We start from the raw sequence: 56,664 nt of genomic DNA on the forward strand, positions 1-56,664 counted from the left end.
CGGACCCGGCTCTCGGACCTGCATGGTACGTCCGAGATCACTCCGGAGCTTCGCTCGGTCACTGATGCTGCTGCCCGGATCATGATGGATATGCAGGTGACCGCCGAGCTGATGGCGGTCCCGCAACGGCTGCTGTTCGGCGTCAAAGCCGAGGATCTCGGTATCGATTCCGAGACCGGCCAAGCACTCTTCAACGCGTATATCGCCCGGATTCTGGCGTTCGAGGACCCGGAAGCCAAGGCAACCCAGTTCCTCGCCGCGGAGCTTCGGAACTTCACCGAAGCCCTTGATCACCTGGACAAGAAGGCCGCGGCCTATACGGGCCTGCCGCCCCAGTACCTGGCAACCCAGTCGGATAATCCGGCGTCTGCGGAGGCAATCAACGCCTCGGAACGCAGACTCGTGATGACCGCTGAGCACAAGGCACTGATCTTCGGCGGGGCGTGGGAACAGGTGATGCGGGTCGCTCACAAGGTGATGAACCCGGGTGGTCCGATCCCGCCGGATATGTTCCGGATGGAAGCCAAATGGCGTGATCCGTCGACTCCGACGTACGCCGCCAAAGCGGACGCAGCCTCGAAGCTGTACGCGAACGGTATGGGACTGATCCCGCGTGAGCGGGGTCGGATCGACATGGGCTACACGATCACCGAGCGTCTTGAGATGGAGAAGTGGGACGCGAAAGAAGACCCGCTCCGTCAGCTCGCCGGCCAGTACGGCGCAGGTGAAGGAACCCCGGCTCCCGCCAAGGAGGCCGCTGAGTGACCCCCGGAGAGTATGCAGCTCTCCAGGCCGCGATCGTCGCGGCGATTATCCGGACCGTAGTCGAGCTGGCTCGACTGATGCTCACCCCGGCTCTGACACCTACGGACTGGATCAGGTTCCTACGCCTGGTCTACCCACAGGTCGAGATAGCTCGGGCAGAGTCAGCCGAGCTGGCCCGCAGGTTCTACGACTCCCAGCGTGAACAAAACCATCCTGAACTACCCCGAAACGATCAGCTCCTGGAGGGCTCGGACTTCGGAGTGTTCGTACAGACGATGGAACCGGCGCGTAGGCGTATGTCCCAGGCGGACGCAATCCCTACCGTGGTCGGAGAGCTGGCTCGGATCGTAGCCAAAGACGTAGAGAACGCAGGCCGGCGCCAGATCATCCGCGGCGTGGAGAACGACTCGGCTACCGGAATCGTCCGGGGCTGGGCTCGGGTCGCTACCGGCCGGGAAACCTGCGGCTGGTGCCTGATGCTTATCTCGCGTGGTCCGGTGTACATGGCCGCGGAGACCGCGGGCCTGGATCTCACAGACCGTACGGCCGCTCAGATGATCGCGGCCGGCGAAGACGTCAGCGAATACATGGACGAGTGGCACGACGGGTGCGACTGCAAGGTTGTCCCGGTCTACAAAGCCACCGGTTACCCGTCCGAGGCCGCTGAGAAGCGCGCTATGGAGCTGTGGAAAGACGCAGCTCGTGAAGCAGCGAGGTTGATCCGGTCGGGTAAAGCCCGCTCTGACAACCACAACACCGAGGCGATAAACGTCTTGAGACGCCGTATCTACCACGGCGAAATCAATCCCATGGAATACGCCTTCGCGGCGTGAATCCATTCTCAAAGTGCCCCAGGTGGGCCTTTTCCGTCCAGGAGACGAAACCCAATGTCCGATGCCCCGAACACCCCTGATCCTGTTGTGCCCGAATCCCCCGCAGGCCAGGAGCCTACGAAATCGGCTGAGTCTGTCAAGGATCTCCCCGACTGGGCACAGAAGCTGATCAAGGACACCAACGCGGAGGCCGCGAGTCACCGTGTAGCGAAGACCGAGGCGATGGCTAACGCACGGACCCAGGTAGAAGCCGAGTTCGCCCAGCGGCTCACCGAGTCTGCAAGCACCATCCAGGGCCTCGAAGACAAACTCACGGTCACCAGCTTGGAACTCGAAAAGCTCCGAGCCACGGTCACCGCCAAGGTTCCTTCAGAGGCCGCTTTGGAATTCGCTTCGATCCTCCAGGGCACAACCCCTGAAGAGATCAAGTCGCATGCCGAGGCCGCGAAGAAACTCTTCGGGGCTGTCGAAGGCCGGGACCGCCCGGTCGATCCGACCCAGGGCACGGGCAATCCGATTCCTCTCAATGGCGACCCGGTTCTCGACGCGCTTACCCGCGCGCTCAAGCGCTGATCAGGTCCCACCTAACTAGGAGACACCCTAAATGGCGTACAACCCCGCCGTTAACGATTCCAAGCTGGCACAGACCGGCGATACGATGTTCCAGGGTTACCTGGAACCCGAAATGGCCAAGGATTACTTCGCTGAGGTCGAGAAGGTTTCGACTGTTCAGCAAATCGCTCGTAAGATCCCGATGGGTATTACCGGGCAGCATATCCCCCACTGGACTGGCGAGGTTTCTGCCTCGTGGCTGGGTGAGGCTGACGAAAAGCCCATCACCAAGGGTGATATGACCAAGCAGACCATCAAGCCGAACAAGATCGCTACGATCTTCGTTGCCTCGGCTGAGGTCGTGCGGGCTAACCCCGGCAACTACCTGACCACGATGCGTACCAAGGTCGGTACCGCTATCGCTATGGCGTTCGACGACGCGGTCATCAAGGGCCTGTCCACTCCGTTCGGTGCTTACGTGGGGCAGACCAACAAGGCGATCTCGCTGAGTGACCCGCTGGGCACCGGTGGTGACGGCTCGAACGCGTACACCGCGCTCAACGATGGTCTTCAGCTCCTGCTGGACGACGGCAAGAAATGGAACGGCACCCTCTTCGATGATGTTGCCGAACCGATCCTGAACGGTGCCGTGGACGCCTCGAAGCGTCCGCTGTTCATCGAAGCCACCTACCAGGACATCAATGCCCCGTTCCGGTCCGGCCGCGTGATCGGGCGTCCGACGTATCTGTCGGATCACATCGTCGATGGCTCGACCGTGGGCTTCATGGGTGACTTCTCCCAGATCGTCTGGGGTCAGATCGGTGGCCTGAGCTACGACGTCACCGATACCGCGACCCTGAACATGGGTACTGCGGAATCCCCGAACCTGGTGTCGCTGTGGCAGCACAACTTGGTTGCTGTCCGTGTTGAGGCCGAGTACGCGGTCCTGGTCAACGATCCTCAGGCGTTCGTGCGTCTGGTGCGTGGCCCGCTGGAACTGACCTACACCCTGAACTTCGGTGGGGCTACCGGTGGTACCGCTACTGTGTCTGTCGCCGGCCGTGGCCCGTCCGCGACCATCGCCTACAACGCTGCGGCGTCCGCGGTGAAGACCGCGATCGTGGGTATCGACGACGGCATCACCGCTGATGACGTGACCGTGACCGGTTCGGCGGGTGTCTACACCGTGACCGTCCCCGGCACCCTGAGCGTCAACGGCGCTTCGCTGACCGGTGGTTCGGGCGCGACCGCGGTTCTGGTCTGACTCTAACTTGACATATAACGGTCGGGGGCCGAAAACCCCCGGCCGTGTCAGAGGGGCTGAGGCATGACATACGCAACCGCAACCGACGTCACCAACCGGTATCCACGGGCACTGAGCCCGGAGGAAACCACGCTGGTCAACACCCGCCTTGCGGACGCTGAGCGGGAGATCCGCCGGAAGATCCCGGACCTCGACGACAAGATTGACGACGGAACCATCGACGTCGAAGACGTCAAAGAGGTTGAGGCCGAGGCGGTACTCCGGATTCTGAAGAACCCCGAAGGCTACGTCTCGGAGACGGACGGCTCGTACACGTACATGCTCGCCCAGGAGCTGGCCTCCGGCGTTCTGGAGATCACGCCGGCCGAGTGGAAGAAGCTCGGGGTCATCATCCGCCGCGGAATGTTCTTCATCGATCCCGATCCGGTGATCGCAGTATGAGCCTGCTGGATCGAGCCAACGAGCCGTGCACGGTGTTCCTTGAGGAATCCGTCACCGACGCGGACGGCAACACCCGAACCCGGGCTAGCGCTGACGGTATTCCGGCTTTCGGCCGGTTCCAGGTTCAGGGCCAGTCGGGCACCTCCGCTCGCAGGGCTGAGCAGGACAACGAAGGGTTCGAGACCGAAAAGGTTTACCGAGTCCGATTCGCCCGGCCGTTCCCGCACGCGCTCGGGGCTCAGTCCCAGATCGAATGGCGCGGAGAGCGCTGGGTCATCTTCGGGGATATCAGCCGGTACACCAACTCACGGCGCACAGCGCACGTCGACTACACGATTCGTAGGTACTGATGGCGGTCAAACTCATCGGTGATAAAGCCATGAACCGGGTTGTCTCGCACCATTCCAAGGTACAAGCCGCGATCACCGAAGAAACCGAAGAAGCAACCCGCCGCGGTGAAGCCCGGCTGGCCGCTCACCGGGAGACCGGTAACGCAGAGGTCAATTCCTCGTACGGCGAAACCGACGGATACGTGAATCTCGATGACCAGGCAGCAATGTCGATCGAGTTCGGTCATTTCGTCGGTGGCAAATACGAAACCGATGAGCCGAAATTCGTTCCGGGTCTGTACATCATCTCAGAGGCCACTGGCCTCCTCAGTTAGGAGGGTCTGTGCCGGCGCTCCCACGCGTCCAGGCGATCGTATTACCGATTCTCCGTGAGGCTATCCCAGGGGTCAAAATCGGTTCGTGGGTTGAGGATATCGACTTTCGAACGTTCCCGATGATCAACGTCCGCCGGCTCGGCGGTGCTCGAAACAAACAGCACCCGAAGAAGCTCGGATACCCGGTTATCGAAATGACCGCCTACGGGAACGAAGACCTGCCGACCACTGAGAGTTTGTACGACGAAGCCCTAGAGGCTCTCTACGACGCAGTCCGAACCCAGAAGCTCACGCCTGACGGGTACCTGCATTCGATCAACGAAAACATGGGCGCGACTCAGTTCAGCTCACTATTCCAGGACTCCTGGCGGGTCCAAGGGCTGATTCGACTGGGAATCAGGTCGCTTAATCCCTAAAGGAGATTCTGCCGAATGGCACTCAACGACAACGCGGTTATTACCGCGGCGGGTGGCTACGTCTTCGTCGCTGCCCCTGGCACTGCCGCGCCTACGCCGGCCGAGCTGGAACTCATCAACCCGGACACCTTCGGTGCACAGGTTCATACCCTGACCCTGACCGGTACCGCTTCGTCCGGCACCTTCTCGCTGACCTCGACCACCGAGACCGCGGATCTGCCGCACAACGCCACCGCAGAACAGGTCATGTCCGCGCTGGAGGCGCTGGCCTCGATCGGCGAAGGCAACATCTACGCCGAAGGCACCTTGGCAACCGGTATCAAGATCTCGCCTATCGCGGAGCTTCAGGGTCAGACGATCCCACTGTCCGTGGACGACTCGGCCCTTGTCGGGTCTTCGCCGGAGCTGGCTGTTTCGGTCACTGCCGCCCCGAACGGCTGGGTTTCGGTCGGACACACCTCCGCCGAGGATATGCCGGAATTTGGTTTTGAGGGCGGCGAGACCGAGGTTAAGCGGACCTGGCAGAAGAAAGCGCTCCGCGAGGTCGAGACCGAGCCACTGGCCGACTTCCTCACGATGTTCCTGCACCAGTTCGATACAAACTCGTTTTCGCTCTACTACGGCGAGAACGCCTCGGAAACCCCGGGCGTGTTCGGTGTCGAGGGTGAGACCGTGCAGTTCACCGAAAAGGCTTTGTTCATCCTGATCGTCGATGGTCCTCGCCGGGTCGGTTTCTACGCCCCGAAGTCCTCGATCCGCCGGGATGACTCGATCGGTCTGCCGATCGACGAGTTCGCGACTCTGCCGATTCGGGCGACGTTCGTCAAGCTCGGCGCTCGCCGGCTCTATGACTGGATCAGCGAGAAACTCTTCAGCTGATCCCCTGAACGGAGGGGCGGTTATTCCTGGCGGGCCTGCCGCCCCTCCTTTTTATTGGCCCGCTGACATACTTTGAAAGGCTCGCCGTGTCCAACTCGTATTCTCTCGATGATCTCCGCGCAGGTCTCGATAAGAAGTTCGCTCCGCTGCCATTGACCCTGAAAGACGGGTCCACTGCGGTCCTTCAGAACCTTCTTCGGCTCCCCTCGGGTGTTCGTAAAGAGGTTACTGACACTCTCAAGACGATCCGCAAAGACGAAGACGGAGAGTCGAAAGACTCTGACGAGATCCTCGCGGCTACTCAGAAGGTTATCGAGCTGGTCACCAAAGACCGCAAGGGCAAGAAGCTGGTCTCCGAGATCGGTGATGACCTGGCTCTGACCTCCGAGATTATCCGGATGTGGACGGAGGCTACCCAGCCGGGGGAAGCGCAGCCCTCGCACGGCTGATCGATCAGTACGGCGAGAAGATAGTCCCGGATCTGATGCGTGAGTATTCCGTTGATATCCGGGACGTGTTCGTCGAAGGATCTGGAGTTACCCCGAAGTGGCTCCTGACGCTGATTATCGGGCTGCCGTTGGGATCTGACACCAAGGCAGCTATGCGCGGGGGCTCACAGTTCGAGGGCTGGGACAAAGACCGGTATCTGATGGTCGGGGTGATCAACGCGGTTCGTGAGCTTACGAACAAGTTCATTCAGGCGAATACGCCGAAAGGCAAGACACCCAAACTCCTGGACCCGTTCCCGATTCCGCATGAGACGAGCACGAAAAAACAGCATAAGCCTGGGTCGTTCGCAGCGATTGCGCTCGGACACCTGAACCGGGCTAATCGGAAGGAATAACGTGGCCGGACCCGGAGGCAAGGAAGTCGGGCGGATTTCCGTCAAGGTGGTCCCCGACACCGACGGGTTCCGCCGCAAGCTCAAGCAAGACCTCGAAGCAGAGACCAACGGCCTCGAAGTAGAGGTCGGTATCGATCTGGAGCCCGGTGCAGTCCGGGAGCTGTCCCGGGACGCCCGGGATGCGGCTCGGGCGGCTGAGGCCGCCACAGACGATATAGAAACCGGGATGGACCTGGATGTCTCCGGGTTCCTCGCAGACGTCGAGATGGCGCTCCAGGCCGCAGAGCGCGCCCTCGCGAATATCGATTCCCAGATCGACGTGGACCAGGCCGAGTTCTTGGCCGGTATCGAAGTCATGGCGGACACCGCCGCGGCGATGCTCGACCGGATCGACGCAGGGTTCAACGTCAACGAAGGCGAGTTCCTAGCCAAGATCCAGGCAATGGCCCAGGCCGCGGAGTACGCGGTCCAGAACCTGGATGTAGAGCTGACCCCGCAGGCAGCGGGGTTCGTGGAAGCGGTACGGGGGCTTGTCGAATACGCCGAGCAGGCAGCCGGCGACATAGAGATAGACGTAGAAGCGAACACCGCGGGGCTGGTCGCTGAAGTCTCAGCCGCTGCCGCTGCCGCGGATGCTGCGGCCGGGGAAATAGAGATCGATGTCGACGTAAACGACAACGCATCGCGTACAGCCAACCGCATCTCAGACCGGTTCCGGAGTATGGCGTCCTCGGTCACCAGCTCGATCGGCAACATGACCTCCGGCCTCGGCCGGTTCGCGATGCGGTTCACGCGAGAGATCGCGCTTGTACTCGCGGTAGCTGCACTGATCCCGCCGGTTCTCGCCCTGGCCACCGGGGCAATCCTCGGGCTCCCGGCGCTGCTTGCCGGTGCCGGTATCGCAGCCGGCGCCGTGGCTCTCGGGTTCGACGGCATGAAAGAAGCCGCCTCGGTCCTGAAAGACGAGCTGGACTCGCTCAAGCAGGTGATGAACGACGTCACCAAGATCGAGTTCACTCCGCAGTTCGAACGTCTCGAATCAGTCTTCCCGATGCTCGAACGAGCGATGCCCAAGGTCACCTCGGGCCTCGCGGATTTCTTCGGTGGGTTCGTTGATGCGGTGACCTCCGACGCCGGTATGGCGAACATCGAGAACACGATCGAGAACGTGGGCTCCGCGTTGTCCACCGCTGCGGCGGGGGCTCGGGACCTCACCGAGGGCGTGCTCAACATGGTCTCCAAGGTCTCGGACAAGTTCCCGGGACTCGCGAACTTCTTCAACTCGTACGCCGAGCGGTTCGAGAACTGGATCAACTCGATCACGACCCCCGGTGTCGATGGTGAATCCGCGCTGGAGCGGATGCTCTCGAACTCGAAGAACATCCTGGAGTCGTTGTTCGACCTCTTCGGTCGCCTCGTCGACAAAGGCGGCGAGCTCCTCGCCGATGAAGAGTTCACCGAGAAAATGGCTGACTTCGTCGATGGATTCGGCGATTTCATCGAGAACACGCTCCCGGCGATGAAGTCGATGTTCGAAGACGTCGCAGACCTGGTGTCCGGGATCTCGGACACCTGGAGCCAGATCGAATGGGTAATCAACCCCACCGGTAAGGCTACCGACGAAATCGGTATGGAGAACGACGACAACACGTTCCTGCCGAATATCATGAAGTTCGGAGCGCTCGGGACATTCGAGACGCTGATCCGAGGATTCGACGACTTCAAGGAAAAAGGCGCGCTCGCGTTCCAGATCACGGGTCAGCGGTTCGCGGACTATGTGATCGCGCCGATCTACTCGTTCTTGATGATCGGGCTCCCTCAGTACATCGATAACATCAAAACCTGGTTCAGCGAAGCGTTTACCTCGATCGGCAACTGGGCCAAAGAGAACCTCAACCCGATGAACTGGTTCTCCGGTGTCGAAATCGATTGGTCCTGGTTGACCAACGGGGCAACCGGGGCGATGTTCGACATGAGGTCGATATTCTCGCTCGGATTCTCTGATCTCGGCACGATCTTTTCGGGGCTCCGAACCACGTTCGGTGCTGCGCTGGGGTCGCTGGGCTCGATCGCATCAACCGCGATGGGTCAGGTCGTCTCGGCTATCGGCAACGCCGGTACTCAGATGGTTGCCGAACTCGTCTCTGCCGGAGCATCGCTGATCGCTGAGGCTGCCTCGTGGGGCGGAAAGATCGCCTCCGCGGCCGGCTCGATGGGCACTGTCCTGGTAGCCGCTGGTAAGGCGCTGATGACCGGTCTCCTCGACGGTATCAAGCAGGGCCTCGCGGACGTTTTGTCGTTCGCCGCGGGTATCGCTTCGAAGATCGCCGCAGTGAAGGGCCCTCTGCCCAAGGACCGGAAAGAGCTGATCCCGCAGGGTGAAGCCCTGATGGAGGGTCTCGGTACCGGTATCGAGTCGGGGTTCGCCCCGATCCTGGATCGGGTCAAGGACATGGCGAGCCAGCTCGCCGGATCGTTCGATTCCGCGGTCAAGCCGATCGGGTCTCCGATCGACACCAAGCAGCTCGAAGAGGACATGCAGCGGCAGTCCGACATGATCGATCTCCAGACCGATCTGCTGGACCTCCAGGCACAGCGCCTGGAGCAGAAAGCCAAGTTCACCCCGGACAAGGATGAGAAGAAGCGGCTCCAAGAGCAGGCTTCCGCACTCCGTGATCAGGCCGACGTTCTGAACCTGGAACAGAAAGCCCGCGAGTTCGAACTCGAATGGGATGTGCAGCTCGACTCCGAGTTCAACATCGTCCCGAAAGTCGATACCGAGGCCCAGGGTCTCACGGTTATGGAGAAGCTCCAACGCGGCCTTGAGAAAGGCTGGGTCGGGGTATCCAACGCGGTCCGGGACATGGTCGATGAACTCGGTGAAGCGTTCGGCGCTGAAGACCTGAGCGGTCAGCTCGAAGAAATCGGAAAGTCCTCGGGCTTCAACGATATTCCGAAGGACTTCATCACCTCTACCGGGATGCAGTTCATGTCCGATCTCGGCGCCGGCGGTGGCGCTCTTACCGCGGCTGCCACCGAAGGGTCTACGTACATCTTCAATGTCGCGACCGCGGATGAAGCCGAAGCGGTGAGTAACCGCAAAAAGAACCGAGAACGGCTCGGTCGCACCAGGAGGTAAATTGGAAACCGCCGTTTGGCTCGAAGGAGTCAACGGCGAGGTGTTCACCCTCGCGGGACCCGACGAAGGCGACCGCGGGGTTTACCTGGCTCCGGACATGGAGGGTTTGTACGACCCTCCGATCAAAGTGGTTTACGAGGAGCCCGGCAACTGGCCGGGCGCTCGCTACCTCTCACACCGGATTCTTCGCAGGGACATCACGTTCCACGTCGAGATCCTGAACGACAAATCCGATTCGTGGTTGTCGCGGGATTCGCAGTGGAAGAAGGCGTGGGCCCCGGATCGCGACTGCAAGCTGTATGTCGAGACCGAAGAGTCCGGGGTCCGGTACCTGAAGCTCCGCCTGGCGGAACAGATGGACATCTCGCTCGAATACGACCCCAACGGAAACTCGGTCAACCTCTGCGGCGTCACCGCGATTGCGGGTGACCCGTTCTGGTACGGGGAAAACGAGATCCACACCGCGGTCACTCAGACCGATACGACCGGGGTCACGAACATCTTCCACCCGACTACGGGTGCCCCGACTATCAACCCCGCCGCGGAGACCCTCGAAATCGAGGTCGACTACCGCAACGGGTACGTCAACCCCACAGACCAGTACGTCTTCCCGAAGTGGGTCCTGCCGGCCCCGGCTCGGTGGGTGATCCCGGATTACGACTTCGAGGACGCCGAGCTGGCGAACCGCCGGGTGGTTATGCCCACGCTGGTTACGGGTGAGGACTCGTACGTAGATACAGACCCTCGGGTCGAACAAGTCATTGCGGAGAACGACGCGCCTGTCTGGGCGCGGATGAACGCGGTCCGGTTCCGGCATCCGTTCCCTCCGTACACCGAATCGAAAACGTTCGAGATCTCGGTAGTCGGATGCGCCGCGGGTCAAATGATCGCGCTGGAAATCCCGAGGCCGTGGTCGCGGCCTTGGGGGCTTGAATGATCTCAACAATCGTCGATGTCAACCGGGTAAGGGATAAAGCCCTTGCCCGGCGGGCAGCGTGGGAGAAAGCGCGGCTCAAGCCCGCGCTGATTCAGTTTTTCGACGGGAACTATACGTTCCGTGGAGAAGTAGCCGGTGAACGAGCCGGCGGGTTCACGTTCGAAGAGAACGAGACCGGAACCGCGCATGTAAAGATGCCGCTGGACCATTACCTCGCTAAGTGGGTAATGGACTTCAAGGGACGTGCCAAGCGCAACGTCCACGTCGTCTTCGAAAAGCAAGGCGCCCGCTGGTCCGGGTTCATGGACAACTACAAGATTGTCCGAACCAAGGCCGGGGACCGGTTTCTCGAAATCAACTTCAAGCACGATTACGAACACCTCAAGCATATCTATTGCTGGGCCAACCCGTTCTTGCCTGCGGAATTCCAGTTCCCCAAGGTGTGGATGCTTTTCGGTCCCGCTAAATGGTGCTTGTCCCTGACCCTGCTGGTGAACCTGGCACGAATCGAGAATTCGTGGTGGGGATTCGCAGATGACCCGATGGACCAGGATATCCCAGGGATATCCACATGGCGCCACGCGGTTAAACCGTTCTCGTTCTTTGACGACAACTCGAACGTCACCACGGTCTTCTCGCGGTTCAAGTCGTTCCACGATGTAGCTAAACGCGCTCTGGCCGATGCCCAGCTGATGGTCGAGTGCCGGCGGTACCTGCCGCACCTCGGAGACGAGCAGCCTTGGCCCGGTGCGAACCTGCGTCCGGGCTGCCTGGTCTGGGAGATCGTCGACAAGTCCGGGTGGAAGACCCAGACATCGTTCGGTGGCAATTTGCTGACCGGGCTGGAGCGGTCGTACGTCTCGATCGCCTCTGACGGCTTCACCGAGGGCATCAACGTCATCACCGGTGACCCGACTTTCCCGGACGAGTATTACATCCCAGGATGGCAGGGAACACGACCTTCGGCACCCTGGGTCGTATTCGAAGAGGGCATATACACCGGTATCGAATCGTCGGAGTTCTCGTATTACGAAGCCACCGACACCCGAGCTATTGCCGGAGGGCATTCAGCCCCTGGCGTGAACGAGGGTATCTCGGCGGTCATCAACGCCGTATTTGACGCGATTGCTGCCGCGGTGGTAATTCCCCCCGCTGGCGGTACCGTGGACGCGATACTGCGTCCGCTGTATACGGATGTCATCCTGGCGTTTATGTGGCACGGATTCAACGACCGTGCCGAAGAACTCGGGGATTTCCACCTATTCGAGGGATGGGCCGAAGGTTCCGACCGAGCGTACACGCTCGGAGCGGTTATCGCCCTACGCGCTAAACGATGGCAAACCCGGCAGCGGACAGCGCACTCGATAAAAGTCTCTGACGCAGCACCGTACCGGCTCGGAGCTAATGGCCACGGGCATATCTGGCTGGGTGATAGGTGCGCTACCTCGGTTCTTGGATGGCCGGTTCCTAACCAGCTGTTCGTCGAGCGGATAACCAAGATTTCATACGAATGGGACGAGGACGGCCCTAAAGGCTGGCAGCTCGAAATCGGTTATCGCGAACCCGAAGATCCGATGCTGAAACTCTTCGAGGAAATCCAGGAGCTTATGTCCGCGCTCCACGACCTCGGACTCGTCTAAGAAAGGCTCGCCACCTTGATCCCCACCCAGGAAACATACGACTGGGACGACCCTGAAGAACGCGTGGTCTGGGCGCTCCGGAACCTGCCGAACGTAGGCGGGGTCGCCCAGATCGTTCACCCGTCGATTCTGCGGGCGTGGTCCAAGCACATTGACGAACTCGCGTTCATACACGTCGATCGCCTCAAGGCGATGGCCAACGAGGACGGGTTCATCCACGTCAGCCAGCTCCCGGAGCAGCAGAAGGAATTCCACCCCGCGGTACGCGGTCCTCGGCACGACTACAACCCGGGCGCGCAGTGGGTAGCCGCAGGCACCCCCAAGCCGGAACCGACTGTCTTGCCGGACATTACCCAACTCACGGCACAAGAAAACGAAGCGATGATCGCGCAGTACTACGCCCACGGGTACATCCCGCGGCCGGGGGACGGACGCGACTCAGCTCAGGAACTCAACTGAGGAGACCCATGCCCGAAACCGAGCCCAAACCGCCTGAGCCGGCTGTCGTCAGAGGTTTCCTGGTGGCCCTGCTGGGCCTGATCGGTGCAGTCGTAGGTAAGCAGCTCGACGCATCTTGGATCGACGACTTCCTCACCGTGTACATGGTCGTCGCCCCCCTTGGTCTGGCCTGGTGGATCAGGCGTCACGTGACGCCGTTCAAGCGAGGTTCCGAGTGAACCTGCCTGTTGACGCCCCTCAGTATCTGGTCGTCCTGGCGATTCTGGCGCCGATCCTCGGCACTTGGATTACGGCCCGCGGTCAGCGCCGGCAGAACGGCGTGATCGCAGAGGTTCGAGAACAAGTAGCCAACACCCACACGACCAACCTCCGCGAAGACCTCGACGCGATTCACGAAGACGTCCGAGGGATTCGGACCGATGTCCGGGATGTCCGTGGAGAAGTCCGAGAAGTCCGGACCCGAGTCAGTGACGTAGAGACCACGGTCCGAGCACACCTGGCGGGGTGACACATGACCTCACCAGGACAGCCGGCCCCCGATGGCGCTTACGTCATCGGAGGTGGCACGTACAAGTACGGCCAGGATCTCAACCAGACCATCGCGTATTCGATGATGACCGGCGGCACCGCAGCCAAGATCGGTGCCGCCCAAGGCATACACAAGACCGAGGTCGCTGATCGGATCGACCTGACATACGCGGTAGCCCTTGAGGCTCAGGGATCAGCAGACCAAGCGGTGACCGAGGCGGAAGCCGCGGCGAACGCTGCGGCTGTGTCACAGGCCACCGCGGCTGCGTTGTACAACGCGGCTACCTACTGGGAGTCCGAGTTCGTAGCCGCCTCCGCGGCGGTGGTCCTCGGAGTCAACGAACTTCTGATCGGGCTGTGCCAGAACGTTCCGCTCGGGCTGGAACGACGGGTTACTGACCTGCACGTAGCGTTCCTCACCCAGCCGGGCGGCCTCACGTTCGAGCTGAAGAAAATGAACGCAGCCGGCACCAGCTCCGAAGTCCTGGACACGTACACGCTGACCTCGAATCAGACCCGCGCCAACTGGTCGAACCTGGATTTCGAGATGTTCACGCGCGAGCGGCTGTTCATCAACGTCACCTCTGTTGTGGGCTCGGTCGCCCCGGTGGTGTTCCAGATTCTCGCGTTCGGGGTCCTCTACGACCCCGCGCTTCAGCCTGACGACTAAGGACCCGCCATGAAGGAATTCGAGATCATCTCCAACGGCCAGGTGATGGCCGACCATGTCCGGATCGCACCGGACTTCGAGGCTGCGATCGACGATCTGTTCGACTCCCGGGTGTTCGATGTAGACACACCCGCGGCGGCGATACCACTGATCATAGAGGCCAAGCGCCGGCTCCACGACGAGCCCGAGAACTACCGGGCGTTGCTGACGTCCAGCAACGGCATGGGTATGCGGAAGATCCGCAACACCCTGGAGACGATTCATCAGCTGTTGATCATCTACCCCGACGCCACGATCAGTGGTCCGGTGGAGCCGTATGTTCCTCCTGCGTCGTAATCTCCCGCTCGCCTGGGCCGGCTGGTACGACGACTTCACCGCGTACGGAGTGACCTCGCTCCGGCAACCGTGGAAACACCTCGGGGACGGCGTCGTAGCCGATTACAACGCCCTGGGCGAACTGCATATCCCCGCCAATTACTTCACCAACAACGGTGGTGGAGAGTCGTATGAGTTCCAGCCGTTCACCCCGAATTGGGGCTTGGAGTTCGAAGTCTGGTGGCCTGTAGAGGGCCTCGCCGCTCAAAGCTTCACATGCTTCATTACGGACTCCTGGGCACGGGTCGGCGCGCTGTTCCAAAACCTGGTCGGTATACAGCTCCGGCACACCGACGTCGGTGGCGACACGATCGGGATCAACGGATACGCCAACATCATCGGATTCAACGACCACGAAGGCCAGTGGGCGCAGACCGCGTTCAAGGGTAAGTACACCACTGTCCGGATCTGGGTCGAGAACGATGAATTCATCCGGCTTTGGGTCGACGGGGTGCTCACCGGCACCTTCCAGCTGACTAACCCCACCTACAAGCTTGGACCGGACCGCCGCTGTGTCCGGTTCCTGAACGCAGCGCTTTGCGACTGCTGGATGCGGTGGATCGATCACTACGACCGTACTCCGTCGATTCCACCGAAGACCGTGTGGTCCCAGGTTCACTACGACAACTTCGACGGCCGCTCCGGAAACCAGGACGGCGTCAACGGGTGGACCCAGCTCGGAACGAACGCCGGCGTCGTCGATGACGCGTGGTCGACTATCAACACCGTCAACGGTGGCCGAGCGCTGCTCTGGGACACCGGGAACACCTCGGGGAAAGTCCGGATCGAAGCCACGGTGAAATCCGTGGCGACCGGCGTGTACCAGGGTCTGGTTCTCGGAACCAACGCAGCAGGAACAACCGGGCTCATCGCCCGTGTCCGTAACGGTGACCTGATCCTCGGCTACTTCACTACCGCGCTGTCCAACGACCAGCCTACGTGGGGTTCGTTCCGGAACGTCGCATCCGGGCTGTCCGCCGGATCGAAGGTTGCTTTAACGATGCACAATGGCATGGTCTGGATCGAAGTCGACGGAGTTCCGAAGCTGTACGCGGTTTCCGACACCTACGTTTCGCAGACGCGTGCGGGTCTCTGGGTATCCCGAATCTCCGGCGCCAACTCCGGCGCCTGGGACGATGTTCGGATCTACTCTGGTGTGTGACTAACCCCCTCCTTCGGGAGGGGGTTTCGTCGTTTATCCAGTTATCTGATCGAGAAGATCCTTGCCGGTCAGCCCCTCGCCCAGTGCCCGGTCCAGGTCGATCTTCAGACTCCAGTCGTTGGGAGCCCTGACCACGAGCCGGACCCCGGCGTCCACGAGAAGCGTCCTTCGCTCCTCCGGGGCGGATGTAGGCCAGACCTCACCGTAGGTCTTATCGGTCTCTACCTCGGCCCATCCGGCCTTGATGACAGGAAGCTCCGACAGCGCATCGCGCCGGGCGACGAGCGATTTCATCTGGGTCCTGAACATCTCCTGATCAGCGTCGGTAGTGAACAGCCCCATCGCCCGGTCTTCACGGAGAGACTCGATGGTCTTCACGACCTGATCCAGCTCATGCGAATGGTCGCTACCGTTGCGCCATACCCGCTGCATGATCCGGCGGCCGGCGTGGACTTCGAGAAACCCCTCCTCGACCAGGGTCTCAGCCTGGTCCGCGATGATCGAGACGCCGGGGCACGGCCGCGGCGAGTTACCGCACACGAAGTACCGGTGCGTGACGCCTCCGGGCGTCGTCTGGGACCTCTGGCGCAGGTTCTTGGTGCAGTAGTAGCACTTCCCGACACCGAGCATCGGGTTCAGCGAATGCCTACGCTCCCGCGGGTTCTGGGTCCGGGAGCTGACCTCGTCCTGAATCCTGGCCCAGGTTTCCGAGTCGAACGACGGAGGCCCGACCATGACCGGAGACCCCTCGATATCGAGTACCGGCTTGTCTCCGGCCATCTTCACGCCCTGTGTCGCCGGGCTGGTGAGTATCGCTTTGACTCTGCGGGTGGTCCATCGGGTGCCCTTGGACGGCTTCCCGGCCCTGACCCGTACCCAGTCCTGCGGGGACAACGTCTCCGCGGTGTTCAGGTCCGCGGCGATCCGGGTGAGCGAGTGATCCGACAACAGTCGGTTGGCTATCTCGTGCAGGATCTTTTGGGCGTCCAGATCATGCGCCAGCGACTTGCCCTCTCCGGAGCGGTGATCGACCACCGCGAACCCGAACGGGGGTATTCCGTAGCCCCATCGGTCGGTACCCCGGAGGTACCCGACACGGTCTTGAGCCCGCTGGAGAAACCTCCGGCCCTCCATTTCGGCGAAGAATGATGCCATGAACAGAAACATCCGTGACATCATCGCGGTCATCGGGTCTTGCTTTTCCTCGGGCGTGTAGAAATCGATCCGGATTCCGTCATCGACGAGAACCAAGATCTTTCGATTCTCTTTCGCCCACTTGGTCAATTCGAACGAGTCATCCGCTCGGCGAAACACTCGGTCGGTTTTTGCGAATATAAGTACATCGAACTCGTGGCGGCGATCGGTGAGCCACTGCTTCAGGTCAGGCCGTTCCCACGGCCCTAGCTTGATCGCTGAGACGTCCAGATCCTCTACGAGTCCGACCACGTCCCAGGACTGAGCCACGGCTAGGGAGACGCCTTTATCGGTCTGTGTGTGGTGCGAGGTCTTCTCGGCGCCTTGGACGTGCGAGACCCGGGCGGCTACGACCGCGCGCAGGCCAGACAAGGTATCGGTCATGTACCGAGTGTATCCAAGTATTGGTAGAAGGGCACCGGAATGCAGATCCGGTCGGCTTCGGTGTAGTGGCACAGCTCCCCGACCAGGAAGCCGTTGTTCAGAATATTGTGGTGCGACAGTGTCGCGCCCTTGGGGAACCCGGTAGTGCCCGAGGTGTACTGGATGTTGATCGGGTCGTCGGCCGAGAGCTCGGTCCCCCGCAAGGCGGCCGGGTCGAAGGTTCTCCCGGTTTCCGACAGGGAATTCCATATCGGGCCGCCGATGATCGCCACCTGCTCCAACCGGGGACACCCGGGTCGTACTTCTTCGATCATGGCGGCGTAATCGGAGGTCTTGAACTGCCGCGCCGCCACCAGCAGGCGGACACCTGCCCGGTTCAACACGAATTCCAGCTCGGACGTCCGGTAGGCCGGATTGATGTTCACCAGGATCGCGCCGATTTTCGCGGTCGCGTATTGGGTGAACACCCACTCCGCGCAGTTCGGTGCCCAGATGCCGACCCGGTCCCCGACCCGGATCCCCAGCTCCAGCAGACCGGAGGCCAGCGAATCCACTGCCGCGGCCAGTTCGGTGTACGTCCACCGCCGACCCGTCGCGCACTCCACCAGCGCTTCGTGATCCCCGAATAGCGCAACAGTACGGTCGAAATTCGCACCGATCGTGTCCCCCGACAACGGCACCTCGGAAATACCCGACGAGTAGCTCGCTAGTTTGCTCATACGAACCATCGTGGGCCGGTCGGCCGCTCCGCGGCTACCTCCGAAGGAAGGTAGCAGTGCTGCCCGGCCACCGCGGGACTGTCCGGCCCGGGGCAGTTCACCGCGGCCGCCCGGCGAGTGGGAGCGTGTTCACGGCGCCGCGATCGTCACCCGGCTGCCGATCTCCCGGCCGATCCGGACCAGCAACTGCCGGGTCAGTTCGGGGTCGCCGGCCGTATCCCGGTCGGTGTAGTCGCCGAGCGAGTAGATATCGGTGAATCCCGCCGGACCCTGCTCGTCTCGGGACAGGGTGTTCCGGCCGCCGACCGCGACGACGGGAACGGGATTGGACCGGCGAGCCACCACCGCAGGCAGTTTGCCGTGCACGGTCTGCTGATCGATACTTCCCTCCCCGGTGACCACGAGCCCGGCACGGGTCAGGTGCCGGTCGAAGTCCAGCAGGTCCAGAAAGTACTCGGCACCCGACACCATGGTGCCGCCGAGCAGGAGAGCGGCGAAGCCGATTCCGCCCGCGCTGCCCGCACCGGCGGCCGCCGCGGCCGCCGGTGCGGCCGGGTGGCCGCTGCGGGCGAACGCCCGGACGAGGTTGTGCAAACCGGCGTCGAGGAACCCCACTTCGGCGCGGGTCGCCCCCTTCTGCGGCCCGTACACCGCCGCCGCACCGTCGGGCCCGGTCAGCGGGTTGGTGACATCGCCGGCGATCACGATCTCCACCCCGGTCGTGCGCACCGCCCGCGACGAATCGACGGTGTGGACATCTCCCAGACTCCGTCCACACGGCCGCAGCGGTTTTCCGGTCGCATCGGCGAAGCCGAAGCCGAGCGCCGCGAGCAGTCCCATCCCGCCGTCGGTACTGGCACTGCCACCGAGAGCGAACACCAATCGGCGCGGCCGGTACCGCAGTGCTTGCGCGGCGGCCTGTCCCACACCGAGGCTGCTCGCATCCAGCGGTAGGGCGCGGCCCTTCGGCAGGGTGGTGAGGCCGCAGGTGCCCGCGACCTCGACCACCGCCGTACCGTCCCCGACAGCGATCCGCCCGTATCTCGGATCTCCCGCTGCCCCGGTCACCGCCACCCGATGCGGTGCGAACCCGGCCGCCACCGCGGCGTCGACGCTCCCGTCACCACCGTCGGCCAGCGGCAACCTGTCGCCGGCGACCCCGGCGGCCGCCAAGCCCTCCACCAGCCGGTCGGCCACCTCGGCCGCGGCGAGGCTTCCTTTGAACTTGTCCGGGGCGACCAGAACCCGCACGCGGTCGACTCCTCTCGGTGCGAAGGGTGAGGCCGGGTGTCAGTCCGCCGGCGCTACCGAGCCGAGTAGATCCCGTACCCGGTTGGCGACCCGGATGAACTCCGGCGTCTCCATCGTCGTGGCGTAATCCCGGTGCGCGGGCAGGTCGACCTCGAGCTCTTCGATGATCCTGCCCGGCCGCGGGCTCATCACGACCACCCGGTTGGCGAGGTATACGGCCTCGGCCACCGAATGGGTGACCAGCAGAACGGTTGTGCCCGTCTCCCGCCAGATCCGGTGCAGCTCGACGTTCATCCTTTCCCTGGTGAGCGCGTCGAGTGCGCCGAACGGCTCGTCCATCAGCAGCACTTCCGGTTCGTGCAGCAGGGCCCGGCACAGTGAAACGCGTTGCTGCATACCGCCGGAGAGTTCGTGCGGCAGGGCGTTCTCGAACCCGCCGAGTCCGGTCATCTCGATGAGACGGTCGCATTCGGCCGCGGCCGACCGTTTGTTCATACCGCGCATCTCGGCCTGCAGCAGGATGTTCTTGCGGACGGTCCGCCATTCCAGCAGCGCGGCACGCTGGAATACGTAGCCGATATTGCGCTGCGGGCCACGCACGGGGGCGGCGCCGAGCCGGACGCTGCCCCCGCTCGCGTCGGTGAGCCCGGCGACGACTTTCAGCAGTGTCGATTTACCGCAGCCGGACGGGCCGACTATCGAGACGAATTCGCCCCGGCGGACCCGCAGATCGACATCGTGCAGTGCGGTGACCTCGCCGCGTTTCGACGAGAACCGTACGGTCAGATCGGCTACGGCGACCGCGGTATCGGGGCGGGCGATGGTATCGGTGGATGTGCTCATATGTTCACCTGCTCCGGTCACGGCTTGCTCGTGGGTGTGAACTTCGAATCCCAGTACTTGGCCGGGTCCTCGGCTCGGTCGAGGAGCTTCGCACTGCTGAGGACGTCCACGGTGGCGCGCCAATCCGCTTCGGAATTGGTTCCCGGTGCCTTACCCGCGGTCTCCGGTGTGCTGAGCAGCGGAATGGTCTGCTGCCACTGCTGGAGCAGTACCTCCTGCGGCGGCAACTGCGGATCCTTGCCTTCCATCGCGGCAACCGCCGCTTCCGGATTCGCCACCGCGGCGGCGAAGGCCTCACTCGTCGCATCCACCATGGCCTGTACCAGCTCGGGTGAGGATTCGATGGTGGCCTCGTTCGCGATCAGCCCGTTGCTGAAGAAGCTCAGGCCCTGATCCGAATACCGCAGGTAGCGGACTTCCCGGCCGCTCTTGTTCGCGATGGTGGGGCCCTGGTCGTGGGCGAAGCCGATGAGCCCGTCGACCCGGCCCGAGAGCATTGCCGACATCTTGCCCGCCGAGTCGAGGCTCTGCTGGGTCACCTGGTCCGCGGGCACGCCGGCCTTGTCGAGATAGACCGGGAAGGTCGTGGTCGGTGCGTCACCCGCGGATACGGCAATGGTCTTACCCGCCAGATCGGCGGGTGTCCGGATATCCGAATCGGCGAAGACCTGCACTGCCGAGGGCGTGGTCTGCAGGAAGACGCCGACGCTCTTGATCTGGACGCCCTTGTCGATATTGCTCAGGACGGCCGGCGTGTCGGCCCAGCCGAAGTCGGTCTGCTTCGAACCGGTGGCCTGCGCGGTCTTGGTCGAACCCTGCCCGGCCGAGATCTTCAGATCGATCCCGTGCTTCGCGAAGATACCCTCCTGCACCCCGTAGTAGAACGGGGCGTGTTCGCCGTAGGGGTACCAGTTGAGCATCAGCGATACCGGGGTGGTCGCGCCGTCGGTGCCGGGATCCTTCGCGGCCGTGCCACCGCCGCCGCAGCCGGTCAATACCAGGGCCGAGGCCACCGCCGCGGCGCCGATCGTCGTGAGTGTGCGAATTCCGAATTTCATGCGAGTTCTCCAGCTGTGACCCGGATACGGGTTGTTCGACATGCTCATACCGCGCCGGCGACCGAGGCCGTGGATCGACGGGAGGCGTGCCAGGGAATGAGGAACTGCTCGGCGATCTCGATGATCGCGAACAGGATGATGCCCAGGAGGGACATGATGATGAGGGCGGCGAACAGCATGGCTGTATCGATATTTCCGTTGGCTTGCAGAATCACGTAGCCGAGCCCCTCGTTCGCGCCGACGAACTCACCGACGACAGCGCCGGTGACCGCGAGGGTGGCGGCGATCTTGAGACCGGACAGCAACTGCGGCAGCGATGCCGGGAAACGTACCTTCACGAACGTCTTCCAATTGCTCGCTCCCATGGTGGAGGTGAGCTCGAGTATCTCGGGATCCACCGAGCGCAGCCCGGCCATACCGGCGATGACGATCGGGAAGAATGCCATCAGTACCGCGACCAGGATCTTGGGGCTGGTGCCGAATCCGAGCCAGACGATGAACAGCGGCGCGATCGCGATTTTGGGGATGACCTGCGCGAAGAGGATGAGCGGATACATCGTCCGCTCGACACCGCGTGAGTAGATCATCACCAGCGCGACGACTTCGCCGATCAGTGCGGCGATCACGAAGCCGACCACCGTTTCGTAGGTCGTGACCCAGGTGTTCTGGAGCAGATACGCCGAGTTTTCGGCCGCGGTGCGCCAGGTATCCGCGGGCGACGGCAGAATGTAGGGCTCGACGAGCTCGAACTCGGTGACGGCCCACCATGCGACGACGAGCACGGCCACCAGGGCGAGCGGCCGCCATACGGTCGACCACATATTGGACAGATATGAGAGCTTCCGGCGCCGAGTGCGGACGGGTTGCGTCGCCTTCGGTGCGGCGGAACCGGCCTCGACGGACGTGACTACCGCCATCTGGAGTCCTAAAGCTAGTAGTGGAGCGGGGTTCGCACTACACCCGCTGGGAATGCGCTTTCCGAAGCTGGGACCGAGGCTAGTGTGACCGGACCCACAGCGTCAAGGGTTTTCCGATCATCGCAGGTCAGAGCTGCCGCGCAACGCTACTGTCGCGCAGGATCACCCGGCCGGGCACGAATTCGTGGATATGCGCGGCCGTCGCGGCGTCGTCGAGCGCGAGCGCGACGGCACGCTCGCCGATATCGACCAGCGACAGCGCCACCGTCGAAAGACCGGGCACATGGTCGCGCAGCGTCGGGATATCGTCGAATCCGGCGATACAGATATCGTCGGGGACCGCGAGACCGAGCTCCCGCCACGCCGCGATCGCCCCGATCGCCATTACGTCGGTTACGGCGAAAACGCAGGGTGCGACCCCTCCGGCTCGGCCGGGCCGGAGATCCAGCGCGGCGGCGAGACGGCGGGCGGCACCGAAACCGCCGTCCCGGGAGAAGTCTCCGGCGATCTCCACCAGGGGCGTCACCCCCCGGGCCGCGAGAGCTTCGACGAAACCGTTGCGCCGGTCGACAGCGGTCCTGATATTGCCCGGCCCGCCGATGACGGCGAAATCCCGATGCCCCTGCTCCAGCAGGGCATCCGCCAACTGCGCCGACGCCGCGTGGTTCTCCGGTTCCACGGCAGCACCGAAGGACAGCGGCTGCCCTATCACGACAACCTGGCCGCCATTGTCCAGATACCGCACGCACTCCTTCTCGAGATCGCGGTCGAGATCACCGCTCTGGCGTGAGCCCGCCAGGATGATCGCATCGGCGCGGTGCGAGATGAAGGTGCTCACCGATTCGCGCTCCAGATCGAAATCGCGTTGCGTACTCGCCAGCAGGACGAGCTTGCCCGCCCGGCGCGCCGCCGCCTGGACGCCCTGCACGATCGAGGAGAAATAGGGATCGGCGATATCGTGCACAACGAGTCCGATGAGTCCGGTCGACGCCCGCGCGAGAGCCTGGGCCTGGGCATTCGCCACATACCCGAGTTCGGCGGCGGCGGCCCGAACCCGGTCGGCGACACCTTCACCGGGCACCCGCGACGAACCGTTGAGCACGCGGGACGCGGTCGCCATGGAAACGCCCGCCCGGGTCGCGACGTCTTGCAATCTCACAGCCGCCATGGCTTCGTTCCTCGTTCTCTCGGTACGCGGGGGTTGACCGGACTTCGCGCCTAGCATAGCTTGGAAAGCGCATTCCGACGCTGACTTGTCCACTCGACGTATGCGGTTCCGTCCGCACCGTCCACGACCCATTCTGCGGTCGTCGGCCACGCAAATCAGAAGAGGCACATACCAATGCCCGATTCCACTCCCCCGCGCACGCTCCGCATCGCCATGAACGGCGTCACCGGCCGCATGGGCTACCGCCAGCACCTGATGCGATCGATCCTGCCGATCCGCGACAGCGGTGGGCTGCTGCTCCCGGACGGCACCCGCGTCCGGGTGGAGCCGATCCTGGTCGGCCGCAATGCCGCCAAACTCGCCGAACTCGCCGAACAACACGGCATCGCCGAATGGAGCACCGACGCCGCTGCCGTTATCGCCGATCCGTCCATCGATATCTACTTCGACGCGCAGGTCACCTCACGTCGCGCGGAGGCACTCGCGGCGGCGATGAAGGCGGGCAAACACGTCTTCACCGAGAAGCCGACCGCGGAAACACTGACCGAGGCAGTCGAGCTCGCCCGGGTGGCCACGAACGCCGGTGTCACCGCGGGAGTCGTGCACGACAAGCTCTATCTGCCCGGCCTGGTGAAGTTGCGCCGACTGGTCGACGAAGGCTTCTTCGGCCGGATCCTCTCCCTGCGTGGCGAATTCGGCTACTGGGTCTTCGAAGGCGACGGCCAGCCCGCCCAGCGACCCAGCTGGAACTACCGGTCCGAAGACGGCGGCGGCATCGTCGTCGATATGTTCTGCCACTGGAACTATGTGCTCGAAGGCCTGCTGGGCAAGGTCGAGGCGGTCACCGCGAAGGCGACGACCCATATCCCCACCCGATGGGACGAACGGGGGAAGCCGTATCCGGCCACCGCCGACGACGCCGCCTACGGGATCTTCGAGATGGAGAACGGCGTGGTCGCGCAGATCAACTCCTCATGGGCGGTGCGCGTGTACCGCGACGAGCTCGTCGAGTTCCAGATCGACGGAACCCACGGCTCCGCGGTCGCCGGCCTACGCAAATGCGTTGCGCAGCATCGCTCGCACACACCGAAACCGGTCTGGAATCCAGACCTCCCGGTCACCGAGCCGTTCCGTGATCAATGGCTGGAAGTGCCCGCGAACGCGGATCTGGACAACGGATTCAAATTGCAGTGGGAGGAGTTCCTCACCGACGTGGTGCACGAACGGCCCCATCGCTACGGACTGCTCTCCGCCGCCCGCGGCGTCCAGCTGGCCGAACTGGGTCTGCGCAGCTCCGCCGAAGGCCGCCGGATCGAGATCCCGGAGGTCACGCTGTGACCGCGACGTCCACGGGTGTCTCGGTGGTACTGCCGGTCGGCGACCGCCTCGAACCGTATGTTCTCGGTCCGCCGGGCGACTGGACCCGCCCGGCCGGGCCGATCGTCTCCCGGGTGGCTTTCGCTGCCGCGCACGTGATCCCGCGCGCCACGGCGGACAACACGCCCGGCGCGCCCGCGGCCGTCGATTGGGACGCGACCCTGGCATACCGGCACGAATTGTGGTCCTACGGGCTCGGTGTCGCCGACGCCATGGACACCGCGCAGCGCGGCATGGGCCTCGACTGGCAGACGAGCGCGGAGTTGATCCGGCGGTCCGGCGCCGAGGCGGCGTCGGCCGGTGGCAGGCTGGCCTGTGGCGCCGGAACCGATCAGCTCGACCCGGCCGGACTACCCGCCGGATCGGCCGGGCTGGCCAGGATCGTCGATGCCTATCGTGAACAGATCGATGTGGTGTCCGAGGCCGGAGCGCAGGTGATCCTGATGGCCTCGCGGGCACTCGTGCAGGTCGCTCGTTCGGCCGCCGACTACGTTCACGTCTACGAGAAATTACTGGCCGGGGTGGATCGACCGGTGATCCTGCACTGGCTCGGCACCATGTTCGATCCGGCGCTGCACGGATATTGGGGCAGTGCCGATATCGAAACCGCCACCGAGACATTCCGCACGCTCATCGAGAACAACAGATCGAAGATCGACGGGGTCAAGGTCTCACTGCTCGACGCGGCACACGAGATAGCACTGCGACGCGCGCTACCCGACGGGGTGCGACTGTACACCGGCGACGATTTCAACTATCCCGAGTTGGTCATCGGTGACGCGCAGGGCCATTCGGATGCACTGCTGGGTATCTTCGCGGCGATCTACCCGGCGGCGTCCACCGCGCTACAGCAACTCGACAGCGGCAATGTGACGGGTGCGGCGACGATCCTGGGCGCCACCCAGGAGCTCGGCCGGCATATTTTCGCCGCGCCGACGTACTACTACAAGACGGGTATCGCGTTCCTGTCCTGGCTCAACGGTCGGCAACCGGGCTTCTCGATGGTGGCCGGGCTGTCCACGGGCCGATCCGTACCGCATATGGCCGAATTGTTCCGGCTGGCGGACCGGGCGGGACTGCTGGCCGACCCGGAACTGGCCGCGCACCGCATGCGGATCTACCTCGAACTGAACGGATTGCCTTCATGACATCGGTTGCGGCACAGCATATGCCATTCGATCTGAGCGATCCGTACCGGTCGCTGTCACTGAATACGGCGACCACGAAAAGGTGGACCCTCGCCGAGGCGGTGGACGGCGCTGCCCGCGCGGGACTCGGCGCGATCGGACTGTGGCGCGATCGGGTCGACGAGATCGGTGTCGCCACCGCGGCCAAGATCGTCGCCGACGCGGGGTTGCGGGTGTCCAGCCTGTGCCGCGGCGGCTTCCTGACCGAACCCGGTACCGGGCAGACGGCACTCGACGACAACCGCCGCGCCATCGACGACGCGGCGACACTGGCCACCCGGGAACTGGTGATGGTGGTGGGCGGGATACCCGACCGGAACCTGCTCGCCGCGCGGGCGCGGGTGGACGAGCGACTCGCCGTACTGGTCCCGTACGCGGCCGAGCGCGGTGTCCGCCTCGCCCTGGAGCCGCTGCACCCGATGTTCTGCGCCGACCGCGCGGTGATTTCCACACTGGCACAGGCATTGTCGATGGCCCAGCCGTATCCGGCGCGGACGGTGGGTGTCGTGGTCGACACCTTTCATACCTGGTGGGATCCGACCCTGGCCGAACAGATCGCACAGGCCGGTGCGTCCGGACGGATCAGCTCGTATCAGGTGTGCGACTGGCTGAACCCGATGACCACCGATCCGCTGCTGTCACGGGGCATGATGGGCGACGGTGTCGTCGACTTCGCGACGATCGGCGAATGGGTTCGCACCGCCGGTTACCGCGGCGATGTCGAGGTAGAGATCTTCAATGCCGCTATATGGGCGGCCGACGGCCGGGAAGTGGTCGAGACGATGAAACAGCGGTACCGGGACCTGGTCCTGCCCTCTCTCGTGGATCGCACCGGATAGGTGACCGGCCCGGGACCGGCGGTCCCGGGCCGCTATCGACCGATCAGCCCGCCAGCTTCGTACGCAGCGCGTCGAGGGTGGCGGCGTCGACACCGAGGCCGCTGCCGACGAAGTTCTCCATCGAACCGAACGACTGCCGGGCCTGATCGAACGCGGCGTTCAGGAAGTCGCGGTGGACGCCGAGAACGGGCTCCCACAGCGTCGGATCCTCGACCAGCCCCTGCTGGACCAGGCCGTCCATCAACGCCTTGTTCCCGGCGGCCAGATTGTCGTTCGAGCGCAGGTAGTCCTGATAGATCTGCCCCTCGGGCACGCCGAGCACGGACATGAGTATCGCGGTCATCCAACCGGTGCGGTCCTTGCCGGCGGTGCAGTGGTACAGCACCGCGCCGGGTTCGGTGGCGATATCTCGCAGCGCTGCCGCGAACTGGGCACGGGAGGCCGCGTCGGTGACGAGCCAGCGGTAATAGTTCCGCATGTACTCGGCGCCCTTACCGTCGCCGAGGGCGCTCTGCTGCGCCTGCGGGCCGCCGGCGATCAGCTTGTTCATCAGCACATAGAGATCGTTCTGCGCGTCGTACACCGGATATTCGGTGCGCCGGATACCCGCCGGAAGCCGGTCCTGCCCCTGCGACACCTCGGTCGGGCTACGGAAATCGATCACCTGGGCGATACCCAGATCCACCAGTTTCTGCTGTTCACCGGCATCCAGTTTCGTGAGGGCGTCGGCACGATAGACGACACCGAACCGCACCTTGTTCCCGCCCCGCATCGGGTACCCACCGATATCGCGGGCATTGGGCGCGTGCGGCAAACTCAGCGCCCGGTCCGCTTTTCCGGGTGACTCCAGCACCGGAACCTGCGGCCCGGCCTGCGCCGGGGCGAGCGTGAGCGGCAGGACACCGACGAGGACAGCGGCAGAGGCGGCGAATACACCGCGCGCGGTAAGTGAGAACGTCACCGGGTATTTCCTTTCGAGCGTGAACCGGGCCGGCCCAGAGGGTTCCGGCAACGAACGGCACCGGACACTGCCCGCCGGGCGAGCGCGGCGCGCCCGGTCACCGGCCGGGCAGTGATGCCAACCACACCGTAGGGACACCCGGCGGCCCCCGATCCCGGTCTTCCCGATCAGCGGGAGCGAAGCCCACGGCCCCTCTTTCCCGGCGACAACGCTCCTCCAGCAGCTGCCGAGCGGGCCGGGAAAACTGCCGGCACGGGCGCTGCGCCCGTGGTCTCGGGATGCTCGCAGGTCAGCCTTCGAGCGTTTGTCCCGGACGCAGCGTGGGTCCGCAACCCTTCGTCGTCTGCGCTTCCACGAGAGGCGGAATGGCAGCGCCCGCATAGTCGCGGAGTTCCTGCAGTCGTGCGGGATCGCTCACCACGTCTTTGCGGACCCAATCCTCGTCCGGCACAGCGGGATCCTGGGATCGCTGTAATACGTAGTAGTCGCGGTCGATGCGGGCATCGGTCGTGATGTTGTTCTCCAACCAGGGCCCGTGCGAATGCACGAAGGTGGGCCGGAGCTCGTCGAACACATAGTCACCGAAGGTGGTGCGGTCCGTGCCGGCGATGATGTCCGCCATCCGGGTATGGGTGAGCCCGGCCATATCGATCACCTGCATCCGCGAGGTCAGCGAACTTCCGCCCATATCGGGCGTGAGCAAGGTGCCGTGCCGGAGACCGAGGATATCCGCGTAGCCGTTGAACAGGCGCCCGAAGCGCAGCGCGATCCAGCACACCGGCACATCCTCGTCGGCGCGATAGGACTCGGCGGCATCGGCGAAAGCGCAGCCGGACGGAATCAGGGCACCAATCAGTGCCACCACGACCAGGGCGCGTCCCCGGGTGCGCAATCTCGCCAGCACCTGCCCGGTGGACAGCACGAGAACGATCGCGCCGAGCGCCCACGCCGGAGTGGCGAACCGGAACTGCGCCATCCAGTCCGGCTCCAGAACGCAAAAGGCGATCACCGCCGCCGCCAGCGGCACCAGCAGCGCGACAGCGCCGTCCCGCCACCTGCTCGGCGGCCACAGCGCGAGACCGGCCACCACGACGGCCACCGTCACAGCGGGTATGCCCGCGTACCGCACCAGTTCACCCGACCTGGCCAGGTCGTACACCGTGGGCACCGCCTGATGTTTGGCGACCGCGGTGTTCGGGACCAGCCTGCCGAACTCGACTGTCCGCCACAGCAGGTAGGTCCCGAAGGGAATCGCGAACGCGAGTCCCGAATACACCCCGCACCGGAGCGCGACGGGCAACGTTGCGCGCCGCACCAGGATCACCGAGACCACTGGGTACACGGCCAGGTAGATCAGGCCGTCGGGACGGGTCAACGCGGCGAACGCCGCCAGCGCGCCGGCTGTCACCGCTACCGCCGGTGTCCACAACCGCTCGTCCGACACCGCGGTGAACAGGTGCACGGCCAGCACGCACACCACCGATGCGAACAACGCGTTCTCCAGGCCGGAAAAGCACCAGATCACGAAGGACGGGATCGCGGCCAGCGTCGCCCCCGTCGTGAAGGTCGCCAGCGCGGGCCATCGTGATACCCGCCGCGCGACGACATAGCAGGCGGTGAGGATCCCGGCGCAGCAGACCAGTGCGACCGCCTTCGGGTAGAGAACGTAATCGGGGATGCCGAAGAGGGCGCCCCGGTCGAACAGACCACACCATTCGCCCACCATCAGGATGAAGAGCCAGGTCGGATTCGAGAATCCCTCGACCGGCGCGGCGCCGGGCTGCAACACCGGCCCCAGTCCCTCGGCGGCACTGCGCGCATACGCGAAGGTGATGCCCGCATCGTCGACTATCCAATTGCCGTACTCGGTCGCGCGCCATCCCAATAGCACGACACCGCCCGACACCGCGGCCAGCGGGGCCGGCCACGACCTGCGACGACGATCCGGCTCCTCCGCCGAGACCGATACCGGAACCGGCTGATTCGCCGTCAACACCTCGATACCCTCCACCCGATCGTGCTCGCCCGGCCATCCGAAGCCGGCACACCGCACGATCGGTCACCCTGCCTATTCGGGCAGCAGAAGGCAAACGGGCGGCGATTCCGCGCCCCCGGCGCCGGGCCTCGTGCCGACCCGCCCGTGCCGCTGCGGCCGGCGCCCACACCGGCGATATATCTGTTCGAATAGCCCGATGATGTATCGCATTTCGAAAGGAACCAGAAATTCGACGAAGCGGCGGGTCGTGGGGGCGGCCGGCGTCATGATGGCATCCCTGGCGGCGGTGACCGTCCCGGCGGCGACCGCGTCCGCCGCACCCGGGCTGTGCACTGCGGAGACATTGAGCATGAGCACCCGCGATCGGCCGTCCGACTCGCCCGGGCAGAGCCGGCTGGAGGTGGTCCTGACCAACACCTCCGCACAGGGCTGCGCAGTGCAGGGATTCCCGGGCGTCGACCTGGTCGGCCCGGACGATCCGACCTTCGGGCCGACCTATGAACTGCCCCGCCGGGATATGAATTTCGCACCGGTGACGGTGGCGCCGGGGTCCGCGGTGAGCAGCCTGCTCACCTACCTGCCGGGCGACCCGGACGGCTGGGTCCCGGCGACCATCGTCCTCACCCCACCGGATACCACCACCCAGCTCCGGGTGCCGTGGCCGGCGGGTGTGAGCGTGCAACGCCAGGACGCCGCCACCCATCCGGGCACCTTCATCGGCCCGCTGCAGCCTGCCTCCTGAACCGTCCGTCCATCGCGCCGGCCCGATCGGCGCGACGGACGGCTCCTCGGCACGGAAACCACGGGTGGCCCCGGCGCGGGCCGGAGGGTCAAGGGTCCGGTATGAGCCGGCTGCGGAGCCGGTGGGTGAGTGTGTGGCCGAGCTGCGGCGTGAGCGGACCGGTGTGGTCGATGCCGAGCTGGGTGGCGAGGGCCGCGGTGTACAGGTGGGTGGTCGTTTCGAGGAGGGTGGCGTAGGTATCGGTGGTGGCGCGGATTCGATGGTGCGCCGTGGCTGCAACGACGACGGCGATCGGCACGGCGGGCCACCACAGGATGCCGACCGGCAGGTAGAGCGCCGCCCAGGCGGCGAGGACCGTCGCTCGCGACAACGCGAGGCGCGCGGCGACGATTTCATCGCGGATGGTGTCGGGGAGAGTGAGCCACAGGGCAGGCCAGACCGTGGCGAGGTCGAGATGGTGATCATGGTCCAGGCGCAGCGCGGCGGCATGGATACGGTCACCGCTCCATGTGGGACGTTCGGGGCGTTCGACGGCGATCCGGTCCCGGATCCGGGCGACGCGCTGCCGGCGGGCCGGGTCGGGACGGTCGGCGGGATCAGGTGCCAGCGCTCGCCGGTATTCGGCCCGGTAGACGGCGTCGGCCGCGTCCCATCGGCGGCGGCGGACGAGAGACCACCAGCGGGCCGGCTGCCGTAGCGGAAAGGGCCAGCTCTGCCAACGTGCTGCCAGACAGAGATATTCGACCACGGCACCGAGGAATTGGGCGATCAGGCCCACGACGGCGGCGCCGGCCAGTACGGCGGCCAGCAGGAGTATCTGCCCGCCCAGGGTGGTGACGACCGGATGTCCGGCATAGGCGGTGATCCGGTCGCCGAGGTAACGGACATCGAAGACACGGGTGTGGCCGAGAGTGCGGGCGGCGGCGACAACGGCCAGATAGAGCGCGCCGGGTAACGCCAGGACCGAAAACCATTGTTCGGCGAGCTTTTTGGTGATCTCGCTCCATAAGCCGCTCATTCAGGCCAGCCGTTCCCGGAGCAGCGGCCGACCGCTGACCGCGCACTGTGGCGCATCGTCCACGGCGCCCGCGTCGCCACGGCCGTCGCACGCCCGTAGCGGGCAGCGGTAAGCGATCTCGAAGCTGTGCACACCGACGGCTTCGAGGCTCCGGGTGTGCCCGAAGATCCCGGGGGCGTCACCGGCGACCCGCAGCGCGGTGTGGACCGCGTTCAGCGCCGGCCCGATATCCTCCGGCCGACCGGCATGAACAGCTGTCAGGAGGCGCTGCAGCGGTGTGGTGGTATCGCTGCCGGTGTCACCGAGCGTGGCGCGTATCTCCGCGAGATGATCGCAGAGATACGCCAACGCCGCTGTGGCACGGGCAGTGTCGGGTGGCAGCGAAGACACGGTCGAACCCCTCGGAAACATCGGCGACTGCGGCGGGCACAGCCGTCCGAAGTCTCCGCTCCGGGACTTGGCGGCGCGCTCGCCGGATCCTATCCTCGATAGCCGGTATGCGAAACGGTCACGCCGCCGACCACAGTGACCCGTCGCGAGAATTCGAGGCAACGCACCGATGCAGACAGCAGTGCTGGACGGACCCGGTTCCGGAGACGAGCGCCGGGCCGCTCTGCGGGCCGCGGTGGCGGATCGATTGGCGCGAGCCGACAACGCGGCGGCGCCCCGGCTGGTGCTGGAACCCGAGGCGGCCGCAGAGGCCGGCCGGTTGACCGCGGATCTCCGGCCCGGCGACGACGACCCCGATGCCCGGTTGCTGCTCGCCCGGTTCCACGGGTACCGCTTTCTCGCCCTGCGCCCGGGCGGCGGCGCGCAGGAGTGGTCGGCCGCAATCGAGTTGCTCGCCGCGGTATTCGATTCCGCCCGGCTATCCGAACTACCACTTCCCGTTGTCGCCGACCATGTGTTCGCGGTAGCCGCGGATATCACGATCCTGCACGATCTCCCGGACTCCGGTGTCGACTCGCTCACCGCCGCAGTAGGTCTCTGGCGGAAGATACTGGCGGCCACGCCCGCCGGACATCTGCACAGCACACCCAGGCTGGGCACCTTCGCGTTCGTGCTCGCGGCCCGATTCGAGCACACGGGTGTGTCGGCGGACCTCGACGAGGCGGTGGATGCGTGTCGCCGAGCCGTACAGGCGAGCACGGCCGCGCACCCGGACCGCGCCGAATGGCTGAAGGACTCCCCGGTCGACTACATCGATCGGGGGATCTGGCTGAACGCCCTGGGGAACTTCCTCCGGATCCGGTCCCTGCGGACGGGTGCGCCCGCGGACCTCGACGAGGCGGTGGATGCGTGTCGCCGAGCCCTGCAGTCCACGTTTCGCGACGACCCGGGCCGGGGCGCCTGCCTGACCACTCTCGGAGCCGCGCTGCAGGCCCGGTTCATCCATACGGAATCGCCGATGGACCTGTACGAGGCGATCGAGGTGGCGCGCCGGGCGGTGACGGCCACCCCGGCCGAGGACCCGGAGCGGGCCGTATGCCTGAACAACCTGGGCAACGCTCTCCGGATCCGCTTCGAGCGGACGGGTGCGCCCGCGGACCTCGACGAGGCCGTGGCGTTCGGCCGCCGAGCGGTGGCGGCCGCCCCGGCCGGCCACCGCTCCCGCGCAATGTGCCTGAAGAATCTCGGTAGTGCGCTGCGGGCCCGATTCGGGCGCGACGGGGCCGCGGCAGATCTCGACGAAGCGGTCGAGACGGACCGCCGGGTGGTACAGACATTCCCCGACGACCACCCGGACCGGGCGATGCTCCTGCACGACCTCGCGATCGCGTTCCATGAGCGGTTCGTGCGGACCGGTGCGACGGCGGCCCTCGACGAAGCAGTGGATACCGGCCGCGCAGCGGTCGGCGCCGCCCCCGACACCCCTCTCGATCAGGCTGTCCACCTGGATACTCTCGCGAGTATCCTCCGAGCCAGATTCGAGCGCGCCGGTGCCCCGGCAGACCTGGACGAAGCACTGGCGAGCGACCGCCGAGCATTGCTGATCTCTCCCGCCGACGCGCCTGTCCGGGCGACGATCATGAACAATCTGGGCATCACGCTCCAGCACCTGTTCCGGCAGACCGGCACGATGGCCCAGCTCGACGAAGCCGTGGAGATCGGCCGTGCAGCAGTCCAGGTCACCCCGGCCGACGATCCGGGCCTGGCGATGCGCCTGAACAATCTCGGCAGTGCGCTCACGCTCCGGTCCGACCGGACGGGCCGGTCGGCGGACCTCGACGAAGCGATCGAACTGCGGCGTCGAGCCATGCAGAACGCCTCGGTCGAAAGCGTCGAACAGCCGATATTCTCGATCGGGCTCGGGATGGCACTCCGGGCTCGTTTCAATCGGACGGGTGTGCCGACCGATGTTCACGAGGCGGTCGAAGTGAGCCGGCGCGCTGTGCGGGACACCCCGGCCCACCACCCCGACCGAGCAGCGCGCCTGACCACGCTCGGGGCATCTCTTCACAACATGGCCCGGCAAACCGGCGCGAAGGCCTACCTCGACGAAGCAGTGGAAGTCAGCCGGCAGGCTGTGCAGGCTGCCCCGGCCGGCCATCCCGAGCGCGCACTCTGCCTCAACAATCTCGGGAATGCGCTGCGGCTCCGGTTCGACCGAACAGGCGCGCCCGCGGACCTGGACGAAGCGGTAGCGGTGTGCCGTGCCTCGGTCGAGGAGACGACCGAGGACGATCCGAACAGGATGATGCGGCTGAACAACCTCTCGAACGCGCTGCTCGATCGTTTCGAGTGGACAGGCGCGCGGGCGGACGTGGACGAGGTGGTCGCATTGCGCCGCCGGGCGTTGCAGGCCGTCCCCGACGGCGATCCGAAACTGGCACTGTTCCTGAACAATCTCGGAGGCGCCCTGTGGCACCGGTTCACCCGCACGGGTGCGCCGACCGATCTGGACGAGGCCGTGGCCATATGCCGGGAAGCGGTGCGGGCGACGCCCGCCGACCACGGCGCCATGGCCGATCGCCTGACCAATCTGGGAGCCATGCTGGGCAGCCGATTCGAGCGGACGGGTACGCCGGCAGACCTCGACGAGGCCGTCACCCTGTGCCGGCAAGCTCTTCGGATCACCGCACCCGACGCGGCCGAGCGGGCGGCGCGACTGGCCACCCTCGGGGTCACGCTCACGACCCGGTTCGAGCGGACGGGCACGATAGCGGACGCGGACGAGGCCGTCACGCTGTGCCGGCAGGCGGTTGCGGCCCGGCCCGCCGATCACCCGGGGCATACGCGTGTCCTGATCCAGCTCGGGAACGCACTTCTGATGCGGTCCGGGCACGACGGCGCGGCAGCGAGTGTGCGGGCGGCCGCCGTGCCGTTACAGGACCTCGACGAAGCCGCCGCCGCCTTCTACGCCGCAGCGCACTCGCCGGTCGCGCAGCCGTCGCTCCGGATCCAGGCGGCGCGAGCGGCCGCCGGCCTGCTCTGGTCGGGTGGCCGGGTTCGAGCGATGATGATCGCGCTCAGCGCGATCGGCTTGTCGAGTGGCCCGATCGGCCTGCACGACCGGCGCAGGCGGGCAGCGGAATTACTGAATTCCGCGGTTCGGCTGCTGCCCGAGGTGGCGCCGCGCCGGTTGCATCGGCCGGATCAGCAGCATGTTTTGGGGGATTACGCCGAGCTGGCCGCCGACGCGGCCGCCCTCGCCCTGCGGGACACTTCGAAACCCGCCGCGGAACGCGCCGCGCTGGCACTGCAGATGCTGGAGACCGGCCGTGCGGTGTTGCTGGGGCAGGCGTTACAGGTCCGCGGCGATACGAGCGAACTGGAAAGTGTGCATCCCGGTCTGGCCGCGGAATTCGTCCGGCTCCGCGGGCTGCTCGACCACACACCCGCCGCACCCGCGAGCACCGGCACGGAGCCGACGACGGATACCCGGCAACGCCTCTCTCGGGACTTCGACGAGGTACTCACCCGTATCCGCGCCCAGCCGGGATTCGAGATGTTCGCGCTTCCACCGGCGATCGGTCGGCTGCTCGAACAGGCCGGCGACGGCCCGATCGTGATGTTCAACATCAGTGGATACGGCAGTGACGCCCTGCTGCTCACGGTGTCCGGCGTGCAGGTGCTCTCGATGCCCGGGCTGGCTCGCGACACCGTGATCGACCAGGTCGCGGCCTTCCGCGAGGCCCTGGCCGGGGCCGGGGCCGGGGCGACCGCCGCGGATCGGCAAGCCGCACAACGACGTCTGAGCAGCATCCTGGAATGGCTGTGGGACAACGCCACCGGTCCCGTTCTGGATGCACTCGGCCACCGGCGTCCCGTTCCGGCGGGTGTTCCGGAGCCTCGGGTGTGGTGGGTACCGGGCGGATTACTGGGCCGGCTGCCCATCCATGCCGCCGGTCATCACACCGGCCCACCAGGTCGGCGAGGCGCTGTCCGAACCGTACTGGATCGAGTGGTTTCGTCCTATACCCCGAGTGTCGCCGCCCTCCGCCACGCACGGCGACCCACCGCGAGTACCGATCCCGCTATCGCGCGGCGGGCTCTGGTGGTGGCGATGCCCACCACACCCGGTATCCCCGGCCGGCTGCACCATGTGCCCGACGAGGCCGGAATGCTCACCACCCGGCTACCCGGCGCGATCATCCTGACCGAACCCGAACCCGAACCCGTTGCCGCGGCTCCGGTGACCTCCGCGGTGGCGACGATCCGCTCCGACCCCGCGGCTACGACGACCGGTGGGGCGGACGGCGGATTGCCGACCCTGGACCGGGTCCTGGATCTTCTGCGCGAATGCTCGATCGTCCATTTCGCCTGCCACGGCGTCAGTGACGCCGCCGATCCGTCGCGTAGCCGGTTGCTTCTGCACGACCATGCCACAGCCCCGTTCACTGTCGCCGCCCTGGCCCCGCTCGACCTCGGGCACGCTCGGTTGGCCTACCTCTCCGCGTGCGAAACCGCCGCCACCGGTACGAAACTCGTCGATGAGGCGATCCATCTCGCCTCGGCCTTTCAACTGGCCGGATATCCGCAGGTGATCGGCACTCTCTGGACCGTCGACGACGAGGCCTCCACCGAGATCGCCGACAGCTTCTATGCCGCCCTCACTCCCTCCGGTGGTGCGGCACCCGATACGAGCCGAGCCGCCCACGCCCTGCACGACGCCGTTCGGACGATGCGCGACATCTATCGGGCCACTCCGTCTCTGTGGGCCGCCCACCTCCACGCCGGAGCGTGAGTACTGCGGAGGCGAGCGGCACCGAATCCGCGAAAGGCCGGAAGAGCGCAGTACACACTCGTTTTCCCGACTTCGCGACCTACTTCGGGCCGAGTACATCCGCCGCTGCCCACGGTCCGATAGTGCGTTCGGGCAGAAAGCCCGAACAGCGATCAGGAAACGGGCCGGCGATTCGACACGGCCGGCACGAGAGACGCGAGCTCGCGCCATTCCCGCAGCGGCAGGACGGCAGGATCGGCGCCCACCACCTGCAGACAGACATGATCGGCACCTGCGGCGAGATGTCCGCGCACACGTTCTTCGATCGCGTCCAGCTCGCCATAGGCCATGATCGCATCGACGAGCCGGTCACTGGGGCCGGCGATATCGTCGTCACCGAAACCCAGTCTGCGCAGGTTCGCCGCTTGATGCGGTGCGCCGGACGCGTAGGCCGCGACATAGGACCGGGCCGACTCGCGAGCGCGGCCGATATCGGAGTCGAATACGACCGGTTGCTCGACGCCGAGGAACGAGCCCGGGCCCAGCGCCGCTCTGGCACGAACCGTATGTTCGACCGGCACGAAATAGGGGTGCGCGCCCCAGGTCCGCTGCGCCGCAAGAGCGAGCATCTTCGGCCCCAGCGCTCCGATCATCCGCCGAACCGGCGGATCCGGAACCGGCCCGTGCGCGGGAACCGCATCCATCGCGTCCAGATACCCGCTCATCAGCGCCAGGGGGTGCCCGCCGGCGGGGATCGTGAATCCGTCCGCCGCGACCGGACGGCCCCCGACCCGGTGGCCACCGAGTCCCAGTAGATAGCGCCCGGGGAACGCTTCACCGAGCGCCCGTTCGGCCGTCACCATCGAGATCGGATCCCGCAGCGCGACATTGGCGATCCCCGCCGCCACGACGATCCTGCGGGTGGCCGACAGCAACAGCCATGCCTGTCCGACGGTGTCGCGCCCGAGCCCCTCCCCGAACCAGATCGCTCCGAAACCCAGTTCCTCGATCTCCGCGGCGGCATCGCGCACCGCTGCCGTCGGCTGCCGGTCGAAGGACCATGTCCAGATCCCGAGGGCGCCCGGGTCGTGTTGTTTCATCCGATTCCTCCAGAACTCATACCGGAGAACTTCTCCGGTATTCGTCCGGATAGAATATGGAGAACTTCTCCGGTTTACAAGAGGTGTCGATGAGATCGCACGCGCGACGCAACTACGACCAGATCCTGCAGGTGGCGACCACAGTGTTCGCCGAGTCGGGCCCCGACGCCTCGCTCAACGAGATCGCCCGGCGGGCGGGGGTGGGGCCGGGAACTCTGTACCGGCACTTCCCCAACCGGCAAGCCCTTCAGACAGCCGTACTGGGCGAACGCATCGAGAATCTCTGCGGGCACGGCGCCGACCTGCTCTCCCTGCCCGATGCCGACACCGCTCTGGCGTGGTGGCTGCGTTCACTGCTGATACACACCCGCACAGACAAGGGACTCGGGGCGGCGACGCTCACCCACACCACCGATCAGGGCGTAGAGTGCCGGACCGCCATCGAAGAAACCGCCGCTCGCCTGGTCGCACGCGCGAAGGACAGCGGCACCGTGCGTGGCGATACCTCGGCCGATGACCTCGTGCACCTGGTGGCCGGCATCGGCCTGGCCACCGAGCACGGTTCCGATTCCGCACAGGCCGAACGCCTCCTCGACACCGTCCTCCGCGGCATCGGCATCACCGGGGCTCCGGCACCGTGACCGCCCGTCACGACACGGCAGCCGACGGCGGCGCAGCCGCTCCGGGGCCTCTCAGGCCCGGCGCGTGGTAACGTGACAGGACTATGTCCCATCACCTAGGAGGGTGCATGCGCGTCTTCGTCACCGGCGGCACCGGCCTCATCGGCACCTCCGTCGTCGCCGAACTCCTGAACAACGGACATACGGTCGAGGCGCTGGCGCGCTCCGACACCTCCGCGCAGGCCGTCGAAGCCTCGGGCGCACAACCGCTTCGGGGGGCCCTGACGGATCTGGACGTCCTGCGCGACGGCGCCGCCCGCGCCGACGGGGTGATCCATCTGGCGTTCAGCAATGATTTCAGCAGTCCCGAGTCGGTGGCCCGGGCCGTCGCCGAGGAAAGCGCCGCCCTGACCGCCCTCGGCGAGGAACTGGCCGAGAGCGATCGCCCGTTCGTCACCGTCTCCGGTACGCCCTATGTGCCCGGCCGGGCTTCCACGGAGACCGATCCCGTACCGACCGATGGGCCGGTCGGCGGCCGCGGCCGGTCGGTGAAAGCAGTATTGGACCTGGGCGCACGCGGGGTCCGCAGCAGCGCCGTCCGCCTGCCCCGGACCGTTCACAACCGGGGCGCGGGCGGTTTCGCCGGCCTGCTCGCCGATGCGGCCCGCCGCACCGGCGTATCCGGCTATCCGGGCGACGGCACCCAGCGCTGGCCCGCGGTGCACGCGCTCGACGCGGCAGTACTGTTCCGGCTCGCGCTCGAGCAGGCGGAGGCGGGCACCGCCTGGCACGCGGTAGCCGACGAAGGCGATCGGGTCCGCGATATCGCGACGGTGATCGGACGGCGGCTGGGCGCACCCGTCGAGCCGGTGCCGGAGAAGGCATTCGGGCCGCTCGGCCCGATCTTCGCCACCGATCAGCCCTCGTCGAGTGCGCATACGCGCCGAGCGCTCGGCTGGGAACCGGAGCATCCCGGCCTGCTCGCGGACCTGGAGAACATCGAGCCCTGACGGGCGGATCGGCCGGTGCACGCGGCAGCCTACCGGCGATCGACACACACCGCACCGGCCGCCTGCACCTCGCGGAGTGTCCGGCGGGCCACCGTCGCGAATTCCTCGCCGTCGGTCGCCTCGCTCCAGCGCTCGTAAGCGATCCGCAAGGTGAGCGCGCCCAACTCCGCGGCCACCGACGAGACCAGACCGGGCACACCGCGGAGCTCGAGCGCCGCGAGCATCGCGGCGGCGAGATCGAGATTCTTCAGCGCCTCGCGCTCTCTCAATTCCGAGTTGGCCGCGATCACCGCCCGCCGCCGAGCGACGAATTCCCGGCGGTCGGACACGAAGACATCCCGGCCGACCGCGTCGAGACCGGAAGCCACCGCTTCGAGCGGCGTCGCCGTTTCCCGGGCCGCAGCGATTCCGCCGGCCAGCACCTCGGTCATCGTCGCGCGTGGAAAGAGCACTTCCCGCTTATCCGGGAAATGCCGGAAAAAGGTGCTTTTCGTGAGCCCGGCCCGCTCGGCGATCTCGATCACCGTGGTGTTCTCGTAGCCCCGTTCCGCGAACAGCTCGAGAGCGGCGACAACGAGTCGATCCGGTGCGTTCGGTTGCCAGCGGGCCATCACCGAATTGTACGGGACTTGGTTTCATCATCGGATGACAGTGATGAGACCATGTCCCGTGACAGGTTGGAGGTACCCATGAGCAGAGCGGTGATCTACGAGAGGTTCGGCGACCCCGCGGTACTGGAACTACGAGAGGTCCCGGAGCCGCACGCCGGGGCAGGTGAGATCCGTGTCCGCGTGACCGCCGCCGGCCTGAACCCGATGGACTGGATGATCGCGTCGTCGCCACAGGTGGCCTCGATGTTCGGCGTCACGCTGCCGTCCGGCTTCGGGTACGACTTCGCCGGAATCGTCGACGAGGTCGGGGCCCAGGCCGGCGGCTTCGCTGTGGGCGATCGAGTCCACGGCGGCGCAACGGGAAAGGCTGTCGCCGACTACGCGGTCGTCCGGGTCCCCCCGTCGAGACCCGACATGCTGTTCCACACGCCGCAGGGCATCAGCGACGCAGTGGCGAGTTCGCTACCCACACCTGGATCCACCGCGGCCGCGGCGGTACAAGCGATCGGCTTGCACCCCGGTGACACCGTATTGATCGGTGGCGCCGCCGGAGGCGTGGGCGTGCTCGCCGTGCAACTCGCGACGCTCGCCGGTGCCCGGGTCATCGGCACAGCGTCGGAAGGAACCTTCGAATTCCTGCGGCAGTTCGGCGTCGAGCCCGTCACCTACGGCCCCGGTCTGGCGGACCGGGTGCGGACCGCGGCTCCCGAGGGAACAACAGCGGCGATCGACCTGTTCGGCACCGAAACAGCGATGGCCGCACTCGAACTCGGGGTGCCGCCGGAACGGATCTCCACCATCGCCGCGGGACCGAACCCTGCGGGTGGTGTGCGTGCGGTGGGCGGCTTGGACGCGGGTCCGGGCGAACTGGACCGAATCATCGACGCGGTGATCGCCGGACAGATCACCGTGCCGATCGCCGCGACCTTTCCGCTCGCGCAGACGCGCGACGCCGTGCTGATGCAGGCCGACCGCCATGTCCACGGCAAGATCGTGATCACGGTGCACGATCACGCGGGTTCGCACCGGACGGATCGAGCGGGCTCCGTGAACTGACCGTGTGGCCTCACCCGCGCCGGGTGAGGCCACACCGGCCCGGAGACCCTAGAGTTCGGGCGCGGATATCGACCGGATGCGACCATCGAGTCAGGAGTCGCGGTGCCGAAACTGGAGATCAAGAGAACATCCGAACTCACCCGAACCGAGGTATCGGAGCGGCTCATCGCACTCGGGCACGCTCTCGCGGCGGGTTCCGAGGCCGAATTCGGCTCGGACGGTGATTCGCTCTCGATCACCGTCGCCGACCGGGTCCGGTGGGAAGTCGAAATAGAGGTCGACGGCGACGAAATCGAGATAGAGCTGGAGATCGGCTGGAGTGACCGTCCCGCCGGTGAACCGGACGCCGAAGTCACCGGGCAACCGGAGCGTGCTGCCCGCGCCGAGGCGCCACGACGTGCGCGCCCACGGAAGAGCACCACGAAATAGCCCGCTCGGCGTGCATCCACGATAGCGAGGTACGGGGTATGAGCTCCCACCTCGAACATGGCACCGGAGAGCCCCCGGGTAAGTGGTCGCGCCGCTCGGCCCGAGCGGCATTCCTGGCCGCGTTCGGGTCGGTGACCGTACCGGTGGTGTTCGCGGGTCTACACGCCCTGACCCTGCTGGTACTGATCGTCGGCGCTCTCACGGTGGGAATCGTGACATCCTTCTGGTTCCTCACGAGCCGGGGAATCACCCGCTGGATATCCCTGGGTGTGCTGGTACTGACACCGATCGCCGTCGTCACCGTTCTCGTTCGCGCCCATCTTCTATGGGTGGTGTTGCTCGCGTCGGGGCTCGCCGTACTCGCCGGCGTATGCGCCCGCGCCGCACTCGGCGGCAGTCGCGCCCGGACATCACCGGAACGTCCGGTACCGCCACCTCGCCGGCCGTTCCTGGTGATGAATCCGCGCTCGGGCGGCGGGAAGGTCGGCACATTCGATCTGCAGCGGCGGGCAGAGGCACTGGGCGCCGAGGTCGTCCTGATCGAAGGACCGGGCACGGTCGATATCGCGGCGGTGACCCGGGACGCGGTGGCCCGGGGCGCCGACCTGCTCGGAGTGGCGGGTGGTGACGGTACACAGGCTCTCGTGGCGGGTATCGCCGCCGCACACGATCTGCCGTTCCTGGTGATCAGTGCCGGCACCCGCAACCACTTCGCCGCCGATCTCGGCTTGGACCTCGCCGACCCGTCCACCTGCCTGGACGCTCTCCGGGACGGCACCGAACTCCGGATCGATCTCGGCGCTGTCGACGGGCGAACCTTCGTCAACAACGCCTCCTTCGGCGTCTACGCCCGAATCGTGCAGAGCCCCGCCTACCGCCGGGACAAGACCGCCACGATCCTGCAGATGCTGCCCGATATGTTCGACGGCCACAGCGGTGCGCGCCTGGTCGCCCATCCGGGGGGAGCCACGATCGAGGACCCGCAGGCGGTGCTGGTGAGCAACGGGCCCTACGAAATGCACGATCTGGCAGGCCTCGGGCGCCGGGCCCGATTGGACAGCGGCACACTCGGCGTGGTCACGATCCGAGTGGGCAACGCCCGCCAAGCGGTCGGCCTGCTCCGTCGCGCACACCGGCGCGGCCTGACGCAGCACACCGTTCGCGAGATCCTGATCGAGGCCGACGCGCCCGAGATACCTGTCGGGGTCGACGGCGAGGCACTCCTGTTCCCGACCCCGGTCCGCTGCACCATCACTCCCGGAGCCCTGCGGGTGCGCCTTCCCCGCAACCGTCCCGGTGTCCGCGCACCCGAACGCCCGGTGGACTGGATACTGCTGCGGCAACTGGCCTTTTCGTCGAATCGCCCACATCGCTGACGGCCGGCCATCCGGCGCCGGGCGACGGCCGCACTCGGACGCGCGCTCATATCTTCGTCGGACGCCAGATGGAAACAGCCCAGATGACCAACACATCCAAGAGGATGACCACGATCGACCGGCGGCCTCGCCGTGCGCAGCCACCCCGAATCCGGATTCGCTCCGCCGCTGCTGCGCGCTTCGCCCTTCGGGCGGATTCCGCACGTCGCCCGAGCGGCGGTGGCCGGGTTTTTCACCCGTGGCGGGTGAGGAACACGCGAGGCCGGTATTCGTAGCGTCGAACCGAAGACCCGACGCCCGAGAAAGGAGGCCCGATGGCCGGGACCTTGACCGTGTGGAAGTTCGCGAGCGCCGACGGTGCCGAAAAGGCGATCGAGACACTGGAGGATCTGCAGCGCCGGGAACTGATCACCGTCCAGGATGCGGCTGTTGTCAGCTGGCCGGACGGAGCGAAGAAGCCCCGGACTCGTCAGTTGCACAGCCTGGCCGGTATCGGTGCGCTCGGGGGTGCGTTCTGGGGATTGCTGTTCGGGCTGTTGTTCTTCATCCCGCTGATCGGCGCGGCCATGGGTGCCGGGTTGGGTGCGATGTCGGGTTCGCTGGCCGATATCGGTATCGACGACGATTTCATCAAAGAAGTGCGCGGCAAGCTCACTCCGGGTACATCGGCGTTGTTCGCGTTGACCTCCGATGCCACCCTGGATCGGATCCACGACGCCTTCCGGGGGCAGTCCGCCGAGCTGGTCTCGACCAACCTGTCCCATGAGCAGGAAGCCAAACTGCGCGAGGTATTCGCCGACTGACCGGTCGAGTCTTCGTCCTCCACCGGCAGGCCCGCCCTGGTCGCCGGATCCATCGAGCGGTACGTCCGCGGGCCGGTTCGCGGAGCGGGCGGTGGAGATCCGCGCGGAGCGAGCGCTGAAAGACATCGCGGCCGAGATCGCCGCTAGCCCGGCGGCCGCCGCAGTGGAGCCGAATTCACGAACCTCCGGCGTGGCACACCACACCGGGACGCCCCGGTGGACCTCATTCGTCCAGCGGATGAGAACACCGGGACCGGACACCTACACTCGCTGCCATGAACTGCCGGGTACTGCTTCGACGATGCCGCCGCGCAGGCCGGACAACGCGAACCGGCCATGCCCGCTCCTCGTCCGGCGGCCACCGACGCTTCCGGGTGACCGGCGCGGTCGGTCGCGGCAGCGCGGAGCCACCCGCGGACCTCGTCGTGGGTATCGATCGGGAAGAACGTCGGGGATGACGGCAGCTCGTCCACCGGCGCCACCGTGCCCGCCGGACGACGTATCGCGCACGGCCGGCGACGACGTCGTGGCTGTCACAGCGAGGATCGCGCGAATACTCGAAACTCGTGAAGACGAGATCAGCTCGGGGATGAGCGCCCTGATGGCCCGTGATATCGACCGGCTCGACGATGATCCGCGACTGGTGGACCTGCTCCAGGCCAGTGTGGCCGGCAATGTGCGCACGGTGATCGACATCCTGATGAACGATATTCCGATCGCAGGCTTGGAACCCGATCCCGACGCCGTCGAATACGCACTGCGGCTGGCACAGCGCGAGGTTCCGGCCAACTCCCTGGTCCGCGCCTATCACATGGGACAGCAGGAGATGCTCCGCATCTGCTATGGCGAGCTCGATCGTGCCGAGTTGCCCGCTCCGCTCGCCCTGGCGGTCGTCGAACGACTGACCGAGATCATCTACGGCTATATCGACTGGATCACTGGGTATGTCTTCGAGGCCTACGAGGCCGAACGGAGACGGTGGGTGGGTCGGCTGGATGGCGCGCGGTCCGCCACCGTCCACTCCGTGCTCGCCACCGACGACCCCGATACCTCCGCTTTCGAACACGAGACCGGATACTCGCTGAGCCGTATGCATCTGGCGCTCATCCTGTGGTGGGAGGGGCCCGAACAGACGAGTGTCCTCGACCTGTTGGAGGCCCGGGTACGCGCCATCGGCGGGTCGCTGGACACCGACGGTCCGGCGATCGTGACAGCGATCGACCGACGGACAGTGTGGGCGTGGCTGCCGTTCGGCGAGCGGCCGACGGCCGGCGTCACCGAAATTCGCCGGAAATGCGATCTCGCCCCGCGAGTTCGGCTCACCGCCGGACTGCCGGGCCACGGCCCGAACGGATTCCGCCGCTCGCATCTGCAGGCCCGGGCCGCGTATTTCGTCGCCACCCTGCCCGGATCGCCGGACCTGCCGTCCGCAGTCGGTTTCGCGGACCCCGGGGTGGGCGTGATCTCGCTGCTGGCCACCGATCTGGACGCCACTCGGGCATGGGTGCAGGAGGTCCTCGGCGATCTCGCCGAGGACACCGCACAGGCCGCGACGTTGCGTCATACGCTGAGTACCTACTTCGCCACCGGCGACAACCACGTCCGAACCGCCCGGACGCTCACGCTGCACCGCAATACGGTCAAGTATCGGATCGCCAAGGCGCTCGCGGTGACCGGTACCGGCGCAGTCCCGTACGACAGAATCGATGTGGCGCTGGCGTTGCAGGTGTGCCGCCTGCTCGGCGCCGCTGTCCTGCGCCCGGCCACGAAACCGCGGCCCCGATCCCGCTGACGACGAGTCGCCGAGCCGGGGAGCTCGGTCCTACCGGCCGTGGTGACCGTCCCGTTCCCGAGCCCTGGCCCCCCGCCGACGTAGCTCGGCACGGTCCAGCCAGGAGTAGACCACGTCGTATCCGGCGATGCAGAGGGCGGCCACACCCACGAGGCCGGTGATCACCGCGGCCGGGAGCAGGTTCGCCACCCCGCACACAACGGCCACGACCACGAGCCCGGCGCCGATACCCAGGCTCCACCGACCGATGCCGCTCATGACGCCACCCGCTCTCCGGCCGGCGAGCGCAGCTCGATGAGTTGGTATTCCTGGAATGTGTAGGTCACCGGTTTCCGTTCGTCCGCGCACTCGGGTGCGCCACCGCAGATGAAGTGTGCGCAGCATAGAACGAACCCGGCCCGCACCGGCAATACCGCACCCCGATTTGTGCAGTCTGCACCCTGGCCTCACCCGATTGTGGCCATTCGGCCCGTTCCCCGGCAGCACATTGCTGGTTAGTCTGATGTCTCCCTGACTACGCATACGATGGGGGCGCCGCCCCGCGAAGCAGTGACGGTCTCCCGGATTCCGAGAATTGGTGAAGTGCAGGTCGAACAACAGATCTTCGCGGCGGGTGCCCTCGTAGTTCCGGACGACCTGCGGCGGCTCGGGCCGCGACGGCGGGAAGTGGCGCGGTGACCCGGCCCGCGCCACCACCACGGCGAAGGCCCGGGAAGCCGCCGGAGCCGGCACAGATGCGGGCTTCCGAGGTGGTCGTGGCGATCGGCGCGGGGTTACGCACGCGGGAGTCGGAGATCGCCGAGGTCATGACCCGGCGGATAGCCGGTGAGATCGACTCGTCCGGTGGCGATCCGCGGCTGGCGGCACTGCGCGCCGCCAGCATCCACGCCAATGTGGCGACCATGATCGAGATATTGGCCGGCGATATCCCGGTCGATCACCTGCAACCGCCGACCGCATCGGTCGAATACGCACGACGGGTGGCACAGCAGGAGATTCCGTCCAACTTACTGGTGCGCGCCTATCATCTGGGCCAGAACGTCATGATGCGTATCTGCCGGGCCGAGGTGAGCCGCCAGGATCTGCCGACGGCACTGGGACTGGCCGTACTCGGACGGTTCACCGAACTCGTCTACGCGTACACCGACTGGATCACCGTATCCGTTCTCGAAACCTACGAGACCGAACGTATGCGGCGAACGAACACCCGCGGCCACGTGCACCCGTCCACCGTCCATTCGCTGCTCTCGGCGACGACACCGGATCCGGCGGAGTTCGAAATCGAGACCGGTTACCGGCTCGATCGGACGCATCTGGCCGCGATCCTGTGGTACTCGGGCAATGACGAGGCCGGCGCACTCCCGCTGTTGGATTCCGGGACAAGCACACTGGCGCACGCAGTGCACGCCGACGGCGCGCCACTGGTGACCGCCGTCGACCAGCGCACACTGTGGATATGGATTCCGTTCGGCCGGCCACCCGCTGTCGATCCGGCCGGCGCGGTGCCCGTCCTGCCGGAAGGGGTGCGGCTGGCCCTCGGCCTGCCGGGAACGGGATTCGACGGATTCCGCCGCTCCCAGCGGCAGGCCGCGGCCGCCTACCGCCTGGCGACCGTTCCGCGGATACCGCCGCCACCCGTGACGATCGGGTTCGGCGATCCCGGTGTGGCGGTGGCCTCGCTGTTGGCCGAGGATCTGGACTCGACCCGCGAATGGGTGCGCGAGGTGCTCGGCGGACTCGCCGAGGACACCGATCAGGCAGCGACGTTACGAGATACGCTGAGCACCTTCTACGAGACGGGCGAAAGCCATCTGCGCACCGCGCAGCAGATGATCCTGCACCGCAACACCGTCAAGTACCGCGTCACCAAAGCCCTCGAGGCCACGCCCGGCGGCGCGACCGGGCACGAGAAGCTGGATATCGCGCTGGCCTTGCGGATCTGCCGGTTCCTCGGTGAGAACGTGCTCCGCCCGCCGGTCTGAGCGGGCACCCCGGCGCCAAGGCCGGGGTGCCGACCGGATGTTCGATATCGGACCCCGGCATGTATGCCGGACCACGGGCCCGACGTCGACGTCCTCAGACGATAGACCCGATTCGTTCGGGCGCCGGGTAGCCGAGAACATCCGGCCCGACGATATCGAGCAGTTGGGCGTCGGTGCGGGAACGTATCCAGGCGGTGGCGATGTCGTAACCGGTGTCGAACAGTTCCTCGGCCGATCGGTCCGGCGCTTCGAGCGCCGCACCGTAGGGCTGGTGGGCGAAGATGGTCGATTCGCGCAGGGCCGTATCGCGAAACGGCCGTGGGCGATGGGGAATCATCGGCAGCGCGGGGTGCAGGACAGGGAAGATCAGTCCGCCTCGACTGTCGTACGGTTGCGGCCCGTAGAGGTCCAGGATCAGCGCCGGATGCGGCGCGAAGATCTCGTGGGGCACCCGGAACTGGCAGCCGCCGTCGAACAGGTCCTCCAGTCCTGCAGCCGCCGGCAGCGCTCCCGGAATGCGAGTCGCCGCGACGAGCGCATCCACGACCGGCAGATCCGGAACACCCAGCTCGGGTAGGTCCCGGGGTAACAGCAGGGTTCCACGCTTCGCCGAATAGACAGGTATCAGCAGTGACGATGCCGCCCGGTGCAGCGGTTGCCCCGACGATCCCGGTTCGAGGACGAAGTCGGCGAAGGTGCGATCGCCCACGATGGCGTGGGCGAGCTCGCGAATCCGCGCCCGGGGGTACAGCGCGCGCCGGGTCACCAGGGCGCGCACACTTCTCCCGCCCAGCACATCTCGCTCCGGGTGATCGATCGCGATCTGCCTGGCCCGGTCACGCGTCAACCCCAGCGCTATCGTCGCGGCCGCGATGGCGCCACCACTGACCCCCACCACGACGGGCTGGATCGCCGGAGCCGGCTGCCGGCCGATCCGGCTCCGGCGGGCGGCGAGGGCATCCATCGCACCGGTGGCCATCCCCACCATCACGCTGAGACTCCGACCGGCCACCCCGGCCAGAATTCGCACCACGGGCCGTGTCTGTGTCACGAAACTTCCTTCGACTCTGTCGATCGACGTGCAACGGAAACCGTTGTGCCCCTATGCCATCCCGAACAGCTGGGGCAGGAGGATTTCCGGGAGAATGCACCGGAATTCATCATCGAGTAGCTTTTCCGAGCGGCCCGGCGGGAACAGTCGGTGGATCGGACCATAGGAAATTCACCCGCGGCGAAAACAGCACTGCGCTCCTCTTGATGACACAGAATGAAACAGAGTTCGCGGAGATGACCCGATCGACAGCGAACAGACCGGGCCGGATGCCGATTCTCGGATACACCGATCATGCTTGCCGCAGCCCCGACATTGCCGCAACGGTCGAGCCGGGATCACTTCTGATTACTCTGGTGGACAACGTTAGCCAGCGTGTGCCGATCGGGAAACGGCCCGTGTGTCCATGATTCCGCCAGCGCCTTGTGCGAAGTGCACAACGACCGGACGGCAGGTCGCACAGCGGGTGACGATGCGGAACGGCCCGCCGACGGGTTGGGCCGACACCGGTACGGCGAGGTGCGCATCGGCCCGGAAGGAACTACCGAAAGACCACCTCGACGTTTCGTTGAAGGCCGCGACGCGTTTCCCGACGGCGCCTTTACGGATTCTGTCGAGATTTCGTGATCGAATTCTACGAGCCTCATCCGGGGCTTGTTCAGCGCTTCCGGATCCACTACTTCCCGACGATGGTCCGCGTGTCAGGAATCACTCACCACGCAGGGCACGCAGTTCCAGGTGCTGGACAATGCGGGCCGCTTGATCGCGGGTATACCGCTGACCTATCTCGAAGACGGCCGTGAATGGCCCATCGCCGCACGCATTGTCGGAAACACCGCGACTCCTTTCACGCCGAGTGTCGATCCGGCCCACGCACGTCCGGCCGCCGTGTTGCGGCCGGTCGATATCGAGAGCACCGGGGCTGTCGACCCGAATACCGCGCTGAGTACGGCGGCGACTCAGTTCGGCCTCGCGACCTCGGTCGGCACCCTGCTCGGATCGCTGATCGGCGGCGCCCTCGGTTGCGTTGCCGGGTCGGTCATCGGAGTGCCGGTGGGTATCGCGAGCGCGATCCAGTTCCACAATTCGGTGAACGGCCGTTGACGTCGAAGTCGCCCCGGGCTCGGCGAGACGCATCGCGACTTGCCGGACCCGGCTTCGGTGGCTGCCGGACGACCTCACCGCCGCGACCGGGTGTCCCGGATCGCCGGTGGCCGGACGGGTCGTATCGCGTTCACGGTCGCAGCGGTACACGGCGCGGCCGCACGATCCGATGGGCGAGCCGCCAGCCCGCGGCAGTCCGTTCGAAGGTGTCCGCGTACGTGGCGCTGCCGACGGTCCCATCAGTCATGATGCCGAGCCCCTTGGACAGCGTGCGAACTTTTCCGTCGTGAGCTTCGGTGAACACGATGTTCGTGACGTGATGGGCCACCGGGTTCGCGTCGCCCAGCGACAAGGCGGCCGCCTGGATCGACTCCGGTCCGATCAGGACACCGCCGCCCAGGGCGCTCACGTCGTAGACGACATCCTCGGTGAACAGTGCCCGCAACCCGTCGAAGTCGCCGCAGTCGGTCAGGTGCCCGTGCGAGTCGATCAGTTCCGTGATGGCGAAGCGGTCGTCGGCGGTCAACATGGTCCAGCCCTCCAGCCCTCGAAACGGGGAGATCCCCGGTTACTGCCGGTACCGTAAGCGGGGATGTCCCCGAATAGCAAGCGCGGCCCCCGGGCCGACGCATCCCGCAATACGGCGCGCCTGCTCGCCGCGGCTCGAGAGCTCATCATCGAAGCGGGCCCCGAAGTCGCGCTGGACGAGATCGCCCGGCGCGCCGGTGTCGGAAACGCGACGCTGTACCGCCACTTCCCGACCAGGGCCGACCTGCTCGTCGCCGTCTACGGCGACGAGATCGCCGATCTGTGCCGTTACGGCGCGCAGCCGGCCGGCACGGAACCACCGCTCGATACGCTTTTCACCTGGCTCGACCGGTTCGTCGTCCACGTAGCGACGAAGCGCCCACTGGCCCTGGCCGCCACCGAGGGACCAGGTGACCGCCGGACGCCACTGTTCGAGGAATGGCACACCTCGATAACTGCCGCTGCCGATGTCCTGGTCGAGCGCGCCCGGACAGCGCTGCGACCGGATGTCACCACGACCGATGTACTGACGCTGGCCACCGGCGTGGCACTTGCGGCCGGTGCCGACGGTGAACATGCACGCCGCTTGGTCAAGCTCCTACGCAGCGGATTGGCACCCGGGTCCGCCGGCGCGGACCGGGCTCCGAAGCAGGACCGGTGAACAGCCGCCGCCGCGCTGCGACCGGGCGCCCCGGATCGGTGACCAGCGGGGTCAGTAGCCCGGGGTGCACGGCGGCGATATGGCGATTCCGCGCCGATGAACCGCAGCGTGTGCCGCACCGCACCGGAGTCGACGGTCGGCTCCGCATCCCACGACATCGCGAACCCTGTTTCCTATCGACCGATTTCGCCCTACCGTGAAGTATGGGGTCGACGGACTGGATCCTGTTCGCGGTAGCGGGACTCGGACTTGTGGCGTTCATCGCCTGGGATCGACGCAACTTCCGGAAATACCGCGAGGAACTCGCCCGCAGAACCCGGCGTGATGCACGGACAAGAGCATGGGGCGCCGACGGAGACGGTTCGAGTGGCATATCCGGGAGCAACGACGGAACCGGGTGCACGGGCGGTGGTTGCGGTGGCGGGGGTTGCAGTGGCGGTGGCTGCGGTGGGGGCAGCGGGACCTGACCGTCCTTCCCGGAGCCCCGGGAAAGTTCTCACAGCCGAGGACGGCCTACCGCAACGCCTCGGCCCGGTGTGTCACGGTAGACAGTGTGAGCACCGAATTCGCGAGCGTCGCGGGCGTGGACGGTCTGCGCTGTGCGGACGACTGGATCGATTTGCGGGAGCAGGTTGCGCTCGTGGCCGCGATCGACGCGGCACCGTGGTCGAACGAATTACGGCGTCGGGTACAGCATTTCGGTCATCGCTACGATTACGGCCGGCGCTCGGTCGCCGCGTCCGCACCCGCGCCGCCGCTGCCCGGATGGGCGCGTGAGCTGGTCGAGCGGCTGGAGTGGGCGGTTCGGCCCGATCAAGTCATCGTCAACGAATATCTGCCCGGGCAGGGCATCAGCCCACATGTCGACTGTGTGCCGTGTTTCGGCCCGGTTGTGGCGACGCTGAGTCTCGGCTCGGCCTGCACCATGGACTTCCTAGATCCCGACAGCGGAGTCCGGGTGCCGGTCGTTCTGGCGACCGGCAGCTTGTGCGAGATGACGGGCGACGCGCGCTATCGGTGGCGGCACACCATCGCGGCGCGCCGTACCGATCCCTCGCCGGCCGGTCGGGTGCCGCGCGGGCGGCGGGTGTCGGTGACGTTCCGGACGGTACTCACCGAGCCGGGCACTCCCGCTCCGGGGCCGGCCGACCTCACACGGAACGAAGCGTTATCACCGTGATCTCGCTGGGTGCGAAGATCCGGAACGGCGGACCCCAGAAACCGGTGCCCCGGCTGGTGTACAGCTGTGTCCGTTCGCCGTGCCGGCTCAACCCGTGGACGGTGGGTTGATCGAGCCGGACCAGGAAGTTGAACGGCCAGATCTGACCGCCGTGGGTGTGGCCGGCGATCTGGAGGTCGACACCGGCCGCCGCGGACTCGAAAACCTGCTTGGGTTGATGCGCGAGCATGAGTACCGGAAGCTCGGGATCGACTCCTGCCAGAGCACCTTCGAAACTGGCGCCGTGACCACTGAGTTTCGACGACTTCGCAGTGGCATCGTCGACGCCCGCGACGACGAGGCGGTCGCTGCCGCGCTCGACGACGATATGACTGTTGTGCAGAGTGTTCCAGCCGATCGAATCCATGTAGTCGAGCCAGGCCTGCGCCTCGCCGAGGTACTCGTGGTTGCCGGTGACATAGACCCTGGCGAGCCCGGCGTCCATGGTGGCGAGCGGGGCCGCCTGCACACGTCGTCGTTCCACGGGGCCGTCGGCGATATCGCCGACATGGGCAACGATATCGGGACGTAGCTCGTTCACGGCCGCCGCGACTCCGCGCGACCACGACGTCCGGTCGATGGGACCGAAATGTGTATCGGTGACGGCGACGATCCGGATGCCGTCCAGGCCCCGGCCGAGTCGCGGCAGTGTGACGTCCACATATTCGATCCGGGGAATTCGCATGGCCTCCCGATTGCCCCAGGTCAGGAGAACCGCGGCCACGAGAACGACTGCAACCGCCACCGACCGCGAGCGCACCGGGTCCGTCACACCGGCGAAGCCGAGGACGAGGCGCGCGATCGTGCCGATCACCGACCACGCGAAGAGCACCCAGATGATCCCCAGGAGGGAGTCGCCGAACCGCCCGGCCCAGTCGAGGTGCCGGCGGCCGTGGCTCGCTACCATCGTCACGGGCAACGCCACGAGAGCGATCGCGAAGGCGGCGGTTCCCAGCGCGACCACGGGTGCCGGCCACCGATTTCCGGATATCACCAGCGTCCACCACGGGACGGCGAACAGGATCACCAGGACGGAGACGAGCGTCGTGGTGATCGCCAGTACCCGAAGGGGCTTGTATGTCGTACCCGAATCCGATCGGATCGCCGAATCCGGCGACGAAGTGCTCACCGCCTCGATGATAATTCAGCTCCCGGGGCTCCCAGCGATACCGATGTGATGCTCGGTGGTGCGGCCACAGCGATACATGAGCCGTATCACAGGTTTTCGGCACAGGTATCCGGAGCAGATCCTGGAATAGTCGAAGAGAACAGTACCGACCCCGATCGCCCACCCGGATAGAACCAATGGTCCCCCAACCGAGCAGATATCCCACCGCCGCGACGCGGCTGTGGCACCTGCGCCCGTGGCACGAGAGTCCGCTGTCGCGTCCCGGAGATCGCCTCATCGGCTGGCTCGTATGTGGCGCGCTGCTGGTGGCCGCCTGGGCGGTCCCGATAGCCCTCGCGATAGGCGTCCACGCGCACGCAGCGCTGAGCGAGTCCGCTGCCGAACGGGCCGCCGGACGGCACCGCGTACCAGCGACCCTGCTGGAATCCGCTCCCTTCCCCAGCGAATACGACCTCGACCCCACCACCGCGGCCACCTGGATCGCCGCGGGCACCCGCCACACCGGCGCCGTATACGCCGCGGCGGGCTCTCACCGAGGTGAGATCGTCGATATCTGGGTGGATCGCGACGGCACGCATACCTCGGCACCGCAGAGCGAATCGTCGGTCCGGTTCGACGCCACCCTCATCGCGGTCTTCGCCTGGAGTGGCCAGCTCCTCCTCTACTGTGTTCCAGCGGTGACAGCCGCCGGCCGCATCCGATCACGTCAGCTGGATCAGTGGGATACCGCGTGGGCTCGGCTGCACGCCGGGTTCTGAACCGGGCCGTGTCCGCGCCGTCACCCACCCGACCGGCAGTTGGATACCCGGAAACGCGCGTTCACCGACCGGTTGCGGCGGTCGGGCATTCGCGCGCGGACCATCGGTCGGTCAGCCGGTGAGTGCCGCGCGCGCCGATTCGGCGAGCCGGGCGGGTCGCTCCGACAGCTCCGTCATATCGATATCCTGTGCACCCATCACCCCGGCCCGGAAACGGGCCGCCACCCCCGCCGCGATGGCTGCCAGTCGCCACAGCGCGAAAGCCTGGTAATAGGGCAGATCGTCGAGAGACCGGCCGGTGGTGTCGGCGTATCGCGCCAGCAGCGTATCGATATCGAGGTAGCCGTCGGCGGGGGTCGGCGCCCATCCGAACGGTTCGGCCGATGTCCAGGCGGCGGTGAGCCAGCCGATATCGGCCATGACATCGCCGACGGTCCACAGTTCCCAGTCCAGGACTGCCCGGACGGTTCCGTCGGCTCCGATCAGCAGGTTGCCCGGGCGGAAGTCGCCGTGGGTGATCCCGGTCCAGCGTTCGCCGGGCATCCGCTGGGTGAGAAGGTCGTGCACCTCCCAGACGGGGCCGGGGCCCACTGCACCGGCGGTGAGCTGGCGGTGCCACCGGCGCAGCTGACGTTCCAGGTAACTGCCGGGCCTGCGCAACTCGGCCAGCGGCCCGGTGGTGGTGTCGACGGCGTGGACGGCCACGAGCGTATCGACGATGTCCCGGGAGGCGGCGACGCGGCTCTCCCGGGGGATCGCGGCGGCGGACACGGGGTCGTCGGGCACGATCCCGTCCACATTCGCCATGACGTAGAAATCGGATCCGGTGACGGCGTGGTCGGTGCAGCAGCCCAGGACCGGGGGCACGGGAACCGGGCTGCGGGCGAGCAGGTCGAGGATTCGGAACTCGCGGACGACATCGTGTGCGGAAGCGAGAACGTGTCCGGTGGGCGGTCGGCGCAGCACCCAGCGGGCGCCGGACTCGTCGTGGACACGGTAGGTCAGGTTGGAGCGGCCACCGGTGATCAGGTCGAACCGCAGGGGCGGCACGGCCGCTGGGATGTGTTCGGCGAACCAGGCGGTGACCCGCTCGATATCGATACCGGCGGCGACACCCGGGCCTACCGGTAGGTCACTTTCGTCCTGGACCATCGATTCGCCATCTCCTCGAGCTCTGCCACCGATGCCGTACCGCGAGGCGTCCGGTAGCGCCCAGTCTGCTACAAATGAGACGTTTCTCGCTAGTGCCCCATATTAAGGACCGGCCGACGTTCGCCGGTCACCGCACCGCCGCGATCGGCTGCCGACAGCAAGAAGCCGCCCGGATCGTCGATCCGGGCGGCTCGCACAGGCTCGGCCGCGCCGCCGCAGAAGCGGCGACGGCACGGGAAAGCTACTCGCCGGGCAGATAGCAGCGATCGTTGGGCAACGCCTCCACCGTTGCCGCGGGTACGCTCACCTTGGCGCATGCCAGCGTCGGATACGAGCTGGGCGTATCGGAACCGGCGGGATAGTCCGCGCAATAGCTCACGGCGAGGTGATCGCCGGCGGCCACCTCGCGGTACAACGCGAAATCCGCCGGAGCGGATTCACGTGCGGACAACGCGTTCTGTTGCGGATCACCGTCGATCAGCAGTGCGCATTGCACCGTGCCACCGACCAGGTCGGTGCTGATCCGGCTCAACGACGCGGTCACCGTCGCACCCGAGACCGTGAGAGTTGCGGTGCTCGGCGGAATGACGGCGGCACCGGCGAGACCGGAAACCGCGATGGCGGCCGCCGCGGTCGAGGCCACGACGGCAAGACTTCGAAATGCGCTACCTGCAATCATGCGCACAATCTATAACTCCGGCCAGGTTCGGCGCAGGATAATCCGCCCCCGATTTCCATTGAGGCACAGCGCTTGTCGGGCCGACAGACCCGTGGAGCAGATCGGCCGGACGGGCCCATCCGCGGACCGGCACCTCCGATCACCGGCAAGCCCCGTCCGAACGGAGCCCTAGTAGCCTTTCGCCGCCCGGTTGGTCGCCGCCCGGCGTTCGGCCTCCTTGGCCTGGACTCGTTCTTCCTCGGCACGCACGGCGGCATAGTTCTCACGTTCGCGGATCAGCCACTCCGGCGGTTCCGCGAGGAAGGCGGCGATCTCGTCCGCGGTGAGCGCGTCGGACACCCCGGCCCGGGTCAGACCACTGTTGGAGATACCGAGCTTGCGCGCCACGATATCGCGCGGGAACGGTCCGGTCCGGCGCAGCTCGGTGAGCCACTGCGGGGGATTCTCCCGGAGCTCGTCCAGCTCGGTTCGGGAGATCGGGTTGTTCCGGAACTCTTCAGGAGCCGCCGGGAGATAGATGCCGAGCTTGTTCGCCGCGGTCAGCGGCTTCATCATCTGCGGTTTCTTGTCCAGGCTCACCGGAACAGCGTATCGGGCCGCCGCGCCGGCCCGGACTCCGCGGTGCCATACGCTGGCCGGTATGAGCCGGTTTTCCTCAGTCGATGTGCAGCGCCTGCGCTGGTTCGTGGCAGTCGCGGAGGAACTGCACTTCGCCCGCGCCGCGAAGGCATTGCACATCTCCCGTCAGAAGCTCAGCCACACGGTCATCGACCTGGAGGCCGAGCTCGGCACGAAGCTGTTCGTGCCCGGGGCGCAACCGACCCAGCTGACCGACGCGGGACAGGAGCTGCTGCGGGAGGCGCGCGAGATCATCGCGCGCGCCGAGAACGAGGCGGACCGCGCCGTGTCCACTGCCCCCGCCACCCTGCGGGTCGGTTTCGTGCCCGGCGTCACCGTCACCAAATGGGAGCGGATCTGGGGCCGGCGGTTCCCGGATACCTCGCTCGAGCTGGTCGCCGTCGCCCAGGCCGACCAGGAACAGGCGCTGCGCGAGGGCCGCGTCGACATGTGCTTCGTTCGCTTACCTATCGACCGCGACGGGATGCACGCGATCCCTCTCTACCACGAGGTGCCCGTCGTCGTGGTACCCAAGGACCACGCGATCGCATTGTTCGACGAGGTCGGCATGGCCGATCTCGCCGACGAGCGCATACA

Annotated in this window: 57 protein-coding genes and 1 pseudogene (2 of these 58 cut by a window edge); 38 read left to right on the plus strand and 20 right to left on the minus strand. The window is 66.1% G+C overall.

Features of this window, described 5'->3' with window-relative positions:
- From ACWCPQ_RS14585 to ACWCPQ_RS14680, 20 genes are all read left to right on the plus strand, one after another.
- On the plus strand, positions 1 to 765 hold the 3' portion of the coding sequence (locus ACWCPQ_RS14585; protein ID WP_449898599.1) for a phage portal protein. It extends 636 nt beyond the left edge of the window; only the last 765 of its 1,401 coding nucleotides appear in the window; the start codon falls outside the window, past its left edge; it ends in the stop codon at positions 763 to 765.
- The gene (locus ACWCPQ_RS14590) at positions 762 to 1,598 is read left to right on the plus strand and encodes a VG15 protein (protein ID WP_449898601.1); all 837 of its coding nucleotides are present in this window, start codon (positions 762 to 764) and stop codon (positions 1,596 to 1,598) included. The genes ACWCPQ_RS14585 and ACWCPQ_RS14590 overlap by 4 nt, the downstream gene beginning before the upstream one ends.
- A gap of 54 nt (positions 1,599 to 1,652) precedes the next feature.
- On the plus strand, positions 1,653 to 2,171 hold the full coding sequence (locus ACWCPQ_RS14595; RefSeq protein ID WP_449898604.1) for a hypothetical protein: 519 nt from the start codon (positions 1,653 to 1,655) through the stop codon (positions 2,169 to 2,171).
- Positions 2,172 to 2,202: 31 nt separating this feature from the next.
- Positions 2,203 to 3,414, plus strand: coding sequence for a phage major capsid protein (locus ACWCPQ_RS14600; protein WP_449898606.1), 1,212 nt, complete (start codon positions 2,203 to 2,205; stop codon positions 3,412 to 3,414).
- 63 nt (positions 3,415 to 3,477) lie between these two features.
- Positions 3,478 to 3,855, plus strand: a complete 378-nt coding sequence (locus ACWCPQ_RS14605) for a Gp19/Gp15/Gp42 family protein (protein ID WP_449898608.1) — start codon at positions 3,478 to 3,480, stop codon at positions 3,853 to 3,855.
- Entirely contained in the window at positions 3,852 to 4,205 is a 354-nt protein-coding gene (locus ACWCPQ_RS14610; protein WP_449898610.1) for a hypothetical protein, read from the plus strand. Before ACWCPQ_RS14605 ends, ACWCPQ_RS14610 begins: the two co-directional genes overlap by 4 nt.
- Entirely contained in the window at positions 4,205 to 4,519 is a 315-nt protein-coding gene (locus ACWCPQ_RS14615) for a DUF5403 family protein (protein WP_449898611.1), read from the plus strand. Before ACWCPQ_RS14610 ends, ACWCPQ_RS14615 begins: the two co-directional genes overlap by 1 nt.
- 8 nt (positions 4,520 to 4,527) lie before the next feature.
- On the plus strand, positions 4,528 to 4,935 hold the full coding sequence (locus tag ACWCPQ_RS14620; RefSeq protein WP_449898613.1) for a hypothetical protein: 408 nt from the start codon (positions 4,528 to 4,530) through the stop codon (positions 4,933 to 4,935).
- Between the two features lie 15 nt (positions 4,936 to 4,950).
- On the plus strand, positions 4,951 to 5,814 hold the full coding sequence (locus ACWCPQ_RS14625) for a phage tail tube protein (RefSeq protein ID WP_449898615.1): 864 nt from the start codon (positions 4,951 to 4,953) through the stop codon (positions 5,812 to 5,814).
- Between the two features lie 86 nt (positions 5,815 to 5,900).
- Positions 5,901 to 6,263 carry a phage tail assembly protein gene (locus tag ACWCPQ_RS14630; RefSeq protein ID WP_449898617.1) on the plus strand — a complete coding sequence of 121 codons (363 nt, stop codon included), beginning with the start codon at positions 5,901 to 5,903 and terminating at the stop codon, positions 6,261 to 6,263.
- Positions 6,215 to 6,658: a hypothetical protein gene (locus ACWCPQ_RS14635; RefSeq protein WP_449898619.1), complete on the plus strand. Its 444-nt coding sequence runs from the start codon at positions 6,215 to 6,217 to the stop codon at positions 6,656 to 6,658. Before ACWCPQ_RS14630 ends, ACWCPQ_RS14635 begins: the two co-directional genes overlap by 49 nt.
- A gap of 1 nt (position 6,659) precedes the next feature.
- Positions 6,660 to 9,797, plus strand: coding sequence for a hypothetical protein (locus ACWCPQ_RS14640; protein WP_449898621.1), 3,138 nt, complete (start codon positions 6,660 to 6,662; stop codon positions 9,795 to 9,797).
- A 1-nt stretch (position 9,798) separates the two neighbouring features.
- Complete coding sequence (locus ACWCPQ_RS14645; protein ID WP_449898624.1) at positions 9,799 to 10,734, plus strand: phage tail protein; 936 nt, start codon at positions 9,799 to 9,801, stop codon at positions 10,732 to 10,734.
- Entirely contained in the window at positions 10,731 to 12,374 is a 1,644-nt protein-coding gene (locus ACWCPQ_RS14650) for a Gp37-like protein (protein WP_449898627.1), read from the plus strand. Before ACWCPQ_RS14645 ends, ACWCPQ_RS14650 begins: the two co-directional genes overlap by 4 nt.
- Positions 12,375 to 12,389: 15 nt before the next feature.
- The gene (locus ACWCPQ_RS14655; RefSeq protein ID WP_449898630.1) at positions 12,390 to 12,833 is read left to right on the plus strand and encodes a phage gene 29 protein family protein; all 444 of its coding nucleotides are present in this window, start codon (positions 12,390 to 12,392) and stop codon (positions 12,831 to 12,833) included.
- Between the two features lie 8 nt (positions 12,834 to 12,841).
- A complete protein-coding gene (locus ACWCPQ_RS14660) occupies positions 12,842 to 13,051 on the plus strand; it encodes a hypothetical protein (RefSeq protein WP_449898633.1) in 210 nt (69 codons plus the stop codon).
- Complete coding sequence (locus ACWCPQ_RS14665) at positions 13,048 to 13,341, plus strand: DUF2746 domain-containing protein (RefSeq protein WP_449898636.1); 294 nt, start codon at positions 13,048 to 13,050, stop codon at positions 13,339 to 13,341. Before ACWCPQ_RS14660 ends, ACWCPQ_RS14665 begins: the two co-directional genes overlap by 4 nt.
- 3 nt (positions 13,342 to 13,344) lie before the next feature.
- Entirely contained in the window at positions 13,345 to 14,031 is a 687-nt protein-coding gene (locus ACWCPQ_RS14670; RefSeq protein ID WP_449898639.1) for a hypothetical protein, read from the plus strand.
- 9 nt (positions 14,032 to 14,040) lie between these two features.
- On the plus strand, positions 14,041 to 14,367 hold the full coding sequence (locus ACWCPQ_RS14675) for a hypothetical protein (RefSeq protein WP_449898641.1): 327 nt from the start codon (positions 14,041 to 14,043) through the stop codon (positions 14,365 to 14,367).
- Entirely contained in the window at positions 14,348 to 15,568 is a 1,221-nt protein-coding gene (locus tag ACWCPQ_RS14680; RefSeq protein ID WP_449898643.1) for a hypothetical protein, read from the plus strand. Before ACWCPQ_RS14675 ends, ACWCPQ_RS14680 begins: the two co-directional genes overlap by 20 nt.
- Before the next feature lie 33 nt (positions 15,569 to 15,601).
- On the opposite strand, the gene ACWCPQ_RS14685 is transcribed toward ACWCPQ_RS14680, so the two are convergent.
- The 7 genes and pseudogenes from ACWCPQ_RS14685 to ACWCPQ_RS14715 form a co-directional block, all read right to left on the minus strand.
- Entirely contained in the window at positions 15,602 to 17,146 is a 1,545-nt protein-coding gene (locus tag ACWCPQ_RS14685; protein ID WP_449898645.1) for a recombinase family protein, read from the minus strand.
- A 23-nt stretch (positions 17,147 to 17,169) separates the two neighbouring features.
- Positions 17,170 to 17,865 (minus strand): annotated as a pseudogene (locus ACWCPQ_RS14690) (AMP-binding protein); the annotation flags it as partial.
- Between the two features lie 129 nt (positions 17,866 to 17,994).
- Entirely contained in the window at positions 17,995 to 19,116 is a 1,122-nt protein-coding gene (locus ACWCPQ_RS14695) for a glycerate kinase (RefSeq protein WP_449898646.1), read from the minus strand.
- Between the two features lie 39 nt (positions 19,117 to 19,155).
- Positions 19,156 to 19,959, minus strand: a complete 804-nt coding sequence (locus ACWCPQ_RS14700; RefSeq protein ID WP_449898648.1) for an ABC transporter ATP-binding protein — start codon at positions 19,957 to 19,959, stop codon at positions 19,156 to 19,158.
- A 17-nt stretch (positions 19,960 to 19,976) separates the two neighbouring features.
- Entirely contained in the window at positions 19,977 to 21,017 is a 1,041-nt protein-coding gene (locus ACWCPQ_RS14705; RefSeq protein WP_449898650.1) for an ABC transporter substrate-binding protein, read from the minus strand.
- Between the two features lie 44 nt (positions 21,018 to 21,061).
- Positions 21,062 to 21,934 (minus strand): ABC transporter permease, encoded by an 873-nt coding sequence (locus tag ACWCPQ_RS14710; RefSeq protein WP_449898652.1) that lies wholly within the window; start codon positions 21,932 to 21,934, stop codon positions 21,062 to 21,064.
- 127 nt (positions 21,935 to 22,061) lie between these two features.
- Positions 22,062 to 23,102: a LacI family DNA-binding transcriptional regulator gene (locus ACWCPQ_RS14715; RefSeq protein WP_449898654.1), complete on the minus strand. Its 1,041-nt coding sequence runs from the start codon at positions 23,100 to 23,102 to the stop codon at positions 22,062 to 22,064.
- 174 nt (positions 23,103 to 23,276) lie between these two features.
- Between ACWCPQ_RS14715 and ACWCPQ_RS14720 the strand changes: the two genes are divergently transcribed.
- From ACWCPQ_RS14720 to ACWCPQ_RS14730, 3 genes are read left to right on the plus strand one after another with little or no spacing between them, the layout of a single operon-like run.
- A complete protein-coding gene (locus ACWCPQ_RS14720) occupies positions 23,277 to 24,440 on the plus strand; it encodes a Gfo/Idh/MocA family protein (RefSeq protein WP_449898655.1) in 1,164 nt (387 codons plus the stop codon).
- Positions 24,437 to 25,627: a dihydrodipicolinate synthase family protein gene (locus ACWCPQ_RS14725; RefSeq protein WP_449898658.1), complete on the plus strand. Its 1,191-nt coding sequence runs from the start codon at positions 24,437 to 24,439 to the stop codon at positions 25,625 to 25,627. The genes ACWCPQ_RS14720 and ACWCPQ_RS14725 overlap by 4 nt, the downstream gene beginning before the upstream one ends.
- Positions 25,624 to 26,505, plus strand: a complete 882-nt coding sequence (locus ACWCPQ_RS14730; protein WP_449898660.1) for a sugar phosphate isomerase/epimerase family protein — start codon at positions 25,624 to 25,626, stop codon at positions 26,503 to 26,505. The genes ACWCPQ_RS14725 and ACWCPQ_RS14730 overlap by 4 nt, the downstream gene beginning before the upstream one ends.
- 43 nt (positions 26,506 to 26,548) lie before the next feature.
- Here ACWCPQ_RS14730 and ACWCPQ_RS14735 read toward each other — a convergent pair whose 3' ends face one another.
- Together ACWCPQ_RS14735 and ACWCPQ_RS14740 are read right to left on the minus strand one after the other, a co-directional pair.
- Positions 26,549 to 27,466, minus strand: a complete 918-nt coding sequence (locus ACWCPQ_RS14735; RefSeq protein WP_449898662.1) for a tyrosine-protein phosphatase — start codon at positions 27,464 to 27,466, stop codon at positions 26,549 to 26,551.
- A 289-nt stretch (positions 27,467 to 27,755) separates the two neighbouring features.
- Positions 27,756 to 29,519, minus strand: a complete 1,764-nt coding sequence (locus ACWCPQ_RS14740) for a hypothetical protein (RefSeq protein ID WP_449898665.1) — start codon at positions 29,517 to 29,519, stop codon at positions 27,756 to 27,758.
- Positions 29,520 to 29,658: 139 nt separating this feature from the next.
- On the opposite strand from ACWCPQ_RS14740, the gene ACWCPQ_RS14745 reads away from it, so the two are divergent.
- A complete protein-coding gene (locus ACWCPQ_RS14745; protein WP_449898666.1) occupies positions 29,659 to 30,204 on the plus strand; it encodes a DUF4232 domain-containing protein in 546 nt (181 codons plus the stop codon).
- A gap of 88 nt (positions 30,205 to 30,292) precedes the next feature.
- Here ACWCPQ_RS14745 and ACWCPQ_RS14750 read toward each other — a convergent pair whose 3' ends face one another.
- Together ACWCPQ_RS14750 and ACWCPQ_RS14755 are read right to left on the minus strand one after the other, a co-directional pair.
- On the minus strand, positions 30,293 to 31,222 hold the full coding sequence (locus ACWCPQ_RS14750) for a hypothetical protein (RefSeq protein WP_449898668.1): 930 nt from the start codon (positions 31,220 to 31,222) through the stop codon (positions 30,293 to 30,295).
- Positions 31,223 to 31,612 carry a hypothetical protein gene (locus tag ACWCPQ_RS14755; protein ID WP_449898671.1) on the minus strand — a complete coding sequence of 130 codons (390 nt, stop codon included), beginning with the start codon at positions 31,610 to 31,612 and terminating at the stop codon, positions 31,223 to 31,225. It lies immediately after the preceding gene.
- Positions 31,613 to 31,781: 169 nt separating this feature from the next.
- Here ACWCPQ_RS14755 and ACWCPQ_RS14760 point away from each other — a divergent pair, with 169 nt between their 5' ends.
- The gene (locus ACWCPQ_RS14760) at positions 31,782 to 36,410 is read left to right on the plus strand and encodes a tetratricopeptide repeat protein (protein WP_449898674.1); all 4,629 of its coding nucleotides are present in this window, start codon (positions 31,782 to 31,784) and stop codon (positions 36,408 to 36,410) included.
- A 152-nt stretch (positions 36,411 to 36,562) separates the two neighbouring features.
- Here ACWCPQ_RS14760 and ACWCPQ_RS14765 read toward each other — a convergent pair whose 3' ends face one another.
- Positions 36,563 to 37,489 carry a TIGR03620 family F420-dependent LLM class oxidoreductase gene (locus ACWCPQ_RS14765; RefSeq protein ID WP_449898677.1) on the minus strand — a complete coding sequence of 309 codons (927 nt, stop codon included), beginning with the start codon at positions 37,487 to 37,489 and terminating at the stop codon, positions 36,563 to 36,565.
- 89 nt (positions 37,490 to 37,578) lie between these two features.
- Between ACWCPQ_RS14765 and ACWCPQ_RS14770 the strand changes: the two genes are divergently transcribed.
- Together ACWCPQ_RS14770 and ACWCPQ_RS14775 are read left to right on the plus strand one after the other, a co-directional pair.
- Complete coding sequence (locus ACWCPQ_RS14770; protein WP_449898680.1) at positions 37,579 to 38,130, plus strand: TetR/AcrR family transcriptional regulator; 552 nt, start codon at positions 37,579 to 37,581, stop codon at positions 38,128 to 38,130.
- 107 nt (positions 38,131 to 38,237) lie between these two features.
- Positions 38,238 to 39,119: an SDR family oxidoreductase gene (locus ACWCPQ_RS14775; RefSeq protein ID WP_449898683.1), complete on the plus strand. Its 882-nt coding sequence runs from the start codon at positions 38,238 to 38,240 to the stop codon at positions 39,117 to 39,119.
- A gap of 29 nt (positions 39,120 to 39,148) precedes the next feature.
- Here ACWCPQ_RS14775 and ACWCPQ_RS14780 read toward each other — a convergent pair whose 3' ends face one another.
- Positions 39,149 to 39,730, minus strand: a complete 582-nt coding sequence (locus ACWCPQ_RS14780) for a helix-turn-helix domain-containing protein (RefSeq protein WP_449898685.1) — start codon at positions 39,728 to 39,730, stop codon at positions 39,149 to 39,151.
- Positions 39,731 to 39,808: 78 nt separating this feature from the next.
- On the opposite strand from ACWCPQ_RS14780, the gene ACWCPQ_RS14785 reads away from it, so the two are divergent.
- From ACWCPQ_RS14785 to ACWCPQ_RS14805, 5 genes are all read left to right on the plus strand, one after another.
- On the plus strand, positions 39,809 to 40,786 hold the full coding sequence (locus ACWCPQ_RS14785) for an NADP-dependent oxidoreductase (protein WP_449898687.1): 978 nt from the start codon (positions 39,809 to 39,811) through the stop codon (positions 40,784 to 40,786).
- A gap of 102 nt (positions 40,787 to 40,888) precedes the next feature.
- Complete coding sequence (locus tag ACWCPQ_RS14790) at positions 40,889 to 41,215, plus strand: amphi-Trp domain-containing protein (protein ID WP_449898688.1); 327 nt, start codon at positions 40,889 to 40,891, stop codon at positions 41,213 to 41,215.
- 38 nt (positions 41,216 to 41,253) lie between these two features.
- Positions 41,254 to 42,591 carry a diacylglycerol/lipid kinase family protein gene (locus ACWCPQ_RS14795; protein WP_449898690.1) on the plus strand — a complete coding sequence of 446 codons (1,338 nt, stop codon included), beginning with the start codon at positions 41,254 to 41,256 and terminating at the stop codon, positions 42,589 to 42,591.
- A gap of 314 nt (positions 42,592 to 42,905) precedes the next feature.
- Complete coding sequence (locus tag ACWCPQ_RS14800) at positions 42,906 to 43,394, plus strand: DUF1269 domain-containing protein (protein ID WP_449898692.1); 489 nt, start codon at positions 42,906 to 42,908, stop codon at positions 43,392 to 43,394.
- Between the two features lie 454 nt (positions 43,395 to 43,848).
- On the plus strand, positions 43,849 to 45,186 hold the full coding sequence (locus tag ACWCPQ_RS14805) for a PucR family transcriptional regulator (RefSeq protein ID WP_449898695.1): 1,338 nt from the start codon (positions 43,849 to 43,851) through the stop codon (positions 45,184 to 45,186).
- A gap of 30 nt (positions 45,187 to 45,216) precedes the next feature.
- On the opposite strand, the gene ACWCPQ_RS14810 is transcribed toward ACWCPQ_RS14805, so the two are convergent.
- Complete coding sequence (locus tag ACWCPQ_RS14810; RefSeq protein ID WP_449898697.1) at positions 45,217 to 45,444, minus strand: hypothetical protein; 228 nt, start codon at positions 45,442 to 45,444, stop codon at positions 45,217 to 45,219.
- Positions 45,445 to 45,920: 476 nt separating this feature from the next.
- Here ACWCPQ_RS14810 and ACWCPQ_RS14815 point away from each other — a divergent pair, with 476 nt between their 5' ends.
- Positions 45,921 to 47,168 carry a PucR family transcriptional regulator gene (locus ACWCPQ_RS14815; protein ID WP_449898698.1) on the plus strand — a complete coding sequence of 416 codons (1,248 nt, stop codon included), beginning with the start codon at positions 45,921 to 45,923 and terminating at the stop codon, positions 47,166 to 47,168.
- Between the two features lie 94 nt (positions 47,169 to 47,262).
- Here the strand turns inward: ACWCPQ_RS14815 and ACWCPQ_RS14820 are convergent, their stop codons facing one another.
- Positions 47,263 to 48,219: a patatin-like phospholipase family protein gene (locus ACWCPQ_RS14820; protein ID WP_449898700.1), complete on the minus strand. Its 957-nt coding sequence runs from the start codon at positions 48,217 to 48,219 to the stop codon at positions 47,263 to 47,265.
- Positions 48,220 to 48,873: 654 nt separating this feature from the next.
- On the opposite strand from ACWCPQ_RS14820, the gene ACWCPQ_RS14825 reads away from it, so the two are divergent.
- Entirely contained in the window at positions 48,874 to 49,323 is a 450-nt protein-coding gene (locus tag ACWCPQ_RS14825) for a hypothetical protein (protein ID WP_449898703.1), read from the plus strand.
- Positions 49,324 to 49,453: 130 nt separating this feature from the next.
- Here the strand turns inward: ACWCPQ_RS14825 and ACWCPQ_RS14830 are convergent, their stop codons facing one another.
- On the minus strand, positions 49,454 to 49,852 hold the full coding sequence (locus ACWCPQ_RS14830; protein WP_449898705.1) for a nuclear transport factor 2 family protein: 399 nt from the start codon (positions 49,850 to 49,852) through the stop codon (positions 49,454 to 49,456).
- Between the two features lie 63 nt (positions 49,853 to 49,915).
- On the opposite strand from ACWCPQ_RS14830, the gene ACWCPQ_RS14835 reads away from it, so the two are divergent.
- Positions 49,916 to 50,512, plus strand: a complete 597-nt coding sequence (locus ACWCPQ_RS14835; RefSeq protein ID WP_449898707.1) for a TetR/AcrR family transcriptional regulator — start codon at positions 49,916 to 49,918, stop codon at positions 50,510 to 50,512.
- 553 nt (positions 50,513 to 51,065) lie between these two features.
- Entirely contained in the window at positions 51,066 to 51,692 is a 627-nt protein-coding gene (locus ACWCPQ_RS14840; RefSeq protein ID WP_449898710.1) for an alpha-ketoglutarate-dependent dioxygenase AlkB, read from the plus strand.
- Here the strand turns inward: ACWCPQ_RS14840 and ACWCPQ_RS14845 are convergent.
- On the minus strand, positions 51,664 to 52,860 hold the full coding sequence (locus ACWCPQ_RS14845) for a metallophosphoesterase (protein ID WP_449898713.1): 1,197 nt from the start codon (positions 52,858 to 52,860) through the stop codon (positions 51,664 to 51,666). The genes ACWCPQ_RS14840 and ACWCPQ_RS14845 overlap by 29 nt on opposite strands.
- 176 nt (positions 52,861 to 53,036) lie before the next feature.
- Here ACWCPQ_RS14845 and ACWCPQ_RS14850 point away from each other — a divergent pair, with 176 nt between their 5' ends.
- Positions 53,037 to 53,618 (plus strand): Rv1733c family protein, encoded by a 582-nt coding sequence (locus tag ACWCPQ_RS14850; RefSeq protein WP_449898715.1) that lies wholly within the window; start codon positions 53,037 to 53,039, stop codon positions 53,616 to 53,618.
- A gap of 111 nt (positions 53,619 to 53,729) precedes the next feature.
- On the opposite strand, the gene ACWCPQ_RS14855 is transcribed toward ACWCPQ_RS14850, so the two are convergent.
- From ACWCPQ_RS14855 to ACWCPQ_RS14865, 3 genes are all read right to left on the minus strand, one after another.
- Positions 53,730 to 54,770: a phosphotransferase family protein gene (locus tag ACWCPQ_RS14855; protein ID WP_449898717.1), complete on the minus strand. Its 1,041-nt coding sequence runs from the start codon at positions 54,768 to 54,770 to the stop codon at positions 53,730 to 53,732.
- 241 nt (positions 54,771 to 55,011) lie between these two features.
- Positions 55,012 to 55,449 carry a hypothetical protein gene (locus ACWCPQ_RS14860; RefSeq protein WP_449898720.1) on the minus strand — a complete coding sequence of 146 codons (438 nt, stop codon included), beginning with the start codon at positions 55,447 to 55,449 and terminating at the stop codon, positions 55,012 to 55,014.
- Between the two features lie 168 nt (positions 55,450 to 55,617).
- Complete coding sequence (locus ACWCPQ_RS14865) at positions 55,618 to 56,028, minus strand: DUF5997 family protein (protein WP_449898722.1); 411 nt, start codon at positions 56,026 to 56,028, stop codon at positions 55,618 to 55,620.
- A gap of 61 nt (positions 56,029 to 56,089) precedes the next feature.
- On the opposite strand from ACWCPQ_RS14865, the gene ACWCPQ_RS14870 reads away from it, so the two are divergent.
- A protein-coding gene (locus tag ACWCPQ_RS14870) for a LysR family transcriptional regulator (protein ID WP_449898725.1) crosses the window boundary here: on the plus strand, positions 56,090 to 56,664 show its 5' portion. 361 nt of this gene lie beyond the right edge of the window; 575 of the gene's 936 nt are visible here — the first part of the coding sequence; its start codon is at positions 56,090 to 56,092; its stop codon lies beyond the right edge, outside the window.

This window comes from Nocardia sp. NPDC001965, assembly GCF_053594175.1.

What these genes read in the sequence shown, in the direction of transcription:
- ACWCPQ_RS14595 (WP_449898604.1), top strand. Translation starts at nt 1,653, where the DNA reads ATGTCCGATGCCCCGAACACCCCTGATCCTGTTGTGCCCGAATCCCCC.
- ACWCPQ_RS14600 (WP_449898606.1), top strand. Translation starts at nt 2,203, where the DNA reads ATGGCGTACAACCCCGCCGTTAACGATTCCAAGCTGGCACAGACCGGC.
- ACWCPQ_RS14605 (WP_449898608.1), top strand. Translation starts at nt 3,478, where the DNA reads ATGACATACGCAACCGCAACCGACGTCACCAACCGGTATCCACGGGCA.
- ACWCPQ_RS14610 (WP_449898610.1), top strand. Translation starts at nt 3,852, where the DNA reads ATGAGCCTGCTGGATCGAGCCAACGAGCCGTGCACGGTGTTCCTTGAG.
- ACWCPQ_RS14615 (WP_449898611.1), top strand. Translation starts at nt 4,205, where the DNA reads ATGGCGGTCAAACTCATCGGTGATAAAGCCATGAACCGGGTTGTCTCG.
- ACWCPQ_RS14625 (WP_449898615.1), top strand. Translation starts at nt 4,951, where the DNA reads ATGGCACTCAACGACAACGCGGTTATTACCGCGGCGGGTGGCTACGTC.
- ACWCPQ_RS14650 (WP_449898627.1), top strand. Translation starts at nt 10,731, where the DNA reads ATGATCTCAACAATCGTCGATGTCAACCGGGTAAGGGATAAAGCCCTT.
- ACWCPQ_RS14660 (WP_449898633.1), top strand. Translation starts at nt 12,842, where the DNA reads ATGCCCGAAACCGAGCCCAAACCGCCTGAGCCGGCTGTCGTCAGAGGT.
- ACWCPQ_RS14670 (WP_449898639.1), top strand. Translation starts at nt 13,345, where the DNA reads ATGACCTCACCAGGACAGCCGGCCCCCGATGGCGCTTACGTCATCGGA.
- ACWCPQ_RS14675 (WP_449898641.1), top strand. Translation starts at nt 14,041, where the DNA reads ATGAAGGAATTCGAGATCATCTCCAACGGCCAGGTGATGGCCGACCAT.
- ACWCPQ_RS14680 (WP_449898643.1), top strand. Translation starts at nt 14,348, where the DNA reads ATGTTCCTCCTGCGTCGTAATCTCCCGCTCGCCTGGGCCGGCTGGTAC.
- ACWCPQ_RS14685 (WP_449898645.1), bottom strand. Translation starts at nt 17,146, where the DNA reads ATGACCGATACCTTGTCTGGCCTGCGCGCGGTCGTAGCCGCCCGGGTC.
- ACWCPQ_RS14700 (WP_449898648.1), bottom strand. Translation starts at nt 19,959, where the DNA reads ATGAGCACATCCACCGATACCATCGCCCGCCCCGATACCGCGGTCGCC.
- ACWCPQ_RS14705 (WP_449898650.1), bottom strand. Translation starts at nt 21,017, where the DNA reads ATGAAATTCGGAATTCGCACACTCACGACGATCGGCGCCGCGGCGGTG.
- ACWCPQ_RS14710 (WP_449898652.1), bottom strand. Translation starts at nt 21,934, where the DNA reads ATGGCGGTAGTCACGTCCGTCGAGGCCGGTTCCGCCGCACCGAAGGCG.
- ACWCPQ_RS14715 (WP_449898654.1), bottom strand. Translation starts at nt 23,102, where the DNA reads ATGGCGGCTGTGAGATTGCAAGACGTCGCGACCCGGGCGGGCGTTTCC.
- ACWCPQ_RS14720 (WP_449898655.1), top strand. Translation starts at nt 23,277, where the DNA reads ATGCCCGATTCCACTCCCCCGCGCACGCTCCGCATCGCCATGAACGGC.
- ACWCPQ_RS14730 (WP_449898660.1), top strand. Translation starts at nt 25,624, where the DNA reads ATGACATCGGTTGCGGCACAGCATATGCCATTCGATCTGAGCGATCCG.
- ACWCPQ_RS14745 (WP_449898666.1), top strand. Translation starts at nt 29,659, where the DNA reads ATGATGTATCGCATTTCGAAAGGAACCAGAAATTCGACGAAGCGGCGG.
- ACWCPQ_RS14750 (WP_449898668.1), bottom strand. Translation starts at nt 31,222, where the DNA reads ATGAGCGGCTTATGGAGCGAGATCACCAAAAAGCTCGCCGAACAATGG.
- ACWCPQ_RS14760 (WP_449898674.1), top strand. Translation starts at nt 31,782, where the DNA reads ATGCAGACAGCAGTGCTGGACGGACCCGGTTCCGGAGACGAGCGCCGG.
- ACWCPQ_RS14765 (WP_449898677.1), bottom strand. Translation starts at nt 37,489, where the DNA reads ATGAAACAACACGACCCGGGCGCCCTCGGGATCTGGACATGGTCCTTC.
- ACWCPQ_RS14770 (WP_449898680.1), top strand. Translation starts at nt 37,579, where the DNA reads ATGAGATCGCACGCGCGACGCAACTACGACCAGATCCTGCAGGTGGCG.
- ACWCPQ_RS14775 (WP_449898683.1), top strand. Translation starts at nt 38,238, where the DNA reads ATGCGCGTCTTCGTCACCGGCGGCACCGGCCTCATCGGCACCTCCGTC.
- ACWCPQ_RS14780 (WP_449898685.1), bottom strand. Translation starts at nt 39,730, where the DNA reads ATGGCCCGCTGGCAACCGAACGCACCGGATCGACTCGTTGTCGCCGCT.
- ACWCPQ_RS14785 (WP_449898687.1), top strand. Translation starts at nt 39,809, where the DNA reads ATGAGCAGAGCGGTGATCTACGAGAGGTTCGGCGACCCCGCGGTACTG.
- ACWCPQ_RS14795 (WP_449898690.1), top strand. Translation starts at nt 41,254, where the DNA reads ATGAGCTCCCACCTCGAACATGGCACCGGAGAGCCCCCGGGTAAGTGG.
- ACWCPQ_RS14800 (WP_449898692.1), top strand. Translation starts at nt 42,906, where the DNA reads ATGGCCGGGACCTTGACCGTGTGGAAGTTCGCGAGCGCCGACGGTGCC.
- ACWCPQ_RS14805 (WP_449898695.1), top strand. Translation starts at nt 43,849, where the DNA reads ATGACGGCAGCTCGTCCACCGGCGCCACCGTGCCCGCCGGACGACGTA.
- ACWCPQ_RS14810 (WP_449898697.1), bottom strand. Translation starts at nt 45,444, where the DNA reads ATGAGCGGCATCGGTCGGTGGAGCCTGGGTATCGGCGCCGGGCTCGTG.
- ACWCPQ_RS14815 (WP_449898698.1), top strand. Translation starts at nt 45,921, where the DNA reads ATGCGGGCTTCCGAGGTGGTCGTGGCGATCGGCGCGGGGTTACGCACG.
- ACWCPQ_RS14830 (WP_449898705.1), bottom strand. Translation starts at nt 49,852, where the DNA reads ATGTTGACCGCCGACGACCGCTTCGCCATCACGGAACTGATCGACTCG.
- ACWCPQ_RS14835 (WP_449898707.1), top strand. Translation starts at nt 49,916, where the DNA reads ATGTCCCCGAATAGCAAGCGCGGCCCCCGGGCCGACGCATCCCGCAAT.
- ACWCPQ_RS14850 (WP_449898715.1), top strand. Translation starts at nt 53,037, where the DNA reads ATGGTCCCCCAACCGAGCAGATATCCCACCGCCGCGACGCGGCTGTGG.
- ACWCPQ_RS14855 (WP_449898717.1), bottom strand. Translation starts at nt 54,770, where the DNA reads ATGGTCCAGGACGAAAGTGACCTACCGGTAGGCCCGGGTGTCGCCGCC.
- ACWCPQ_RS14860 (WP_449898720.1), bottom strand. Translation starts at nt 55,449, where the DNA reads ATGATTGCAGGTAGCGCATTTCGAAGTCTTGCCGTCGTGGCCTCGACC.